General features: G+C 45.6%; 51 protein-coding genes and 3 pseudogenes. 23 read left to right on the top strand and 31 right to left on the bottom strand.

Annotated features, from left to right (window positions below):
• The first annotated feature begins 40 nt into the window (after nt 1–40).
• Both hexR and pyk read left to right on the top strand, forming a co-directional pair.
• Nucleotides 41–883: a DNA-binding transcriptional regulator HexR gene (gene hexR, locus A7090_RS07370; protein WP_105273521.1), complete on the top strand. Its 843-nt coding sequence runs from the start codon at nt 41–43 to the stop codon at nt 881–883.
• 154 nt (nt 884–1,037) lie between these two features.
• Complete coding sequence (gene pyk / locus A7090_RS07375; protein ID WP_105273522.1) at nt 1,038–2,480, top strand: pyruvate kinase; 1,443 nt, start codon at nt 1,038–1,040, stop codon at nt 2,478–2,480.
• Between the two features lie 59 nt (nt 2,481–2,539).
• Here the strand turns inward: pyk and A7090_RS07380 are convergent, their stop codons facing one another.
• The 7 genes from A7090_RS07380 to A7090_RS07410 all read right to left on the bottom strand — a co-directional run bounded on the left by A7090_RS07380 (nt 2,540) and on the right by A7090_RS07410 (nt 10,332).
• Nucleotides 2,540–3,382: a Nif3-like dinuclear metal center hexameric protein gene (locus tag A7090_RS07380; protein WP_198599574.1), complete on the bottom strand. Its 843-nt coding sequence runs from the start codon at nt 3,380–3,382 to the stop codon at nt 2,540–2,542.
• A 22-nt stretch (nt 3,383–3,404) separates the two neighbouring features.
• Nucleotides 3,405–4,244, bottom strand: coding sequence for an alpha/beta hydrolase (locus A7090_RS07385; RefSeq protein WP_105273524.1), 840 nt, complete (start codon nt 4,242–4,244; stop codon nt 3,405–3,407).
• A gap of 91 nt (nt 4,245–4,335) precedes the next feature.
• Entirely contained in the window at nt 4,336–5,133 is a 798-nt protein-coding gene (locus A7090_RS07390; RefSeq protein ID WP_105273525.1) for an amidohydrolase family protein, read from the bottom strand.
• A gap of 21 nt (nt 5,134–5,154) precedes the next feature.
• The gene (locus A7090_RS07395) at nt 5,155–6,954 is read right to left on the bottom strand and encodes a glycoside hydrolase family 13 protein (protein ID WP_105273526.1); all 1,800 of its coding nucleotides are present in this window, start codon (nt 6,952–6,954) and stop codon (nt 5,155–5,157) included.
• Between the two features lie 17 nt (nt 6,955–6,971).
• A complete protein-coding gene (locus tag A7090_RS07400) occupies nt 6,972–7,805 on the bottom strand; it encodes a sugar ABC transporter permease (protein WP_105273527.1) in 834 nt (277 codons plus the stop codon).
• A gap of 2 nt (nt 7,806–7,807) precedes the next feature.
• Nucleotides 7,808–9,097 (bottom strand): carbohydrate ABC transporter permease, encoded by a 1,290-nt coding sequence (locus tag A7090_RS07405; protein ID WP_198599575.1) that lies wholly within the window; start codon nt 9,095–9,097, stop codon nt 7,808–7,810.
• 2 nt (nt 9,098–9,099) lie between these two features.
• On the bottom strand, nt 9,100–10,332 hold the full coding sequence (locus tag A7090_RS07410) for a sugar ABC transporter substrate-binding protein (RefSeq protein ID WP_105273528.1): 1,233 nt from the start codon (nt 10,330–10,332) through the stop codon (nt 9,100–9,102).
• A gap of 272 nt (nt 10,333–10,604) precedes the next feature.
• On the opposite strand from A7090_RS07410, the gene A7090_RS07415 reads away from it, so the two are divergent.
• The 7 genes from A7090_RS07415 (at nt 10,605) to A7090_RS07445 (ending at nt 20,686) form a co-directional block, all read left to right on the top strand.
• Nucleotides 10,605–11,642, top strand: a complete 1,038-nt coding sequence (locus A7090_RS07415; protein ID WP_105273529.1) for a porin — start codon at nt 10,605–10,607, stop codon at nt 11,640–11,642.
• Nucleotides 11,643–11,660: 18 nt separating this feature from the next.
• Entirely contained in the window at nt 11,661–12,617 is a 957-nt protein-coding gene (locus A7090_RS07420) for a UDP-3-O-(3-hydroxymyristoyl)glucosamine N-acyltransferase (protein ID WP_105273530.1), read from the top strand.
• 85 nt (nt 12,618–12,702) lie between these two features.
• Complete coding sequence (locus A7090_RS07425; protein WP_105273531.1) at nt 12,703–13,191, top strand: glycosidase; 489 nt, start codon at nt 12,703–12,705, stop codon at nt 13,189–13,191.
• An 82-nt stretch (nt 13,192–13,273) separates the two neighbouring features.
• Entirely contained in the window at nt 13,274–14,401 is a 1,128-nt protein-coding gene (locus A7090_RS07430) for an ABC transporter ATP-binding protein (protein WP_105273532.1), read from the top strand.
• A 406-nt stretch (nt 14,402–14,807) separates the two neighbouring features.
• Nucleotides 14,808–15,617: a TrmB family transcriptional regulator gene (locus A7090_RS07435; protein ID WP_105273533.1), complete on the top strand. Its 810-nt coding sequence runs from the start codon at nt 14,808–14,810 to the stop codon at nt 15,615–15,617.
• An 88-nt stretch (nt 15,618–15,705) separates the two neighbouring features.
• Nucleotides 15,706–17,574 carry a beta-L-arabinofuranosidase domain-containing protein gene (locus A7090_RS07440; RefSeq protein ID WP_105273534.1) on the top strand — a complete coding sequence of 623 codons (1,869 nt, stop codon included), beginning with the start codon at nt 15,706–15,708 and terminating at the stop codon, nt 17,572–17,574.
• A gap of 37 nt (nt 17,575–17,611) precedes the next feature.
• A complete protein-coding gene (locus tag A7090_RS07445) occupies nt 17,612–20,686 on the top strand; it encodes an alpha-mannosidase (protein ID WP_105273535.1) in 3,075 nt (1,024 codons plus the stop codon).
• Nucleotides 20,687–20,774: 88 nt separating this feature from the next.
• On the opposite strand, the gene lpxM is transcribed toward A7090_RS07445, so the two are convergent.
• The 3 genes from lpxM to znuA all read right to left on the bottom strand — a co-directional run bounded on the left by lpxM (nt 20,775) and on the right by znuA (nt 24,135).
• Nucleotides 20,775–21,746 carry a lauroyl-Kdo(2)-lipid IV(A) myristoyltransferase gene (lpxM, locus tag A7090_RS07450; protein WP_105273536.1) on the bottom strand — a complete coding sequence of 324 codons (972 nt, stop codon included), beginning with the start codon at nt 21,744–21,746 and terminating at the stop codon, nt 20,775–20,777.
• 118 nt (nt 21,747–21,864) lie between these two features.
• Nucleotides 21,865–23,187: a murein DD-endopeptidase MepM gene (mepM, locus tag A7090_RS07455; protein ID WP_105273537.1), complete on the bottom strand. Its 1,323-nt coding sequence runs from the start codon at nt 23,185–23,187 to the stop codon at nt 21,865–21,867.
• A gap of 15 nt (nt 23,188–23,202) precedes the next feature.
• On the bottom strand, nt 23,203–24,135 hold the full coding sequence (gene znuA, locus A7090_RS07460) for a zinc ABC transporter substrate-binding protein ZnuA (protein ID WP_105273564.1): 933 nt from the start codon (nt 24,133–24,135) through the stop codon (nt 23,203–23,205).
• 78 nt (nt 24,136–24,213) lie between these two features.
• Here znuA and znuC point away from each other — a divergent pair, with 78 nt between their 5' ends.
• Both znuC and znuB read left to right on the top strand, forming a co-directional pair.
• Entirely contained in the window at nt 24,214–24,969 is a 756-nt protein-coding gene (gene znuC, locus A7090_RS07465) for a zinc ABC transporter ATP-binding protein ZnuC (protein WP_105273538.1), read from the top strand.
• On the top strand, nt 24,966–25,751 hold the full coding sequence (gene znuB, locus A7090_RS07470) for a zinc ABC transporter permease subunit ZnuB (RefSeq protein WP_105273539.1): 786 nt from the start codon (nt 24,966–24,968) through the stop codon (nt 25,749–25,751). The genes znuC and znuB overlap by 4 nt, the downstream gene beginning before the upstream one ends.
• A gap of 134 nt (nt 25,752–25,885) precedes the next feature.
• Here znuB and ruvB read toward each other — a convergent pair whose 3' ends face one another.
• From ruvB to yobI, 3 genes are all read right to left on the bottom strand, one after another.
• A complete protein-coding gene (gene ruvB / locus A7090_RS07475; protein WP_000568522.1) occupies nt 25,886–26,896 on the bottom strand; it encodes a Holliday junction branch migration DNA helicase RuvB in 1,011 nt (336 codons plus the stop codon).
• 8 nt (nt 26,897–26,904) lie between these two features.
• The gene (ruvA, locus tag A7090_RS07480; RefSeq protein ID WP_046077476.1) at nt 26,905–27,516 is read right to left on the bottom strand and encodes a Holliday junction branch migration protein RuvA; all 612 of its coding nucleotides are present in this window, start codon (nt 27,514–27,516) and stop codon (nt 26,905–26,907) included.
• A gap of 138 nt (nt 27,517–27,654) precedes the next feature.
• Nucleotides 27,655–27,720 carry a stress response small protein YobI gene (yobI, locus tag A7090_RS07485; RefSeq protein WP_105273565.1) on the bottom strand — a complete coding sequence of 22 codons (66 nt, stop codon included), beginning with the start codon at nt 27,718–27,720 and terminating at the stop codon, nt 27,655–27,657.
• Nucleotides 27,721–27,790: 70 nt separating this feature from the next.
• Here yobI and A7090_RS07490 point away from each other — a divergent pair, with 70 nt between their 5' ends.
• Nucleotides 27,791–28,393, top strand: a complete 603-nt coding sequence (locus A7090_RS07490) for a YebB family permuted papain-like enzyme (protein ID WP_105273540.1) — start codon at nt 27,791–27,793, stop codon at nt 28,391–28,393.
• A gap of 1 nt (nt 28,394) precedes the next feature.
• Here A7090_RS07490 and ruvC read toward each other — a convergent pair whose 3' ends face one another.
• From ruvC to aspS, 4 genes are read right to left on the bottom strand one after another with little or no spacing between them, the layout of a single operon-like run.
• Entirely contained in the window at nt 28,395–28,916 is a 522-nt protein-coding gene (ruvC, locus tag A7090_RS07495; protein ID WP_001295503.1) for a crossover junction endodeoxyribonuclease RuvC, read from the bottom strand.
• Nucleotides 28,917–28,950: 34 nt separating this feature from the next.
• Nucleotides 28,951–29,691 carry a YebC/PmpR family DNA-binding transcriptional regulator gene (locus A7090_RS07500; protein ID WP_000907248.1) on the bottom strand — a complete coding sequence of 247 codons (741 nt, stop codon included), beginning with the start codon at nt 29,689–29,691 and terminating at the stop codon, nt 28,951–28,953.
• Between the two features lie 28 nt (nt 29,692–29,719).
• A complete protein-coding gene (nudB, locus tag A7090_RS07505) occupies nt 29,720–30,172 on the bottom strand; it encodes a dihydroneopterin triphosphate diphosphatase (protein ID WP_105273541.1) in 453 nt (150 codons plus the stop codon).
• Complete coding sequence (gene aspS, locus A7090_RS07510) at nt 30,165–31,937, bottom strand: aspartate--tRNA ligase (protein ID WP_001258662.1); 1,773 nt, start codon at nt 31,935–31,937, stop codon at nt 30,165–30,167. Before aspS ends, nudB begins: the two co-directional genes overlap by 8 nt.
• Before the next feature lie 309 nt (nt 31,938–32,246).
• Between aspS and A7090_RS07515 the strand changes: the two genes are divergently transcribed.
• The 5 genes from A7090_RS07515 to cmoB are packed head-to-tail and all read left to right on the top strand — an operon-like array spanning nt 32,247 to nt 35,828.
• Nucleotides 32,247–32,813 (top strand): hydrolase, encoded by a 567-nt coding sequence (locus A7090_RS07515; RefSeq protein ID WP_105273542.1) that lies wholly within the window; start codon nt 32,247–32,249, stop codon nt 32,811–32,813.
• Nucleotides 32,810–33,628 (top strand): DUF72 domain-containing protein, encoded by an 819-nt coding sequence (locus tag A7090_RS07520; RefSeq protein ID WP_105273543.1) that lies wholly within the window; start codon nt 32,810–32,812, stop codon nt 33,626–33,628. The genes A7090_RS07515 and A7090_RS07520 overlap by 4 nt, the downstream gene beginning before the upstream one ends.
• Before the next feature lie 52 nt (nt 33,629–33,680).
• Nucleotides 33,681–34,076 (top strand): MAPEG family protein, encoded by a 396-nt coding sequence (locus tag A7090_RS07525; RefSeq protein ID WP_000252971.1) that lies wholly within the window; start codon nt 33,681–33,683, stop codon nt 34,074–34,076.
• Nucleotides 34,077–34,116: 40 nt separating this feature from the next.
• The gene (gene cmoA / locus A7090_RS07530; RefSeq protein WP_105273544.1) at nt 34,117–34,860 is read left to right on the top strand and encodes a carboxy-S-adenosyl-L-methionine synthase CmoA; all 744 of its coding nucleotides are present in this window, start codon (nt 34,117–34,119) and stop codon (nt 34,858–34,860) included.
• Nucleotides 34,857–35,828: a tRNA 5-methoxyuridine(34)/uridine 5-oxyacetic acid(34) synthase CmoB gene (gene cmoB, locus A7090_RS07535; protein WP_105273545.1), complete on the top strand. Its 972-nt coding sequence runs from the start codon at nt 34,857–34,859 to the stop codon at nt 35,826–35,828. The genes cmoA and cmoB overlap by 4 nt, the downstream gene beginning before the upstream one ends.
• Before the next feature lie 207 nt (nt 35,829–36,035).
• Here the strand turns inward: cmoB and A7090_RS27230 are convergent.
• The 3 genes and pseudogenes from A7090_RS27230 to A7090_RS07550 form a co-directional block, all read right to left on the bottom strand.
• Nucleotides 36,036–36,116: pseudogene (locus A7090_RS27230) on the bottom strand (trimethylamine-N-oxide reductase 2 domain protein); the annotation flags it as partial.
• 146 nt (nt 36,117–36,262) lie between these two features.
• Nucleotides 36,263–37,009, bottom strand: a complete 747-nt coding sequence (gene cutC, locus A7090_RS07545) for a copper homeostasis protein CutC (protein WP_105273546.1) — start codon at nt 37,007–37,009, stop codon at nt 36,263–36,265.
• 13 nt (nt 37,010–37,022) lie between these two features.
• Nucleotides 37,023–37,589: a VOC family protein gene (locus A7090_RS07550; RefSeq protein ID WP_105273547.1), complete on the bottom strand. Its 567-nt coding sequence runs from the start codon at nt 37,587–37,589 to the stop codon at nt 37,023–37,025.
• Between the two features lie 215 nt (nt 37,590–37,804).
• Between A7090_RS07550 and argS the strand changes: the two genes are divergently transcribed.
• Nucleotides 37,805–39,538 carry an arginine--tRNA ligase gene (gene argS, locus A7090_RS07560; RefSeq protein WP_105273548.1) on the top strand — a complete coding sequence of 578 codons (1,734 nt, stop codon included), beginning with the start codon at nt 37,805–37,807 and terminating at the stop codon, nt 39,536–39,538.
• A 41-nt stretch (nt 39,539–39,579) separates the two neighbouring features.
• Here argS and A7090_RS26485 read toward each other — a convergent pair whose 3' ends face one another.
• Both A7090_RS26485 and tnpA read right to left on the bottom strand, forming a co-directional pair.
• On the bottom strand, nt 39,580–39,624 hold the full coding sequence (locus A7090_RS26485; protein WP_215112134.1) for a hypothetical protein: 45 nt from the start codon (nt 39,622–39,624) through the stop codon (nt 39,580–39,582).
• 133 nt (nt 39,625–39,757) lie between these two features.
• A pseudogene (tnpA, locus tag A7090_RS07565) lies at nt 39,758–40,183 on the bottom strand (IS200/IS605 family transposase); the annotation flags it as partial.
• A gap of 7 nt (nt 40,184–40,190) precedes the next feature.
• Between tnpA and A7090_RS07570 the strand changes: the two are divergent.
• Both A7090_RS07570 and uspC read left to right on the top strand, forming a co-directional pair.
• Nucleotides 40,191–41,399 (top strand): RNA-guided endonuclease InsQ/TnpB family protein, encoded by a 1,209-nt coding sequence (locus A7090_RS07570; RefSeq protein WP_105273549.1) that lies wholly within the window; start codon nt 40,191–40,193, stop codon nt 41,397–41,399.
• Nucleotides 41,400–41,606: 207 nt separating this feature from the next.
• A complete protein-coding gene (uspC, locus tag A7090_RS07575; RefSeq protein WP_105273550.1) occupies nt 41,607–42,035 on the top strand; it encodes a universal stress protein UspC in 429 nt (142 codons plus the stop codon).
• A gap of 6 nt (nt 42,036–42,041) precedes the next feature.
• Here the strand turns inward: uspC and otsA are convergent, their stop codons facing one another.
• The 5 genes from otsA to araF form a co-directional block, all read right to left on the bottom strand.
• Complete coding sequence (otsA, locus tag A7090_RS07580; RefSeq protein WP_105273551.1) at nt 42,042–43,466, bottom strand: alpha,alpha-trehalose-phosphate synthase; 1,425 nt, start codon at nt 43,464–43,466, stop codon at nt 42,042–42,044.
• Nucleotides 43,441–44,241: a trehalose-phosphatase gene (otsB, locus tag A7090_RS07585; protein ID WP_105273552.1), complete on the bottom strand. Its 801-nt coding sequence runs from the start codon at nt 44,239–44,241 to the stop codon at nt 43,441–43,443. The genes otsA and otsB overlap by 26 nt, the downstream gene beginning before the upstream one ends.
• A gap of 164 nt (nt 44,242–44,405) precedes the next feature.
• Nucleotides 44,406–45,392: an arabinose ABC transporter permease AraH gene (gene araH / locus A7090_RS07590; protein ID WP_105273553.1), complete on the bottom strand. Its 987-nt coding sequence runs from the start codon at nt 45,390–45,392 to the stop codon at nt 44,406–44,408.
• A gap of 14 nt (nt 45,393–45,406) precedes the next feature.
• Nucleotides 45,407–46,921, bottom strand: a complete 1,515-nt coding sequence (araG, locus tag A7090_RS07595) for an arabinose ABC transporter ATP-binding protein AraG (protein ID WP_105273554.1) — start codon at nt 46,919–46,921, stop codon at nt 45,407–45,409.
• A 69-nt stretch (nt 46,922–46,990) separates the two neighbouring features.
• Nucleotides 46,991–47,980, bottom strand: coding sequence for an arabinose ABC transporter substrate-binding protein AraF (gene araF, locus A7090_RS07600; RefSeq protein ID WP_105273555.1), 990 nt, complete (start codon nt 47,978–47,980; stop codon nt 46,991–46,993).
• A 795-nt stretch (nt 47,981–48,775) separates the two neighbouring features.
• On the opposite strand from araF, the gene A7090_RS07610 reads away from it, so the two are divergent.
• On the top strand, nt 48,776–49,279 hold the full coding sequence (locus tag A7090_RS07610; RefSeq protein WP_105273556.1) for a non-heme ferritin-like protein: 504 nt from the start codon (nt 48,776–48,778) through the stop codon (nt 49,277–49,279).
• A gap of 76 nt (nt 49,280–49,355) precedes the next feature.
• Here A7090_RS07610 and yecJ read toward each other — a convergent pair whose 3' ends face one another.
• Nucleotides 49,356–49,607 (bottom strand): DUF2766 family protein YecJ, encoded by a 252-nt coding sequence (gene yecJ, locus A7090_RS07615; RefSeq protein WP_000082120.1) that lies wholly within the window; start codon nt 49,605–49,607, stop codon nt 49,356–49,358.
• A 269-nt stretch (nt 49,608–49,876) separates the two neighbouring features.
• Here yecJ and ftnA point away from each other — a divergent pair, with 269 nt between their 5' ends.
• The gene (gene ftnA / locus A7090_RS07620) at nt 49,877–50,374 is read left to right on the top strand and encodes a non-heme ferritin (protein ID WP_000917208.1); all 498 of its coding nucleotides are present in this window, start codon (nt 49,877–49,879) and stop codon (nt 50,372–50,374) included.
• A gap of 37 nt (nt 50,375–50,411) precedes the next feature.
• Here the strand turns inward: ftnA and A7090_RS07625 are convergent, their stop codons facing one another.
• Entirely contained in the window at nt 50,412–50,651 is a 240-nt protein-coding gene (locus A7090_RS07625) for a YecH family metal-binding protein (RefSeq protein ID WP_105273557.1), read from the bottom strand.
• A 187-nt stretch (nt 50,652–50,838) separates the two neighbouring features.
• Here A7090_RS07625 and tyrP point away from each other — a divergent pair, with 187 nt between their 5' ends.
• Entirely contained in the window at nt 50,839–52,050 is a 1,212-nt protein-coding gene (gene tyrP, locus A7090_RS07630) for a tyrosine transporter TyrP (RefSeq protein ID WP_105273558.1), read from the top strand.
• A gap of 61 nt (nt 52,051–52,111) precedes the next feature.
• Here the strand turns inward: tyrP and yecA are convergent.
• A pseudogene (gene yecA / locus A7090_RS07635) lies at nt 52,112–52,288 on the bottom strand (UPF0149 family protein YecA); the annotation flags it as partial.
• 38 nt (nt 52,289–52,326) lie between these two features.
• Nucleotides 52,327–52,579 (bottom strand): transposase domain-containing protein (locus A7090_RS07640; RefSeq protein WP_241957265.1); only part of this gene is annotated, 253 nt, incomplete at its 5' end.

Genomic DNA, 52,579 nt, shown 5'->3' on the forward strand with positions numbered 1-52,579 from the left:
CAATGCGGAAATCGTCATTACTCGTGAGTCTCTTTACATCATGAATATGCTGGAAAAAATCCAGTCTCAGCTGGAACATTTGAGCAAATCAGAGCGCAAAGTTGCCGAGGTCATTCTGGCTTCGCCCGATAACGCAATCTATTCGAGTATTGCTACTCTGGCGCTGGAGGCCAATGTTAGCGAGCCGACGGTGAATCGTTTCTGTCGCAGCATGGACACACGCGGTTTTCCTGACTTTAAACTTCATCTGGCACAAAGTCTGGCGAACGGCACCCCCTATGTTAATCGCAACGTCAATGAAGATGACAGCGTTGAATCATACACGGGAAAAATATTTGAGTCCGCAATGGCAACGCTCGATCATGTCCGTCATTCACTGGATAAATCTGCCGTCAACCGCGCCGTCGACTTGCTCACTCAGGCCAAAAAAATCGCCTTTTTCGGATTAGGCTCTTCTGCCGCCGTTGCCCACGATGCGATGAATAAGTTCTTTCGTTTTAATGTTCCGGTGGTGTACTCCGATGATATCGTGCTGCAACGCATGAGTTGTATGAATTGTAGCGACGGAGACGTAGTAGTGCTGATTTCTCACACTGGGAGAACAAAAAATCTGGTCGAGCTGGCGCAGCTGGCACGCGAGAACGACGCCATGGTGATTGCCCTCACCTCTGCGGGGACCCCGCTCGCCCGGGAAGCAACGCTGGCAATTACCCTCGACGTACCGGAAGATACTGACATTTATATGCCCATGGTTTCTCGACTTGCGCAGTTGACCGTGATAGATGTGCTGGCAACAGGTTTTACTTTGCGACGCGGCGCAAAATTCAGAGATAACTTGAAGCGGGTCAAGGAAGCGCTGAAGGAATCGCGTTTTGATAAGTAGTCACTTAATTTAAGTGACGATCGCTAAAAACGACTGTCACTGTTCTAATCTTATACGATATCCGGATGAGATTAATTTATCGCCATCACGGCGTTATTTCATTCGGATTTCATGTTCAAGCAACACCTGGTTGTTTCAGTCAACGGAGTATTACATGTCCAGAAGGCTTCGCAGAACAAAAATCGTTACCACGTTAGGCCCAGCAACAGATCGCGATAATAACCTTGAAAAGGTTATCGCTGCGGGTGCAAACGTTGTACGTATGAACTTTTCTCACGGCTCGCCTGAAGATCACAAAATGCGCGCGGATAAAGTTCGTGAGATTGCCGCAAAACTGGGGCGTCATGTGGCTATTCTGGGTGACCTCCAGGGACCCAAAATCCGTGTATCCACCTTTAAAGAAGGCAAAGTTTTCCTCAATATTGGGGATAAATTCCTGCTCGACGCCAACCTGGGTAAAGGTGAAGGCGACAAAGAAAAAGTCGGTATCGACTACAAAGGTCTGCCTGCTGACGTCGTGCCTGGTGACATCCTGCTGCTGGACGATGGTCGCGTCCAGTTAAAAGTACTGGAAGTTCAGGACATGAAAGTGTTCACCGAAGTAACCGTCGGTGGTCCCCTCTCCAACAATAAAGGTATCAACAAACTTGGCGGCGGTTTGTCGGCTGAAGCGTTGACCGAAAAAGACAAAGCAGACATTAAGACTGCGGCGTTGATTGGTGTAGATTACCTGGCTGTTTCCTTCCCACGCTGCGGTGAAGATCTGAACTACGCCCGTCGCCTGGCACGCGATGCTGGGTGTGATGCGAAAATTGTTGCCAAGGTTGAACGTGCGGAAGCCGTTTGCAGTCAGGATGCAATGGATGACATTATCCTCGCCTCTGACGTGGTCATGGTTGCTCGTGGCGACCTCGGTGTGGAAATTGGCGACCCGGAACTGGTCGGCATTCAGAAAGCGTTGATCCGTCGTGCGCGTCAGCTTAACCGCGCGGTAATCACTGCGACTCAGATGATGGAGTCAATGATTACGAACCCGATGCCGACGCGAGCAGAAGTCATGGACGTAGCAAACGCCGTTCTGGATGGTACTGACGCCGTGATGCTGTCTGCAGAAACTGCTGCTGGTCAGTATCCGTCAGAAACCGTTGCAGCAATGGCACGCGTTTGCCTGGGTGCGGAAAAAATCCCAAGCATCAACGTTTCTAAACACCGTCTGGACGTTCAGTTCGACAATGTGGAAGAAGCTATTGCCATGTCAGCAATGTACGCGGCTAACCACCTGAAGGGCGTTACTGCGATCATCACCATGACCGAATCGGGTCGTACTGCGCTGATGACCTCCCGTATCAGCTCCGGTCTACCGATTTTCGCCATGTCGCGCCATGAACGTACGCTGAATCTGGCTGCTCTCTATCGTGGCGTTACGCCGGTGCACTTTGATAGCGCTAATGACGGCGTAGCAGCTGCCAGCGAAGCGGTTAATCTGCTGCGCGATAAAGGTTACTTGATGTCTGGTGACCTGGTGATTGTCACCCAGGGCGACGTGATGAGTACCGTGGGTTCAACTAATACCACGCGTATTTTAACGGTAGAGTAATCTCACCTGCCCCGGCCGCTGATGACCGGGGTATTTAGCTACACATAAATTAGGACTACTCATTCAATCCAATCATAATCACAGCCCGCTGTAAAATGAATGCAGGGATAGCCTGAATGGAGATCTAAATAGTTTGCAAGACATCGCATACCCGCTTCCTCTGCAACACTATGTCCAATAACAGCCATCGGTAATCCACTATCTTTTGAGTATTGTGTCTGCACCCATGTTTTAATTGAATCGTTAATCGTAATATAATAATCAGCCTGATATTCCATATATTGTATTGGATCACAAAAACAGCCTGCCCCTATCCCAACAGTTCTGACTACTCTGTCTTTATCTCCATAAAATTGGATACCAGGAAGATTATAAACTTTAAAATTTTTGGCAAAACGTTTGGTAAGATTAATGGCACTGTCAGGTTCTATAGCATATATATGGTACATATCATCAGAAGCAACAATATTTGTAACATCCAATTCTAACTGCTGAGCCAAAGCCTTAGACATTCCGAACGTAGGTTCTCGATCCATGACATCATGACAACGAATGATTACCAAATTATTTTTATGCATAAACTCCTTTTTTTGCTCAATTATATTTAAATAACTGAGTTCACCTTGAGTATAACCCATTACTTTTCTGGCCCATGAAAACTCAAGATCTTCACCCTCCAGATCAGCATAAGAATAAAATGTAGGTTCATGAGTAATAATGATATTAACACCTTCAGAAACAGCTTTTCTTAAAACATCCATTGAGGCAATCCAGCAGGTACCAATTTTATTAATTAGTGTCGCTTCAGCACCAAAAATGATTTTATCAACAGTTGGCTGCGAAACGGCAACCATTGAATTTAAAAAACAATTAAGATCTGCGGCTGTTTTAATATGATGCATTCAACATCCTCCACATGTTTCATCAGCAATAAAATAATTTCAACATCTCTGGGAAGCGTTTTGCCCATGCAGACTCAGAGTGGGTATGACCTCCCCATAGGTGATAGTCCATAGTTACATTGCGTTGTTTACGAAGACTCGCGCATAATTTTTCAGCACCGGAAATATAAATTTCAGGAAAGTCTTCGTGCATACCACTGGTTTCCTGCGTACCGACATCGAGATACAGGGTAAGATTTTCAACTATATTGTTGTCCTTAATAAAATTCAGCATTGCGCTGTCATTAAACCATAGTGCCGGCGAAAAAACGCCAACTTTTGAAAAAACATCCTGACTAAGAATTGCGGCAAACAAACTGATGTACGCCCCCATAGAACTACCTGCTATCGCTGTATTATTACGATCTGGGAGAGTTCGAAAATTGCTGTCAATATAGTTCTTGAGCGTGTTCACAATAAAATCAACATACAGCGCACCTTTTCCTCCACTATAATCCACATCAGGGTCCCAGCCAGGTAAGGGAAAAGATGTGTTTCGCGGCCATGGAGAATACTCATCCATACGGCTGAATTTACCATGAGACGATGCATTATCAATCCCCACAATGATAACACCATCGTATTGTGAATTTGGGAAAAAAGCATCTACCGCCTCAGGTATATCCCATACATGTGGACCAAAAGATACAGATTTATCAAATAAATTTTGCCCATCGTGCATATACAACACAGGGTAACTGACATCAGATTCATAATAGGACGCAGGCAGTAATATTCTTATTTCGCGACTACTTGCCAATTGTGGCATAGGAAAGGATTGCAACACATGATAGCGATTCCCATAGCTCTCAATATCGTTCATGATTTAAATTAATCTCAATAAAAAAATAAATATAACATCTAAGTACTCCCCTACCACATTATATATGGGAGCACTTAGAAATGGCTAACACCTATATTTTTATCTTAAAAAGTTTTTTCGCATTCGTAAACATAAGTTGTTCAAATTCACTTTGCGTTAATTTACTTTTTAATTCAGTAAAATACTTATTATAATAATCATCATCATTGTACGTATCTAGTCCATTAATAGGATTATCGGTACCGAATAAAATCTTATCACTACCACAGATTTTTATCGCCAGGTAAACCATATCCGCCCTAACCCACGCAGTATCGCCATAGAGATTAGGAAGCTTTGCAATCAATTCGATTGCTTCCTGATTATCTGTCGCGAGCCCCATATGACACATTACAAAATTCACGTCTGGATACTTAAGTGCCATCTCATAAACCAACTGTGGGCTGGATTCATAATCATTAGAAGTATGGCTAACTACCGGGAGATCATATTTTTGAGCAAGGCGTATATAATCCTGAACTTTTTCTGAGTTGAAAGCCATTTTTGAATGATATGGATGAACTTTGATGCCATAAATGATATCTCGATTGCTGGCAATCATATCTTCAAAGTCTTGATCACAACTTTCCAGACGAGGCTTAATCCACATAAACGCGCCAATTCGCTTTGAATGTTGACGAACAAGTCTGAGCATACGTTCATTATTATCATGCTGTGTAACTTGATCTTCATCCGGAATCGGTTTCTGGTCATGGTCAACTTCTACGGCAGATCCACAAGAACATAACGCAAAATCAATATTATACTTGTCCAGAGATGCCAGAAAAACATCTTCTGGCATACGGATTTTCACAAAGTCACCAATATGAGTGTGTGCATCAATTATCATAACAAATATCCTAATAGAAATTTAAAAATTATAAAGATCAGCAGCAGGTAAACCTTCAATTTCATAACTGAAACCGGAGATATCCATACTTCTTCCGTCATAAATAAAGCTGGCAGTATCCTCACTATTATTTAAGAAGAAAGTGATGTTATCACGTTGATAAGCGATCACCGTGGGATGTTCAACGTCTTTCCATTGTATTGATGCCTCACACCATTGTGGATGTTTTTTACGTAGACGTATTAACCAACGTATAAATTGCCGTAATTCAAGATCTTGTTTGTTTTCATCCCACATCATACATTTTCTATTGTTCTCAAGCGTCATTGATTTAAAACCATCGATTCCTATTTCGCTACCGTAGTAGATACAAGGAGAGCCAGCTTGAGTTAACATAAATAAATAGGCGAGTTTAACTTTTCGTTTATCATTCAAACAAACGCTTAAAATACGAGCGGTGTCATGACTATCCAGAAGATTAAACATAACTTCAGTTATATTTTTAGGATAACAAAGATAAGAACGTGTGACGGATGTCATAAATTCTTGTTTTGTTGTATCCTGTAACGCAAAATAATCAATAATCCCATATGTTAAGGGATAGTTCATTAATGAATCAAACTGATCACCACGCAACCAGGGGGTGCCCTCATGCCATATCTCACCCAAAATATAACATTCAGATTTGATATCTTTAATCACCTTTCTGAAACCTCGCCAGAAATGATGATCCACTTCATTCGCGACATCCAGACGCCAACCATCAATATCAAAATTTTGCGTCCAATAGCGAACGATACTAAGTAAGTATTCACGGCACTCTTCATTCTCAGTATTTAGCTTGGGCATTTCAATGACATTGCCAAATGTTTCATAGTTAAAATTTTTAAAATCCCATTCACTTTTTGGAGTATCGGGATAAACAGGAAATTTATGAATCCAGAACCAATCGGCGTAACGTGATTTGGCACCATTGCGTACAACGTCAAGCCATATTGGAGAGTCAGCTCCTAAATGATTGAATACTGCATCCAACATAATTTTTATTCCACGCTTATGCGCTTCTTCAATCAAAGTATGGAAAGCAATATTCCCACCTAAATGTGGATCTACACTGAAATGATCAATTGTGTCATATTTATGGTTGGAAGCTGAGGTAAAAATAGGACAAAAATAAATCCCATTAATACCCAGATCTTCCAGATAATCGAGTTTATCAATAACCCCCCACAGATCCCCACCCATAAAATTGAATGAAGTCGGTGTACTGCCCCACGGTTCTACCCCTTCTGGAGATATTTCAGGTCTGCCATTACAGAAACGATCTGGAAAAATTTGATACCATACCGTATTTTTTACCCAGGAGGGCGTATTTAGAACGTCAATTTTATTAAGATAAGGGAAGCAAAAAAAGTTATTTAAGCGGCTTAACTCTCGTTCTTCGCACTCCAGTGAACTGATATCAACACACCTTTTCTCACCAAAAAGAAACTTCTCTCCCTCTTTCCCAAAAAGTATAAAACCGTAACGGCAACGGCGTTTTTGAGGTTTGAACACTGCAAACCAGTGATCATGAAATTCGGTGACAGCTTCTTGTTCCATCTCGATCTCGTTGCCGCCAATCCATCCGAACGCTTCTGTCCCCGCCATGTTACCGCCGTCAAGACCACCTTCAGCCCAATTATATGGATCGCCTATCCAGAGAATAACTTTATCAACTTCTCCTCTTAATGTGCGTAACCGTACATGCAAAGTTTCGTTATCATAAGCATAGCTATCTTCACTTTTTGCTGAGTGTTTTAACGAACTAACTGTAATCATAAATACTAATCCCTAAATTATTCCTTAACGGCACCGCTAACAAGTCCAGTAGTTATATGCTTCTGTGTGAAAACAAATAACAACGTGATAGGTACTGCAACTAAAAGCGCCCCAGCAGCAAAAAGCGTATAATTCTCTGCTGAATTAGAAGCAATCCAACTAAAAATGCCAATCGCCAGGGTCATTTTATCCTCACTACGAAGCACCAACGTTGGCAAAATGAAGTCCATCCATGGTCCAGTGAACGAAACTAATCCAACGAAAACGAGAATCGGCTTAGCCAATGGCAATATTATCTGAATAAAAATAGTCAGATGCCCAGCTCCATCTATCTTAGCGGCCTCATCCAAAGAAGTTGGAATAGCATCAAAATAACCTTTTACCAACCACGTCATGAAGGGCAATGAACCGGTTACATAAACCAGAAGCAATCCAGTATATGTGTCTATCAAATTGGCCTTTGAAAGCAGGATATAAATGGCAGTCATTGATAAAAATGCAGGAAACATCTGCAATACAATAATACTCATTAAAGTATTACGCTTTCCACGAAATCGATACCGTGAAAAAACGTAGGCAGTCATTGTCACAACGACCAGTGAAATTAACATGTTAGCGGTTGCAAGTATGAACGTGTTTAAATACCACTGCATATATGGCGTATCTGTGAACAACGTTATGTAGTGATCAAATGTAAACTCGATGCCACTAAATGTGGAACTAAATAGATTATTCCCTTTTTTAAAAGATGCCATTATCGTCCATATCACTGGCCCAAGCACAACAATGGAGTTGCAGATTAAAAAAAGATAAACGACGAGCGTTGATATTTTACGTAAAGATTTATCCATAGTTACATCCCTACATCATCTTTAAATGATTTCATCCGTCTGAATTGCCATATTGCTATAACCGATAAGAAGATAAATATTATGATAGAGATTACAGACGCTATATGATATTGCTGAAAATTCAATGTAAGTTTATAAATCCAGGTAATAAAAATATCTGTATGCCCAGCAAATCTATATTCCGGATTAGTCGGACCACCTTCAGTCAGAAGATAAATTGCACCAAAATTATTGAAGTTGTATGCAAATGTCATTACCAGAGTTGGCGCAATCTGATGTAACACCATTGGCAATGTAATTTCCTTAAATTGTTGCCACTTAGTTGCGCCATCGACCTCACTAGCCTCATACAAATCTCGTGATATGTTGGTTAATGCACCCGCGATCAATAGCATAAAATACGGTGCCCCTACCCAAACACATACGGCAATTACTGTTATTTTTGCATTTAATGGAACCGACAGAAAATCAATTGAATTCATACCGATACTGTTCAGAAACGAGTTAACCGGACCAATTCCATTTAAAAGAAGACGGAAAATAAGTAACGTTACAAATGTGGGTATGGCATATGGTAGTATAAATATCAATCGCCAGACTTTTGCGAAACGTATATCTTTTTTAGCCAGTGCTAAAGCCAGAACAAAGCCAAAACTGAAGGTAAAAACCGTAGCGCAAATTGCCCAAATGAATGTCCAGAGAGCAACACCTAGAAACGTATCAGACCATATTTTAAACTTAAACAACATAATAAAATTTTTAATCCCAACCCAATCAACCAGGTTCTTTGGTGGGATGTGATTTGGCGCAGCATAGTTTGTAAAGGATACAAGAACTGTAATTACAATAGGTAAAACGATGAATGCTATACTCGCTAAAAATGCGGGCGTTAGGACTATAAATGCAAATTTATCCTCATAGACTTTATATAACTGTTGTTTAAAAGTCAGATGGCAATAAGATGAGTTCCGCGCATCTTTAATATTAAGGATATAAATCGTGGTGAATAAGCCAACAATAATTGTCGCTATCACGCCTTCTACAAGCATAAATATAGAATTGTCACCCTGAATGACAGTCAACCCTTTTCGAATTTGCGCGACATCACCTAATGTGAACAACCCTATTAATGTATGCACAATCTCGGAAAGATAAAGCAAAAAACATACTTGTATTGCAAAGAATATCCCGCCTTTCACATAATAATGACGTGATAACTGAGTCCCGCCTATAATCAAACAGGAAATAGGTAGCACAGGTGCACTCTTCATTTTCAGTTGTTTAGTATTCACAATTACTCCTGAAGCGAAAGTTGTTCTTCAATAATTGTATGTGCATAATTTAAAACTTCATCCGGTGTCTTATTCTCAACCCAGGTAGCCAAAATAGCATTAGTCATTGGAGACCATAGATAAGACATTTCCGGTATTGATGGCATTGCGTCAGAGTAATTAGCTTGAGCAATAATTGCTTTTATAGCTTCACTACCTGTCTGGCTAATTTTTTTCATAAGCGAATCGACTGGTGGAATGAGATTCGTCATTTCATAACGCTTCATCAACATCTTATCCGTTGTCAGGTAGTCAGCGAATAATTCAGCGGCATGAGGATATTCGGTAAATGAGCTTACAACGGCCAGCCGTACTGTTGAAAATGAGCGAGGCTGATGACCATCTAATGTTGGGATGCGTGTTACGCCAAAATTGATTCCGCTGTCAATGTAACCTTGTATGGACCAAGGTCCGTCGATTACAGCAGCAACTTTTCCTTCATTAAACAGACCTCTTAGAACTTGTGGATTTCCCATATCAAGAGGATTAGAGGGATTCGCTTTCTTTAAGCGTTTCATTGTCTCTAGCCCTTTCTTCGCTTCAGATGAAGAGATGCCTAAAGCTTTGGGGTCGTTACCGGTTTTACCGAATTCGTTGGCACCATATAAGGTAATAAACATACGTGAAACATAATAATTTTGTACATCCCACAGCAGAGCATATTTATGCTCAGATGAATTATTAAACTTTTCACTGAAAGTATTAATTTCTTCGAATGTTTTTGGTGCGGTGTTTAACAAATCCTTATTATAGAAAAGCGCCAGCGTTGCGAAACTTACAGGAAAACCATAGCTGATGTTATTATATGTAGCTGCCGATACTGCGCCTGGAATAAATGTTTTCTCAATCCGCTCAGCTGAGACCATGTTTTCCATAACCCCGCCAGCAACGACTAACCGCCCCAAGGTATCATGTTCAATTTCAGCTACATCAGCTACACGAGTCGTACCACCATCCTGCATAATTCTTGACGCTGCATCCATTGGGGCTATATTGCGAAATGTAAACTTTACCTTGTAGCCAAAATCTTTATTAAATTCCTTTGCTGCATATTTCATATATTCCGCGCTTGCTGCATCAGACCAGACCAACAACTCAGCATTTGTTTCAGGAATCAATTTTTCTGCCATCGCCTGGGGGGTTAGCGTACTGGAAATTGCAAGAATTATAACTGTGACGATATTTGAAAGCTTCATTGTATTCACCTCGCGAATAACACCGTTAAGTAGTACACGTTGTACGCCTATATAAGAATTTACGTCATTATCAACACAAATCTAGTCAAATCAACTGTCAAATAAGATTTTAATGATGAATAACTGTAAATAGTGATGCATATCCCATTTGCAGTAATTTTTTAAGAAAAAAAATATTTGATTGCCGCAGAGTGTTTAGGAGTACATGAGGTACGACTACATGAAATAGTAGAAATCATACTTTAAATTGATATTTTGGAAGGAACTCATTTATGGTTTTAATAAAAAAGAATCTCTTATCGGCTTCAATTGCAACAGTCCTTTTAGGATCAACAGGAGCCTTTGCGGCAAACGATCGCGGCTTTACCTCCGACAATGACTGGTCAGAAGAACAGGCTGGCTTTAATGGACATGTTGGTTCTACATTTGAATATGAGACCAAAAGCACTGATAACTATTTAGGTAAAACAGTAAAGGAATATACTAAAACACACGAGATTTTCCAGGCCTATTTCAGCCAACCCAATTGGCAATTTGCAGCTATCTATGGGCTTAAGTCTATCGATCGCCGGCAAGAAGAAAAAGGCTATCACGAAAATGAAACAAGTCTGCAAAACTATATATCACTAAACAAAACGTTCACTATTGGTAACGGTTTCGATTTCAGTCTGGTATACGACCTGATGTATACCGACGGAAATATAGATAACCCTTATGTAACAGGTTTGCATACCGTTACAGTTGACAACAGTTTCCGCCCTACGTTGACGTACTTTAACTCTGACTGGAACGCAGGTTTTTATTCAAACGTTGAATACTTATACAGTCGAAATGATAAGAGTTCCTGGGGCGTACGCGAAGAAGAAGGTCAAAGTATACTATTTCAGCCCTATAAACGTTTTGGTGCATGGGAATTTGGTATTGAATTTTTCTACCAGAAAAAGCATAACGATGAATTTAATCATGGTAAAATAAACGATCGTAGTATTTATACCGAAACTTACTACGAGCCAATTATCAAATATGCTTTTGAAAATGCTGGTAATCTGTATCTACGCACCCGCTTCGGACACGGGAAAACAGAAAATGCAGGTAGTTTGCAATACAATGCAAACAGAACCTATTTCAAGACAATTCGAAAAGCTACTCTAGGTTATGAACAAAACATAGGTGACGACTGGATTGCCAAGATTGAATATAAACATGCCTGGGAGAAAGAGCACAAAAACTTCTATGACCCAGGAGATAAAGAAAAATATAATGAGCTCAATCAGGATAATATTTATGTTCATGCTTTCTATCGCTTTTGATTAAACAGAGGGAAACCTATGTTCAGCGCACTAGATATTAAAACGTTGATGCAAGGAACTTTATATGGTGATCCATCACTCAGGGTTGATACCATTCGGCCAATCCATAGTCCTTTAGTTGGTGGACTATCTATTGTTATGACACCTGGAGATTTGTTGCATATACCAACGACTGGTGCGGATATAATTATCGGACCGGAAGAGATCACTAGTTCTAACGCTAAGGCAAAGATTGTAGTCGATTATCTGAACGTGAATAATCTTAACAAAGTTTTAAGATATTATAAGGTACATAAGTATCGTTTGTTTGAGCAAGAAAACACTTCAACGATACCTGATGTATACATTGGTAAACACTGCCAGATTGGTATGAACTGCCATTTTATGCCGGGTGTTAAAATTATGAACTGTGTGACCATAGGTGATAATGTTGCCATTCATGCGAATACAGTGATTAAAGAAGGCACTATTATTGGTAATGATGTTATTATTGATTCTAATAATTCTATCGGTAATTATAGCTTTGAATATATGGCTGATGAACGTGATTCATATGTCCGAGTCGATAGCATCGGTAGAGTTATCATAGGTGATGATGTTGAAATCGGTTGTAACAACACCATTGACCGAGGAACACTTGGAGATACAATAATTGGTCAAGGCACTCGTATTGATAATCAAGTGCAGATTGGACATGACTGCATAATCGGCAATAAATGCCTGATTGTTTCACAATGCGGTTTTTCAGGGCATGTTGTTTTAGGCGAACATGTTATTACACATGGTCAGGTCGGTATCGCCGGTCACATTTCAATTGGTAGTTATTCGGTAATAAAGGCAAAATCAGGTGTAAGCCATTCTTGTCCAGAAAAGAGTGATCTTTTTGGTTATCCTGCCAAAAATACGCGAGAGTACAACAAGAATCTCGCTGTCCTTAATAAATTAACGAAACAACATGGTGTATATAAACAGTGAGTCATTGAGAAGTATTATTTATATACATTAACACTGCCATAGCAATAGCTTGATTAAGCTATACTATCTTTATTGAGACTTTTAAATGAAAAATAAAATACTTATTGCTATTATGTTGTCTGGTTTTCTTTCAGGATGCGTTGATGGAAATTCCCCCTCTGGCACTCAGGAAGGTGTTGTGAAAGCGGATCCCCGCTATTCAGAATGTAACCTCCCCGATGTAAATGAAAGAGGGCCAATTGCTGCGGGTCTTTACATTTCTGGAACTCTCCCGGAAGGCTATTGGTTAATGAAGCCAGAGAGAAAATTGCATTATAAAGGAGATGGTATCTATCAGCTTATTTATTCAGAAAAAGCCGGTGCGCTAACAATGCAATTTGCGACTATGAACTGGAACCCGCAGTTCACTGTAACAGGTCTTGAGTTGCCATTAAATCAGGCTAAAACACTTAAAAAAGGCGGCATGGGTAAAAATACAAAAGTCGTCATTCCTGCCGATGGAAAGTATGTTTGGACGATTCAAATTGGTCCTGATAAAAAGGCAATAGCCGCCATGGTAGCACCATGTAAATAGTTATTTTTAGCACTCCACCATTCAACATTCGTTGAATGGTGGAGTATCAGTATCCCAAAATTCTTGTTAATGAGAGCAGATTATGGCCGCGGTAATTCTACGCAACGTTGAAAAAATTTATGACAATGGATTCAAAGCTGTTCACGGCATTGATCTCGATATAAACGATGGTGAATTCATGGTTTTTGTTGGACCATCTGGGTGTGCCAAATCAACTACATTACGCATGATTGCAGGTCTTGAAGACGTATCTGGTGGTGAAATTTACATTAGCGACCGCCTTGTTAATACCTTTCCACCTAAAGATCGCAGCATTGCAATGGTGTTCCAGAACTATGCGCTGTATCCCCATAAGACTGTATTTGACAATATGGCTTTTGGCTTAAAAATGCAAAAAAGGCCAAAAGAAGAGATTAAGAAAATTGTCGAAGAAGTTGCAGAAAAACTTGAAATTAGCGATTTACTTTACCGAAAACCGAAAGAAATGTCGGGTGGTCAGCGTCAGCGTGTCGCGGTAGGCCGTGCAATTGTTCGTAAGCCAGATGTTTTCTTATTTGATGAGCCACTATCTAACCTTGATGCTAAACTTCGTGTTTCAATGCGAGTCAAAATTGCTCAGTTGCATCAGTCTCTCAAGGATGAAGGTCACCCAGCAACCATGATTTATGTTACACACGATCAAATTGAAGCATTGACCCTCGGTGATCGTATTTGTGTGCTTAATCAGGGGCGAATAATGCAGGTCGACACACCAGTTAATCTGTATAACCACCCTGCTAACAGATTCGTTGCTGGCTTTATTGGTTCCCCGTCAATGAATTTGATAGATGCGGTTGTACGTGAGAAAGACGGTAAACTCTATATTGACATTGCCCAAAATATTCGGTTGTACATACCTGAGAATAAACAATCAGTACTCAAAACGTATATAGACAAACCCGTTTGTTTTGGTATTCGTCCAGAACATATCTCTTTGAGTGTGAATTGCAAAGAAATAAATACTGTCACTGGTGCATTAAGTATTATTGAAAATATGGGGAGTGAAAAATATCTTTACTTTATCGTTAACAACAAAGAGTTTATTGCAAAAGTCAACGATCAATCAATTACTACAGCCGATATTGGAAAAAATTTATATTTCAACCTTGATACGAGCTTCTGTCATATATTTGATTTTTACACAGAAGAAAATCTAACTAATTATTTGTGATTGATATGATAATAACCCCAAGTTGAATAACGGTATTAAACCTTACTATTCCATAAGGCTTCTTACTGCTCGAACTGTTTATTGGTAAATGTCATTAACTTCACGAACTGATTCTTATCAAGGTAATTGAGTTACCAAAATATATCAATTAAAAAGAGCATATATGAATAAACCGTTGAAAACATCGCTTACTCAGTGAGTCTACCATTTAGGTCAGAGCATGTCTTCTGACCATAGTTGGAAGGCATTCAGATTCGCAGTTCACAATGCTTACGTGCTGTAGACCTGTAACCAGCTTGAGGATGAATGACGATAAATACACATTTTATCTCAGCATTTTTTTCGAAAATGTTAATTAATAATGTTAAAATTGGTAAGATTTCATTTTCATTTCAGGAGCGCGTCTATGATACATTTGGTAAATAAATTGATAAATTTTGGTTTCACTCGCACCGATGCACAGGTTTACATCAGTCTGTTGAAAAACGGTCGTAGCAGTGGCTACAAGATAGCAAAAGAAATTTCACTTTCTCGTTCGTCTGTATACTCATCTATTGATAATCTTTACAAGAACGGTTATATCTTTCTTGTTGATGGTGAAACTAAAGAATATGAAGCAAAATCTCCTGAGCTCATACTTTCACAAATTGAAAAAAGCACTATTGACAATATAAAAATTTTGAAAAAAGAATTATCACAGATGATGTTTCAGAATGAACGTGAATTCATTTATAATGTCTCTGGTTTTGATAATTTACATCAGAAAGCTAAAGAGATGCTTTCTTCTGCAGAGTATGAAATTTACCTCAACACGGATTTTGATTTACATTTTTTGAAAAATGAAATTTGTGAGGCTCTAAATCGACATGTTCGAGTTATTGTTTTTTCATTTAATAAACTTATTACTCCTGACCCACGTGTAGAACTGTATTATCGTTTTAACCATGAAGAAGAATATTACCCTTCTCATCGTTTTATGCTTGTTGTTGATATGAAGACAGTAATGGTTTTTTCACAACGAGCTGAATCACTGGGGTTATACTCGAATAATCGCTTGCTTATCAATATAATTGCCGAACATATCCATAGTGATATATATCTAACCAAGTATCAGCAACAATATCCTGATGCCAATGCATTAATAAATACTTTGCATGAATCTGGCAATGATATGGTGCAGGATGAAAAACGTTTGAGTGATAGCAAAAACCGTTAATATTTTCCTTTCATTGTGATCGTCTGCAGACGATCACAATCTATTTGTCTTTTATAACATCTAAACTTTTTTATACAGAGGTATTTATATGATTTTTTTTAACGACATAAAGCCCACTGGTTGGTTAAAGAATAAGATAGAATGGTATATGAACGGTCATATAGGAGAACTGGATAAATTAGTTCCCCATCTTATTACGGAGCATAAAATATATGGAAGAGATCGTATAACTCCACTCACTGTTTCTTCTGAAGATAGCGTTATTAAAAAACAGAATAATCCCGATGATGACATGATGCAATATTATTGGTGGGATAGTGAAACTCAATCGAATTGGAAGGATGGATATTGCCGCAGTGCCTACTTGTTAGATAATAAAGAATGGCAGGAGAAGGCGAGCGATTTATGTTTGGAGCTTATCAATACGCAAGATGATGATGGCTACATTGGAATTTATGATTCATCATTAAAATTTAATTGTATAGCAGAAAACGGAGAGTTCTGGGCACAAGCTACTGCATTGCGTTTTGTGCTTGGATGTTATGAATCCACCCGTAATGAGAATTTATTAATTTCTCTTACCCAAGCCGCACAATGCATTATGGCTGGTTACCCTAAAGAAACATCACATCCTTTCGTCGTGAAACATGGTTTTGCTGGACATAGCCACGGATTAACAATAACAGATGTTTTCTACCGCCTTTATGAAATAACCAATAACATTGAATATCTCTCATATTGCTTGTGGCTGTATGAAGATTATTCCGCAGGATGCGTGTCGGAGCAAGATCTGCAATATAAAAATGTCATAGACCCTGGTTACCTTCTTAAAGGTCATGGCGTGCATACATATGAGCATATTAGGGCATTAGCCATCGCAGCGAGCCAACGGCCGCAATATAAAACTGCATTAGATATTTTTTTATCCCAGTTGAAATATTATCTTACACCATCTGGCGCTCCCATTGGTGATGAGTGGATTACAGGACGCACAGCTAATGCCACTTATACAGGCTATGAATATTGTTCTGTTCATGAGCTATTTAGCACTTATGTTATGTTGATAAAACTGACCACTAACATTGGTCTGGCCGATGATGCTGAGTGGTTATTCTATAATGCTAGTTTTGGCATGCAGCATCCCATACATCACGCGATAATGTACTGTAAGACTGATAATTGTTATGAAGCAAATGAAAGGAAACATCCGGACAGTAATCAGTTTAATACCAGATATAAATACTCCCCTACTCATGAGGAGGCTGCTGTCTGCTGCGTACCGAATACAGCAAGAACCATACCGGCTTTTGTCGAAAATATGTTTCACGAAAATAACAATGGTTTTACTGCATTATTTTATGGTCCGTGTGAGTTTTATGGTACATATAATAACGTTGCAGTTAAAATTACACAATTAACTGAATACCCTCATGATTTAAGCGTAAAATGTCTCATTGAGCCTGAGTCATCTGTTCGTTTTTCTCTCAGTTTCCGTTACCCCGGCTGGGCAAAAATGATGATTATTAATGGTGTTACTTTTACTAAAAGTGATACCCAAAACTCACTTATTATTTTAGATAGAACATGGCAACATCATGATGTGATTGACATAAAATTTATAGCTGATATACAGTTTAATACTGACTTATGTGGTGACACTTATATTTCCAGAGGTCCAGTTTTATATGCAATTGAGCTTGAGAGCGATATTTTAATTAAAAAGAATCTGCTAAACGGGAAATATTATGACTCAGGATACATACCCTGTAGTAGAGTTGATGAATCGATCCAGTTCTCTTATGCTGATTTGGAATCTTTTTCATATTCAACCTCACCAGAGGGCAAACAATACATTGAAGGGAGTTTTTATTTAAACAAGACTAAAATAGTCAGAAAACCTATACCGTTTGGTCAAACCATTCTTCGCAAAGTAACTTTCTCCAATATAGAGAATTAATATTTCTCGAGTATTATAATTAACTAAAGGGATTTCTATGTACCTTACTGATGATATTATCAAACTGTCGAATAAAATAGGTCAGAGAGTTTATACTGTTGTCTCTGAAATGTCGATTGAAGCATGGATAACAAAAGAACCGCAGCCTTTTGTTTATCGCCGTAGCGGCGCTTACCAGAAACTCACCGTTGGCTCAGACTGGGGTCAACTGTTTGACTGTGCCTGGATGCGAGTTTATGGTAAACGTCCAGCAGATAAATTTAGACACAAACTCGTCGCTCTCGTTGATATCGGTGGCGAAGGTCTTGTTGTGGATAAGAATGGTTCACCCATCTGCGGCATCACGAATAAAACATCATCTTATGGCGTACCGCCAGATAAACCGGGTAAATGGGTGGTTGATCTTTCTCTCGTTAGTGAAAATGACGAGGTTGAGTTTTGGATTGATGCTGCCTGCAATGATTTATTTGGCTATGTCACTAATGGAGGGATTATTACTGATGTTCATATCGCGACATGTAATCAGCTACTGAAATCCCTTTATTATGATGTTGAAGTGCTTTTCGACTGGATTAATGATGGTCAGAAGTTTGAATCCATACATCCTAAAGGTATCATCCCAGAAAAAATCATCACCAAAAGAAGCGAGCGTACTGACGAAATCATAAGAATTCTCGAATATATTGATAATACGTTAATTACCTTTAGCAATGAAGAAATAATTAAATGTCAAGCTGCAATCCAATCCATAATCAATAAAAACAATAATCCTTCAGAGTTCAGGATTATGGCTACTGGTCATGCCCATTTAGATATAGCGTGGATGTGGCCTTTAAGAGAAGGACGCAGAAAAGCAATAAGAACATTTGCCACCGCCCTTGCAAACATTGAAAAATATCCTGATTACATTTTTGGCGCTAGTCAGTACCAACTTTTTCACTGGATAAAAAAAGATTATCCCTATTTCTTCGAAAAGTTAAAAAAACAAATCGCCGCAGGCCGCTTTGAATTACAAGGTTGCTTCTGGGTCGAATGCGATTTAAATCTGGTAAGTGGAGAATCGCTTATAAGGCAAATCATGCATGGGACACGATTCACACAGCAGAATTTTTCAAAGAAGATAAATTATGTCTGGCAACCGGATGTCTTTGGATTCCCCGCGACGCTTCCACAAATTCTCAAAAAATCAGGCATTAACTATATTGCATCGCAAAAGCTCTCACAAAACAAGATTAATAAATTTAATAATTACCTTTTCCGCTGGCAGGGCCTGGATGGCTCAGAAATTCTGATGCATAACTTTCCTGAAGATACGTATGATAGCCGAGCACGTGCTCGCTCTTTAGAATATATTGAACAAAACTATAATGAAAAAGAGAGCTGTCCCTATGCGCTTATGGTGTATGGTGTCGGTGATGGCGGTGCTGGCCCCGGTGAGGAACATATAGAACGATTAACACGTATACGCAATATTGATGGTTTACCTCATGTTGATTTCAGCCGTGTTGATAAGTTCTTCACTCACGCCGACGCCTTTCGCGAATCCTTGCCCATTATTTCGGGTGAACTTTACTTCGAGGCTCATCAAGGGTGCTATACATCAGAGTCAGCAACTAAAGCCCATAACCGAAATATGGAAAATAAACTCCATGATGCTGAATTTTTTATAACTATTACTAATAATATGACATCAATTCTTCGCAGTGAGTTTGATGAAATATGGAAAGAGATGCTGACCTTGCAATTCCATGACATCCTTCCCGGCTCATGTATTTCAAGAGTTTATCATGAAACGGAAAAGGAATATCTTAAACTAGAAGCAAAAACCGAGAAAATTATTTCGGATGCGCGGTCTACTTTATTAAGTAAAATTGACACTTCATCTTATAAAGATCCGCACATTTTATTTAATACCACCTGCTTTGCTCGTAACGAATGGATCAATATTAATAACAACTGGCTCAAAGCACGAGTAAACTCTTATGGTTATACTGTGATTGAACCTCAGAATAAGATCGTAAATGGTCTGAAGGCTGAATCTCGAAGTATTGAAAATAATTACATTAAACTTCTTTTTTCAGAAAACGGTGATTTAATTTCACTATATGATAAAAGATATGGTAAAGAATACATTACTGAAAATATGCACAGTGAGATCCGTGCATACCACGAAGATGCAGGTTTTTTCGCGGCCTGGGATTTTGCTCCAAATTATCGTGATGGGGAATCATATGTTTTACTCGCTGAAAAAATGACAACTGTGATCAGCGGGCCTAAAACTACGATGACGCTGATTTATCACTACAATTCATCTTATCTTCGCTTAGCATTTACCCTGACACAGGACAGCCCACGCGTTGATGTCCAAACTTTTATTGATTGGCACGAACCTAATGTTTCTCTCAAAGTAAAATTCCCGGTGTCAGTACAAACATCTCTTGCACAATGTCAAATTCAGTTCGGTGTAATTGACAGACCAACGCATAGCAATGATTCGTTCGCTTTTGCCAAAGATGAAATACCAGCACATCACTGGGTCGACCTTTCTGATCAAGAAACTGGCATAGCTTTAATAGCAAAAAACAAATATGGCTATCGTGTCAAAGACCAGACGCTTGAATTAACTTTGCTGCGTTCGCAGCACAAACCTGGGGAAGTTGTTAAGACAGACAATTATGATAATTTCCTGATTAATAATTTTGCAGATATTGGTAAACAAAAATTCACATTCTCCTTATTTCCTCATCATGGAGATTACCGTGTGGGTGGTGTTATTAATCAGGCCTATATAATGAATCATCCCTTACAGGTCGTCCCTGTCAAACCACACCCGGGTGAATTACCCCCTTCACTATCATTTTTTGCTATCGATACTAACAGCGTTATCATCGAAACAATAAAATTAGCTGAAGACGGCGACGGTATAATCGTAAGATTATATGAGAGTCATGGATTGGAAATTTCAGCCATGCTTTCATGGATATGTAATTATCACTACGTTCAATATGTCGATCTTCAAGAAAATAAGTTAGATGACAGCTTTTATTGTAATCAATATTGCAATCTTGAGTTAAAACCTTTTGAAATTATCACGCTACGATTAACTCAATAGCGTACTAACCTAAAAACTCAAAATAGTGAGAATACTCATTGAGATTTTTTTTCAAGTACAGCCTCTCAATAATTTGAGAGGCTGTTTTTTATTTGATGGGATAAAGATCTTTGCGCTTATACGGCTGGATTTCGCCCGGTTTGCGAGTTTTCAACAATTTCAATATCCAGGTGTATTGTTCTGGTCGCGGACCAACAAAAATCTCGACTTCTTCATTCATTCGCCGCGCAATCGTATGATCATCTGCCTCTAACAGATCATCCATCGGTGGGCCCACCTGAATCGTCAGGCGATGCGTTTTGCCATCATAAATCGGAAACAGCGGTACAACACGCGCACGGCACACTTTCATCAAACGACCAATCGCGGGCAACGTCGCTTTATAGGTAGCAAAGAAATCAACAAACTCACTGTGCTCTGGGCCATGATCCTGATCGGGTAAATAATATCCCCAATAGCCCTGACGTACCGACTGGATGAAAGGTTTAATACCATCATTTCTCGCGTGCAGACGACCGCCAAAACGACGGCGCACCGTGTTCCAGACATAATCAAAAACAGGGTTGCCCTGATTATGGAACATCGCTGCCATTTTCTGCCCTTGCGAGGCCATCAACATAGCCGGAATATCGACGGCCCAGCCGTGCGGCACCAGAAAGATCACTTTCTCGTTATTACGCCGCATCTCTTCGATGATCTCCTGCCCTTGCCAGTCAACGCGCGGCTGAATTTTCTCCGGCCCGCGTATTGCCAACTCAGCCATCATTGCCATCGCCTGGGGCGCGGTGGCAAACATCTCATCAACAATCGCTTCACGTTCGGCTTCACTACGTTCTGGAAAGCAGAGCGACAGATTGATTAACGCACGACGGCGTGAGCTTTTACCCAGTCGTCCGGCAAAACGGCCCAGCCGTGCCAGAATGGGATCGCGGAACTTTGGCGGTGTTAAAGCGATACCCGCCATCGCTGCTACACCCAGCCATGCTCCCCAGTAGCGAGGATGGCGAAAGGATTTATCAAACTCAGGAATGTATTCGCTATTATTTTTTTTCGTTTCCATGCTTTTCCTGTTTCGGATAAGGCAAAAATCAATCTGGTGATAGTGTAGCGGCGCAACTTGCCCCGCACCAAATAAAAAAGCCGGTACTGACTGCGTACCGGCTGCGAATGGATGTTAATTAATCAAACCGTAGCTGCGGCACAATCTCTTTGGCCTGCGCCAGGAATTCACGACGATCGGAGCCGGTCAGTCCTTCGGTACGCGGTAGTTTTGCCGTTAGCGGGTTTACGGCCTGCTGGTTGATCCATACTTCATAGTGCAGATGTGGCCCGGTTGAACGCCCGGTATTACCGGAAAGCGCGATACGGTCGCCACGTTTCACCTTCTGTCCCGGTTTCACCAGAATCTTGCGCAAGTGCATATAACGCGTGGTGTAGCTGCGACCATGACGAATAGCCACATAATATCCTGCTGCGCCGCTGCGTTTGGCAACCACCACTTCACCGTCACCCACGGAAAGCACTGGCGTACCCTGTGGCATAGCGAAATCAACACCTCTGTGTGGCGCAACGCGACCGGTCACCGGGTTAGTACGACGCGGGTTAAAGTTAGACGAAATACGGAACTGTTTCGCCGTCGGGAATCGCAAGAATCCTTTCGCCAGACCCGTACCGTTACGATCGTAGAATTTGCCATCTTCCGCGCGGATAGCGTAATAATCTTTACCTTCTGAACGCAAACGTACGCCCAGAAGCTGGCTTTGCTCACGTTTGCCATCAAGCATTTCACGTGACATTAACACCGCAAATTCATCGCCTTTTTTCAGTTTGCGGAAGTCCATTTGCCACTGCATGGCTTTAATCACCGCGCTCACTTCAGCGCTGGTTAAACCGGCGTTTCTGGCGCTGGCTACAAAGCTTCCTCCGACAGTACCTTTCAGCAGATTGTTAACCCACTCCCCTTGCTGCATTTCGCTGGTCATTTTAAAACCGTTAGCGGCAGTGCGGTCATAGGTTCGGGTTTCCCGACGAGAGACTTCCCAGGTGAGGCGCTGCAATTCGCCGTCCGCGGTTAATGTCCAGGAAAGTTGTTGACCGATTTTCAGGTTACGCAATTCTTTGTCGGCAGCAGCCAACTGGGTGATATCACCCATATCAATACCATACTGATTGAGAATGCTGCTTAGCGTATCGCCAGTGGAAACAACATATTCATGCACACCCGCTTCACCGGCGATTTTGTCATCCAGTTCATCCTGGGGAATAGCTTCATCTTCTTGTGCAGCTTGATCAATCGGCTCACTGGCTTCAGGTAAGAGCGAACGAATTTCGTTCTGTTCCAGCTCAATGGTTTTGACAATTGGCGTGGTATCGCGGTGATAAACATAGGGCCGCCAGACAGCGACGGCCAAAGTAAGGACGGTGAGCGCCCCCAACATAACGCGGTGTGGTCGCGGTAAATTATTAAACGCCAAGGCGACAGAGCGGACTATCTGTTGCACGTCATCACTTCCTCATTAATCTCCTTTCAGGCAGCTCGCATACTGGTTGGCTAATTGATTCAGGAATTCTGAATAGCTCGTTTTGCCCAGTTTGATATTCGTCCCCAGAGGATCCAACGTTCCCATTCGAACAGATGTCCCTCGTGCGACACTCTCAACGACCGCTGGCCTGAACTGTGGCTCAGCAAAAACGCAGGTTGCTTTTTGCTCAACCAACTGTGTTCTTATTTCATGTAAACGCTGCGCGCCAGGTTGAATCTCAGGGTTAACGGTAAAATGACCAAGCGGCGTCAGTCCGAACTGTTTTTCGAAGTAACCGTAAGCATCGTGAAAAACGAAATAACCTTTCCCCTTGAGCGGCGCGAGCTCGTTACCAACCTGCGTTTCGGTTGAGGCTAATTGTGCCTCAAAATCCTTCAGGTTGGCGTCAAGTTTGGCTCGACTTTGCGGCATAAGTTCCACTAATTTTCCATGGATTGCAACCGCTGTAGCCCGCGCTATCTCTGGGGAAAGCCAAAGATGCATGTTGAAATCGCCGTGATGGTGAGCTTCGTCACTTTTTTCCGCGTGGTCGTGATCATCATCATCGCCGTGAATACTTTTCATCAACAGCGGTTTCACATTCTCTAGCTGCGCGATCGTTACCTGTTTCGCTTCAGGTAATTTACTTACCGGTTTTTGCATGAACGCTTCCATCTCCGGGCCAACCCAAACGACTAAGTCCGCGTTCTGTAAGCGTTTTACATCCGATGGACGCAATGAATAATCATGTTCTGAAGCGCCGTCAGGAAGTAAAACCTCCGTTTCTGTTACCCCATCAGCAATGGCAGATGCGATGAACCCAACGGGTTTAAGCGAAGCGACAACTGCAGCATCTGCGGCCTGTGTTGCACCGCCCCAGAGAGCGGCAGATAATGCTGCGAAAAGAAGCGTTTTTTTATGTAACATAATGCGACCAATCATCGTAATGAATATGAGAAGTGTGATATTATAACATTTCATGACTACTGCAAGACTAAAATTAACATGACAAGTCTGGTTTCCCTGGAAAATGTCTCGGTTTCTTTTGGCCAACGCCGCGTCCTCTCTGACGTGTCGCTGGAACTTAAACCTGGAAAAATTTTGACCTTACTTGGGCCAAATGGCGCAGGTAAGTCGACACTGGTACGGGTAGTGCTCGGGCTGATAACACCCGATGAAGGGGTTATCAAGCGCAACGGAAAACTGCGCATCGGCTATGTACCGCAGAAGCTGTATCTCGACACCACGTTGCCACTGACCGTAAACCGTTTCTTACGCTTACGCCCTGGCACACATAAAGAAGATATTTTGCCTGCACTAAAACGTGTCCAGGCCGGACACCTGATTAACGCACCGATGCAAAAGCTCTCTGGTGGCGAAACGCAGCGTGTACTGTTAGCACGAGCATTGTTAAATCGACCGCAATTATTAGTGCTGGATGAACCCACACAGGGCGTGGATGTGAATGGTCAGGTAGCGCTGTATGACCTTATTGACCAACTGCGTCGCGAACTGGATTGTGGCGTTTTAATGGTGTCTCACGATCTACATCTGGTAATGGCAAAAACCGATGAAGTGCTTTGCCTTAATCACCACATTTGTTGTTCCGGCACGCCGGAAGTTGTTTCCCTGCATCCGGAGTTTATTTCAATGTTTGGTCCTCGTGGTGCTGAGCAATTGGGTATCTATCGCCATCATCATAATCATCGTCACGATTTACAGGGACGAATTGTTCTGCGTCGGGGAAATGATCGCTCATGATTGAATTACTATTTCCCGGTTGGTTAGCCGGGATCATGCTCGCCTGTGCTGCGGGTCCGCTGGGTTCGTTTGTGGTCTGGCGTCGTATGTCTTATTTCGGTGATACGCTGGCTCATGCCTCATTACTTGGCGTCGCGTTTGGTTTGTTGCTGGACGTGAATCCATTCTATGCGGTGATTGCAGTTACGCTGCTGCTGGCGGGCGGTCTGGTATGGCTGGAGAAACGCCCACAGCTGGCTATCGACACGTTATTAGGGATTATGGCGCACAGTGCCCTGTCACTGGGCCTGGTGGTCGTTAGTTTGATGTCTAACATACGCGTTGACTTAATGGCTTATTTGTTCGGTGATTTGCTGGCAGTGACGCCAGAAGATCTCATCTCTATTGCGATTGGCGTGGCCATCGTGGTGGTGATTTTGTTCTGGCAATGGCGCAATTTGCTGTCGATGACGATTAGCCCGGATCTGGCGTTTGTCGACGGTGTGAAATTACAGCGCGTGAAATTGTTACTGATGCTGGTGACGGCATTGACGATTGGTGTAGCGATGAAATTTGTCGGTGCATTAATTATTACTTCGTTGCTGATTATTCCTGCAGCAACTGCACGTCGCTTTGCCCGTACGCCGGAACAGATGGCTGGTGTCGCTGTTTTGGTAGGGATGGTGGCGGTAACTGGCGGTTTAACCTTTTCCGCATTTTACGATACGCCAGCGGGTCCGTCGGTGGTGCTGTGTGCGGCACTGCTATTTATTATCAGTATGATGAAAAAACAGGCCAGCTAATTTGTCGCTGAACAGATTTGTCGGATGCGGCGCGAGCGCCTTATCCGACCTACCGTTTGGTCCCCGTTGTAGGTCTGATAAGACGCGGACAGCGTCGCATCAGACCTATTGTCAATTTGAATGCCTTAGCCAACTTACGGCATTTCTGGCGGCGTGATGCCGAAGTGGTTCCACGCCCGCACAGTCGCCATACGCCCGCGCGGCGTACGCTGCAAAAAACCTTGCTGAATCAAATAAGGTTCCAGCACATCCTCAATAGTTTCACGTTCTTCGCCAATGGCTGCCGCCAGGTTATCCAGACCTACCGGCCCACCAAAGAACTTATCAATGACCGCCAGCAACAATTTACGGTCCATATAATCGAAACCTTCAGCATCGACATTCAGCATATCCAGCGCCTGAGCAGCGATATCTGCCGAGATGGTGCCATCGTGCTTCACTTCGGCGAAATCACGCACTCGACGCAGCAGACGGTTGGCGATACGTGGCGTACCGCGAGCGCGGCGAGCAACTTCCAGCGCGCCGTCATCACTCATCTCAAGCCCCATAAAGCGTGCGCTACGACTGACGATATATTGCAGATCCGGCACCTGATAAAACTCAAGACGTTGCACAATTCCGAAACGGTCACGTAATGGCGATGTCAGCGAGCCAGCCCGAGTGGTAGCGCCAATCAGGGTAAACGGTGGCAAGTCAATTTTAATGGAGCGTGCCGCCGGACCTTCGCCGATCATGATATCCAGCTGGTAGTCTTCCATTGCCGGATACAGCACCTCTTCCACCACGGGTGAAAGTCGGTGGATCTCATCAATAAACAGCACGTCATGCGGTTCAAGGTTAGTGAGCATCGCTGCCAGATCGCCCGCCTTTTCCAGCACCGGACCGGAAGTCGTGCGTAAATTAACGCCCATTTCATTGGCGACAATGTTGGCAAGCGTAGTTTTACCCAATCCCGGAGGGCCAAAAATTAACAGATGATCGAGGGCATCGCCGCGCAGTTTCGCCGCTTTGATGAAAATCTCCATCTGCGAACGGACCTGTGGCTGACCAACATACTCTTCCAGTAATTTGGGGCGAATGGCGCGATCTGCTACATCTTCCGGCAAAGTGGTACCGGCAGAAATCAGACGGTCTGCTTCAATCATCCTTTACCTCATAACGCGGCGCGCAGGGCTTCGCGAATTAATGTTTCACTGCTGGCGTCAGGGCGAGCGATCTTGCTCACCATCCGGCTGGCTTCTTGTGGTTTATAGCCCAGCGCCACCAGCGCAGCAACCGCTTCCTGTTCAGCATCATCGGTCGCCGGGCTGGCCGGTGACGTGAGCACCAGATCGGCGGCTGGCGTGAAGAGATCGCCGTGCAGACCTTTAAATCGGTCTTTCATTTCGACAATCAAGCGTTCGGCGGTTTTTTTGCCAATACCCGGCAGTTTCACCAGTGCCCCCACTTCTTCACGCTCAACGGCATTGACGAACTGCTGCGCTGACATTCCGGAGAGGATCGCCAGCGCCAACTTCGGGCCGACGCCGTTGGTTTTGATCAACTCTTTAAACAGCGTACGCTCTTGCTTGTTGTTAAAACCGTACAGCAGCTGCGCATCTTCACGCACCACAAAGTGGGTGAAAACGATCGCTTCCTGGCCCGCTTCAGGGAGTTCATAAAAACAGGTCATCGGCATATGCACTTCATAGCCTACGCCGCCCACTTCAAGTAACACCAGCGGGGGTTGTTTTTCCAGAATGATGCCTCTCAGCCTGCCTATCACATGACGCTCCTGGGTAACGAATCAAAGAGAATGTTGTATGATAAAAAAATGCTGGATAGATATCCAGCGAAGGATGAAGAAAACTTGCGAGGCGTCCCGACGATCTGAAAAACGGCGCAGTATAATTTATTCTACAGGTTATATTAGAAGCAAATATTTGAATATTACATATCCAGTGAAAAAATGCGTAATAAAAATATATATTGCATCTCCTGAAAAAATAATTTTTTTATGCTATTACGTATACTCATATCTATCTCAATGGAATGACAACGTGAATATCAATTACCCTGCTGAATATGAAATTGGTGATATCGTCTTTACATGTATAGGTGCTGCCTTATTTGGTCAAATATCAGCTGCATCAAATTGCTGGAGTAATCACGTCGGGATCATTATCGGTCATAATGGTGAAGACTTCCTGGTTGCAGAAAGTCGGGTTCCCCTTTCAACCATCACCACGCTATCTCGTTTTATTAAACGTTCATCTAATCAACGATATGCAGTAAAGCGATTAAGCGCAGGACTTACAGAACAGCAAAAACAACGTCTGTTAGAACAGGTTCCTTCACGGCTGCGCAAATTATACCACACCGGGTTTAAATACGAATCATCTCGCCAGTTCTGTTCAAAATTCGTTTTTGATATTTATAAAGAGGCGCTATGTATCCCGGTGGGTGAAATAGAGACGTTTGGAGAACTGTTAAATAGCAATCCGAATGCAAAACTCACTTTCTGGAAATTCTGGTTCTTAGGTTCTATTCCGTGGGAGCGTAAAACCGTCACGCCAGCCAGCCTGTGGCATCATCCGGGGTTGGTGTTGATTCACGCGGAGGGAGTAGAAACGCCTCAGCCTGAACTGACCGAGGCGATATAACTTAACGCAGTCTCCCTCTCGCCAGGTTCAGCCGCGATTCGCTCATCTGCATCGCATTCTGGCTAACGTGGCAGTGAGTGATGGCAATCGCCAGCGCATCGGCGGCATCCGCTTGCGGGTTAGCAGGCAGTTTCAGCAAGGTGCGCACCATATGCTGCACCTGGCTTTTTTCGGCACTACCAATACCTACCACCGTTTGCTTTACCTGACGTGCAGCGTATTCAAATACCGGCAATTCCTGATTCACCGCCGCCACGATCGCCACCCCCCGCGCCTGCCCCAGTTTCAGGGCTGAGTCAGCGTTTTTCGCCATAAAGACTTGTTCAATGGCGAAATAATCAGGCTGGAACTGGGTGATGATTTCCGTCACGCCCGCATAGATGAGCTTCAGACGAGACGGTAAATCATCCACTTTGGTGCGTATGCATCCGCTACCCAGGTAGGACAGTTGCCTCCCTACCTGGCGAATTACGCCGTAGCCGGTAACGCGCGACCCCGGATCAATGCCGAGAATAATAGCCATCACGCGTCTCCGTTTTGCTGTTTAGCAGGCCTCATCAGAGAGTCGCTGCAACCTCATCAGAGATTTCACCGTTATGGTAAACTTCCTGCACGTCGTCGCAATCTTCCAGCATATCGATCAGGCGCATCAGTTTCGGTGCGGTTTCTGCATCCATATCCGCTTTGGTGGACGGGATCATGGAAACTTCCGCGCTGTCTGCTTTCAGACCTGCCGCTTCCAGAGCGTCGCGTACTTTACCCATTTCTTCCCATGCCGTGTAGACGTCAATCGCGCCGTCATCATAGGTCACAACGTCTTCAGCACCGGCTTCCAGCGCTGCTTCCATGATGGTGTCTTCATCGCCTTTCTCGAAGGAGATCACGCCTTTTTTGCTGAACAGATAGGCTACGGAACCATCAGTACCGAGGTTACCGCCACATTTGCTGAATGCGTGACGCACTTCAGCAACAGTACGGTTGCGGTTGTCAGACAGACATTCAATCATGATTGCTGTGCCGCCAGGACCGTAACCTTCGTAGATGATGGTTTCCATGTTCGCATCATCATCACCGCCCACACCACGTGCAATTGCGCGGTTCAGTGTGTCACGGGTCATGTTGTTAGACAGTGCTTTATCCACCGCTGCACGCAGACGCGGGTTAGCGTCCGGATCGCCACCGCCCAGTTTAGCCGCGGTTACCAGCTCACGAATGATTTTAGTGAAGATTTTACCGCGCTTAGCATCCTGCGCAGCTTTACGATGTCTGGTGTTGGCCCATTTACTATGACCTGCCATAAAAATATCTCCAGATAGCCCTGCCTGTTCAGGCAGCGTTAATGACAAACTGTTCAATCGCCTGCCGGTTGCTCCAGGACTTAGTGAGCGCCGCCGCAGCATGCGCATCAAGCCACTTGTAGGCCAGATGTTCAGTGAAAACGATCTGGCGCTCATGCGGGAGCGCAAGACAGAACCAGGATTCCGTATTACGCGTCACGCCCGGCGCATAGCGATGACGTAAATGTGAAAAAATTTCAAATTCTACCGTGCGCTGACAGTCAATTAAGGTCAGTTGTTCAGCGACAACATCAATGGTGACCTCTTCCTTTACTTCGCGCAGGGCAGCTTGCGGCGCGGTTTCACCCTCTTCCACGCTGCCGGTTACCGACTGCCAGAAATCGGGATCGTCACGCCGCTGCAACATCAGCACCCGTTTCGTATCTTGTGCATAGATGACCACTAAGATCGAAACGGGACGCTTATAAGTCATATCAATTATTCTCTGCCTTCTTCACAACCTGAATGCTCAGCTCAGCCAGGGCTGTCGGGTTAGCAAAGCTCGGTGCTTCGGTCATCAGACACGCGGCCGCCGTGGTTTTCGGGAAGGCGATAACGTCACGGATGTTGTCGGTGCCGGTCAGCAGCATGGTCAGACGGTCAAGACCGAATGCCAGACCTGCGTGCGGTGGAGTACCGTATTTCAGGGCGTCGAGCAGGAAGCCGAATTTCTCACGCTGTTCCTCTTCGTTGATCCCCAGAATACCAAACACCGTCTGCTGCATATCACCATTATGGATACGCACAGAACCACCACCCACTTCGTAACCATTGATGACCATATCGTAAGCGTTCGCCACCGCATTTTCCGGTGCCGCTTTCAGTTCTGCCGCCGTCATGTCTTTCGGTGAGGTGAACGGATGGTGCATTGCCGTCAGGCCGCCTTCACCGTCATCTTCAAACATCGGGAAGTCGATAACCCACAGCGGTGCCCATTTGCTTTCGTCGGTCAGGCCAAGGTCTTTACCCACTTTCAGACGCAGTGCGCCCATCGCGTCGGCAACAATTTTCTTGTTGTCGGCACCGAAGAAAATCATATCGCCATCTTGCGCAGCAGTACGATCCAGAATGGCTTCGATGATTTCCGCATTAAGGAACTTCGCTACCGGGCTGTTGATACCTTCCAGACCTTTCGCGCGTTCGTTAACTTTGATGTAAGCCAGACCTTTCGCGCCGTAGATTTTAACGAAGTTACCGTATTCGTCGATCTGCTTACGGGTCAGCGATGCGCCACCCGGAACACGCAGAGCGGCAACGCGACCTTTCGGATCGTTCGCCGGACCTGCAAATACTGCAAACTCAACAGATTTCAGCAGATCAGCAACGTCGGTCAGTTCCATCGGGTTACGCAGATCCGGTTTATCAGAACCATAACGGCGTTCGGCTTCCGCAAAGGTCATTACCGGGAAATCGCCCAGATCCACGCCCTTCACTTCCAGCCACAGATGGCGCACCAGCGCTTCCATCACTTCACGCACTTGCGGCGCGGTCATGAAAGAAGTTTCCACATCGATCTGAGTAAATTCAGGCTGACGATCAGCGCGCAGGTCTTCGTCACGGAAGCATTTAACGATCTGATAGTAGCGGTCAAAGCCGGACATCATCAGCAGCTGTTTGAACAACTGTGGGGATTGCGGCAGTGCGTAGAATTTACCTTTGTGCACACGAGAAGGCACCAGGTAGTCACGCGCGCCTTCCGGCGTGGCTTTGGTCAGCATCGGAGTTTCGATATCGAGGAAGCCGTGGTCGTCCATAAATCGGCGCACCAGGCTGGTGATTTTAGCGCGAGTTTTCAGGCGCTGAGCCATTTCCGGACGACGCAGGTCAAGGTAGCGGTATTTCAGACGTGCTTCTTCGGTGTTGACGTGGTTAGAGTCAAGCGGCAGAACGTCTGCGCGGTTGATGATAGTCAGCGAGGACGCCAGCACTTCGATTTCGCCGGTCGCCATATCGCGGTTAATATTTTTTTCGTCACGCGCACGTACGGTGCCCGTGACCTGAATGCAGAACTCATTACGCAGTTCAGAGGCCAGCTTTAACGCGTCCGCACGATCCGGATCGAAAAATACCTGCACGATACCTTCGCGGTCGCGCATATCGATGAAGATCAGGCTACCAAGATCACGACGACGGTTGACCCAACCACACAGAGTCACCTGCTGCCCCACGTGGGACAAACGGAGCTGTCCACAATATTCTGTACGCATGAGATATCCCTTAACTTAGCTGCCGGCAGATGCCCCCTGCTGTGCAGGTGACCAAGTCGCAGCGTTAGCTGTATGTCACAACTGAATGAAAAAAGGCGGCTATTATACTGGAAATTCTGCCGCACCGTAAGAGCTAGGCCCGCGCTGGAACGCTTCGTTACCCGTTTATATCGGACCTGAAATCAGACTCTACGCCAGTTTGCTAAAAAGGTGTTGCCCGAACTCATAAAAATTAACAAAATTTGTCGTTCTGCCATCGGCTAATCGCATTAAGGTGAGAGGCACGATTTTGTTTTGTCAGGAGTCATCATGCTTGAACTTAATGCTAAAACCACTGCGCTGGTGGTGATTGATTTACAAGAAGGCATCTTGCCTTTTGCCGGTGGTCCGCATACTGCCGAGGAGGTGGTTAATCGCGCCGGGAAACTGGCGGCGAAATTTCGCGCAAGCGGTCAGCCCGTGTTTCTGGTGCGCGTTGGCTGGTCTGCCGATTACGCCGAAGCATTAAAACAGCCGGTTGATGCCCCCTCTCCCGCTAAAGTGTTGCCCGAAAACTGGTGGCAACATCCTGCTGCATTAGGTGCAACCGACGGCGATATCGAAATCATTAAACGTCAATGGGGTGCGTTTTACGGTACGGATCTGGAATTGCAGCTGCGCCGCCGCAGTATTGACACCATCGTCTTATGTGGGATCTCGACCAATATTGGTGTTGAATCCACCGCCCGCAATGCCTGGGAACTCGGTTTTAATCTGGTGGTTGCCGAAGACGCCTGCAGTGCTGCCAGCGCCGAACAACACAATAACAGCATTAATCATATCTACCCGCGCATCGCCCGCGTGCGTTGCGTGGAAGAGATCATCAACGCGTTATGATTTACATCGGTCTGCCGCAATGGTCGCATCCTAAATGGGTGCGGTTGGGGATAACTAGCCTTGAAGAGTATGCCCGCCACTTTAACTGTGTGGAGGGCAACACCACGCTATACGCCCTGCCGAAACCCGAGGTTGTCTTGCGCTGGCGTGAGCAGACGACAGATGACTTCCGCTTCTGTTTTAAGTTTCCGGCGACCATTTCGCATCAGGCTGCATTACGGCATTGCGATGATTTAGTGACAGAATTTTTGACTCGTATGTCACCGTTGGCTCCTCGCATTGGGCAATACTGGCTGCAACTGCCTGCCACATTCGGTCCACGGGAGCTACCTGCGCTTTGGCATTTTCTCGATTCTCTTCCTGGCGAATTTAATTATGGCGTGGAAGTGCGTCATCCGTTGTTTTTCACCAAAGGAGAAGAGGAACAAATGCTTAATCGCGGTTTACATCAGCGCGGCATTAATCGGGGGATTTTAGACGTCCGCCCAATTCATGCAGCACGTCCGCATAATGAAGCCATTCGCGACGCTCAACGGAAAAAACCTAAAGTTCCGGTACATGCTGTACTGACGGCGACAAATCCGCTGATCCGTTTTATCGGCAGTGATGATATGACGCAAAACCGGGAATTATTTCAGGTCTGGTTACAAAAATTAGCGCAGTGGCACCAGACCACGACACCTTATCTTTTTTTACATACGCCAGATATTGCCCAGGCACCGGAACTGGTAAATACCCTGTGGGAAGACTTACGTAAAACGCTCCCAGAGATCGGAGCAGTTCCGGCTATTCCACAGCAATCTTCTCTTTTCTGAATTTGCCACCTATCATAGACAAGTGCCATCGGCCATTTTAAAGGGAGTTTGTATGGTAAGCGCGCTCTATGCCGTTTTAGGTGCGTTGTTATTAATGAAGTTCTCTTTTGATGTTGTTCGCCTGCGTATGCAGTATCGCGTTGCCTATGGCGACGGTGGTTTTAGCGAACTGCAAAGCGCTATTCGCATTCACGGCAATGCGGTGGAATATATTCCCATCGCAATTGTGTTGATGCTGTTTATGGAAATGAATGGCGCTGAAACCTGGATGGTGCATATTTGTGGCATCGTTTTGCTTGCTGGTCGTCTGATGCATTATTACGGTTTTCATCACCGTCTGTTCCGCTGGCGACGTTCCGGCATGAGCGCCACCTGGTGTGCGCTGTTGCTGATGGTGCTGGCGAATCTTTGGTATATGCCCTGGGAGTTGGTTTTCTCCCTGCGTTAGCGCACAATACGCCACTTTCTTTTTCCCGGATTTTTACGTTATGTCTCACCGCGACACGCTATTTTCTGCCCCTATCGCCAGACTGGGCGACTGGACCTTTGATGAACGGGTAGCTGAAGTCTTCCCGGATATGATCCAGCGTTCCGTTCCCGGCTATTCCAATATTATTTCCATGATTGGTATGTTAGCCGAACGCTTCGTTCAACCTGGTACGCAGGTTTACGATCTGGGTTGTTCTCTGGGCGCGGCGACGCTCTCGGTGCGTCGCAACATTCATCATGATAATTGCAAAATTATCGCCATCGACAACTCCCCGGCAATGATTGAACGCTGCCGTCGCCATATTGACGCCTATAAAGCCCCTATTCCAGTAGACGTTATTGAAGGTGATATTCGCGATATCGCCATTGAAAACGCGTCGATGGTGGTACTGAATTTTACCCTGCAATTCCTGGAACCCTCTGAGCGCCAGGCGTTACTGGATAAAATTTATCAAGGGCTGAATCCGGGCGGCGCACTGGTGCTTTCGGAAAAATTCAGTTTCGAAGATGCCACAGTTGGTGAACTGCTGTTCAACATGCACCACGACTTTAAACGTGCCAACGGCTACAGCGAACTGGAGATCAGCCAGAAGCGCAGCATGTTGGAAAACGTAATGCTGACCGATTCCGTTGAAACCCATAAAGCACGCCTGCATCAAGCCGGTTTTGAACATAGCGAGCTGTGGTTTCAGTGCTTTAACTTTGGTTCACTGGTGGCATTAAAAGCAGAGGACGCTGCATGATCGACTTTGGTAACTTCTATGCTCTGATTGCCAAAAATCATCTTTCACACTGGCTGGAAACGCTGCCTGCGCAGATTGCCAGCTGGCAGCGAGAACAGCAGCACGGGCTGTTTAAGCAGTGGTCCAATGCTGTAGAATTTCTGCCTGAAATTAAACCGTATCGTCTTGATTTACTGCATAGCGTGACGGCAGAAAGCGAAGAACCACTGAGCGCCGGACAGATTAAGCGCATTGAAACGCTGATGCGCAACCTGATGCCGTGGCGCAAAGGGCCGTTCTCGCTGTATGGCGTCAACATCGATACCGAATGGCGTTCCGACTGGAAATGGGATCGTGTTCTGCCCCATCTTTCTGATTTAACCGGGCGCACGATTCTGGACGTCGGCTGCGGCAGCGGTTATCACATGTGGCGCATGATTGGCGCAGGCGCACATCTGGCGGTGGGAATCGATCCTACGCAACTGTTCCTCTGCCAGTTTGAAGCAGTGCGTAAATTGTTAGGTAACGATCAACGGGCGCATCTGCTGCCGTTAGGCATTGAACAACTTCCGGCGCTGAAAGCCTTTGATACCGTCTTTTCGATGGGCGTGCTTTATCATCGTCGTTCACCGCTGGAACATCTCTGGCAGTTGAAAGATCAACTGGTGAATGAAGGCGAACTGGTGCTGGAAACGCTGGTTATTGATGGCGATGAGAACACGGTGCTGGTACCAGGCGATCGTTACGCGCAAATGCGTAATGTTTATTTCATCCCGTCAGCGTTGGCGTTGAAAAACTGGCTGAAGAAGTGTGGTTTTGTTGATATCCGCATTGCGGATGTGAGCGTTACCACTACAGAAGAGCAGCGACGCACCGAGTGGATGGTTACCGAGTCTCTGTCCGATTTCCTCGACCCACATGATCCGAGTAAAACGGTAGAAGGTTATCCTGCGCCTAAACGCGCGGTGCTGATTGCGCGTAAGCCGTAAAAATTTAGCGCCCACTTCCGGGCACTGAGATTGATGACAAACGCAAAAACTGCCTGATGCGCTACGCTTATCAGGCCTACTCATCTCCTGCAATATATTGAATTTGCACAACTTTGTAGGCCGGATAAAGCGTTCACGCCGCATCCGGCATGAACAAAGCACACTTTGTCAGCAATTTAGCGCCTGTTTCCAGGCGCTATTTACGTCTTATGCCTGAACAGCTGGCTGATCAAACGCCGTTAACGTCGGCGCATTGCCCGTATATTTTTCGATATATACCAGCGCATTTTTCACCGAAGCAGCGCGGAAATCGCCATAGCGAGCAAATCGTTCATTATTTATACTGCCAGAAGATAAAAAAAGACCCCTGTTGAAATAGCAGGGGCCTGGTACGAGCAAGCATCATATTGGGCGACATGATGCAACGGTAAAAATCATTTGGCCTGATGACGTTCAATGATTCCTTTCATTTCAGCAACCGCTGCCCCGTCTACGACATAACACGAATACTCGTCCGCGTGTGCATCTGATGACATGGACAATCCCTGATTACGATAACGCATCGGTGAGGCTTGCCACGCTCCCGCAGAGCTATGGACTTCCAGCACTCCGGCATCGAGGAAATGGTGCAGGTTTTCTGCACGAACTCCTGCTCCGTCCATAATGATTGGAGCATTACGATGGGCAATAAGTTCCATAATTTTTGATAAACCTTGCAGTGCATCTGATTTTTGCCCTGATGTCAGTACCCGGGCAATGCCCAATTCCGCAAGATTATTGAGTGCATTTAAAGGGTTAGCGCACATATCAAAGGCGCGATGAAAAGTAACAGCCAGTGGACCGGCAGCAGCCATTATTTTTCCCATTCGTGGCATATCGACATTCCCGTCAACATCGAGAACGCCCGTCACCAGTCCAGGAAAACCTAATTCGCGGACTGTGCGCACATCCTCAAGGATGGCGGCAAACTCACCGTCGCTGTAGCAAAAATCACCACCGCGTGGACGGATAATCGGGTGCACAGGGATCGTCACCCGCTGGCGCACGGATTTCAGTACCCCCAACGACGGCGTTAAGCCCCCCTCTTTTGGGGCTGCGCATAATTCAACTCTGTCTGCGCCGTTTTGCTGCGCCGTTAGCGCGCATTCCATGCTGTAACAGCAAATTTCCAGTAATGCCATTTTTGCTCCTTAATTACGCCGACAACTCGCTGGCAACGATCTCTTCAATGGACCATGGATGAAATTTAATCGTTGTTTTGCCATCGGTGACCGCCAGCGTCGGATTTGGTAATCGCTCATGCTCACCTTTTGGCGAACTGGTTTTAACTGAGATCCCCGGCAAGCTGAGTCCTTCATCAGAAAGCAATGCCAGCGCACGGGCATTAAGCGTTTCAGGATCACCAGGCAGAACGATTTCAATATGTTCCCAACCTTCCTGCGGGTAACGTTTTTCCCCAGGCCACGGTAGCTCCACAATTGAAAACAGCCAGTGAGCAACCTGTATCGGTTCATGCAATTTAAACAGACAAATCGGTCTGCCATTGATCATATTTTCTGACAAAAGCTCGCCGCACTGTTCAAACCCGTGACGCCAGCGTTCAGCGGTGGCGTTTTGATGGCAACGCAAAGAAATGTGATCGGCAGTCAGCGGAGTGATATCCAGCCCCAGACGGCGGGAAAGTTCATCTAATGCGTGGGTAAATCGCGGTAAATCCGATGCAATATCCTGCAGCTCGTCGATAGATTGCCAGTTCGCCATAATCACTCTTCGTCTTTCAGTAAAAGCGTTAATTTACCCTGTTGGCCTGCGCCAACCAACCGCTGCTTTCACGCCGCTCTTGATGCAATAGTGAAAACGGCAATACGCCACGCGCACGTTGCTGACGAAAACAGCCATTTGCAGTATACTCCCGCCCTAATTTCTTTAACTGGTGCGGGCAATTTTTGCTCGCTTCATCAATGTAAGGTATTCCGGTGAATATTCAGGCTCTTCTCTCAGAAAAAGTCCGTCAGGCCATGATTGCGGCAGGCGCGCCTGCGGATTGCGAACCGCAGGTTCGTCAGTCAGCAAAAGTTCAGTTCGGCGACTATCAGGCTAACGGCATGATGGCAGTTGCTAAAAAACTGGGTATGGCACCGCGACAATTGGCAGAGCAGGTGCTGACTCATCTGGATCTTAACGGTATCGCCAGCAAAGTTGAGATCGCCGGTCCAGGCTTTATCAACATTTTCCTTGATCCGGCATTCCTGGCTGAACATGTTCAGCAGGCGCTGGCGTCCGATCGTCTCGGTGTTGCTACGCCAGAAAAACAGACCATTGTGGTTGACTACTCTGCACCAAACGTGGCGAAAGAGATGCACGTCGGTCACCTGCGTTCCACCATTATTGGTGACGCGGCAGTACGTACCCTGGAGTTCCTCGGTCACAAAGTGATTCGCGCAAACCACGTCGGCGACTGGGGCACTCAGTTCGGTATGCTGATTGCATGGCTGGAAAAGCAGCAACAGGAAAACGCCGGTGAAATGGAGCTGGCTGACCTTGAAGGTTTCTACCGCGATGCGAAAAAGCATTACGACGAAGATGAAGAGTTTGCCGAGCGTGCACGTAACTACGTGGTAAAACTGCAAAGCGGTGACGAATATTTCCGCGAGATGTGGCGCAAACTGGTCGACATCACCATGACGCAGAACCAGATTGCCTACAATCGTCTCAACGTGACGCTGACCCGTGATGACGTGATGGGTGAAAGCCTCTACAACCCGATGCTGCCGGGTATCGTGGCAGATCTCAAAGCCAAAGGTCTGGCAGTAGAAAGCGAAGGCGCAACCGTCGTATTCCTTGATGAGTTTAAAAACAAGGAAGGCGAACCGATGGGTGTGATCATTCAGAAGAAAGATGGCGGCTATCTCTACACCACCACTGATATCGCCTGTGCGAAATATCGTTATGAAACACTGCATGCCGATCGCGTGTTGTATTACATCGACTCCCGTCAGCATCAACACCTGATGCAGGCGTGGGCTATCGTCCGCAAAGCAGGCTATGTGCCGGAATCTGTACCACTGGAACACCACATGTTCGGCATGATGCTGGGCAAAGATGGCAAACCGTTCAAAACCCGCGCGGGTGGTACAGTGAAACTGGCCGATCTGCTTGATGAAGCCCAGGAGCGCGCACGCCGTCTGGTGGCAGAGAAGAACCCGGATATGCCAGCCGATGAGCTGGAAAAACTGGCTAACGCAGTTGGTATTGGTGCGGTGAAATATGCGGATCTCTCCAAAAACCGCACTACCGACTACATCTTCGACTGGGACAACATGCTGGCGTTTGAGGGTAATACCGCGCCATACATGCAGTATGCCTATACGCGTGTATTGTCCGTGTTCCGTAAAGCAGAAATTAACGAAGAGCAACTGGCCGCAGCTCCGGTAATCATCCGTGAAGATCGTGAAGCGCAACTGGCAGCTCGCCTGCTGCAGTTTGAAGAAACCCTCACTGTGGTTGCCCGTGAAGGCACGCCGCACGTGATGTGTGCTTACCTGTACGATCTGGCCGGTCTGTTCTCTGGCTTCTATGAGCACTGCCCGATCCTTAGCGCAGAAAACGAAGAAGTGCGTAACAGCCGTCTGAAACTGGCACAACTAACGGCGAAAACGTTGAAGCTGGGTCTGGATACGCTGGGTATTGAGACAGTAGAGCGTATGTAATCGATTTTTCGTGAAAGTAAGGCCTGAGCAGGGTTACCTGCTCAGGCTTTTTTATTGCCACCTAAATGTATTCTGAAAATGGACATGCCATCGTTTTCTCACTGTTGGGTAAAAAGTCAGAAGCGTAATATCCAGCCTTCGGAAACGGTAATTTACCCGGTGCGCCGTAAAACCCCATCCTTCAGGGCAGGGATATAAGGCGCGGTTTTTCACCTGACCAGGTGTTTGCTGTTGTTCAATGTATTGGCGGATGACGGATATTGTCGCACCTCCGCAGCTACTGGCAAAATAGCCAGGACTCCACAAAACGCCTTTGTAGTAATACCTGACTGCAATATCTGGTCGATCTCGTCGCAGTAACCTACTCGATACGCCTTTGAGGCTGTTTACCAGACTGGATATCGCCAGTTTGGGAGGATAGTTAATTAACAAATGGACGTGATCTGGTGCGCCATCCATTTCAACCAGTTCAGCTTCAAAATCAGCACATACATTTGAAAAGTCAGTGCGTAGTTTTTCTGTCGCGTCATGGTCAAAAATCTGGCGTCGGTATTTGGTGACAAAGACCAAGTGAACATGCATCAGGAAAACACAATGTCTTCCACGCCGGATATCGGTTTCTTTTTTCACAGACCAAAGTATAATTTAACCTGTGAAACGACTACAGGCATTTAAATTCCAGTTAAGACCCGGTGGTCAACAGGAGCGTGAAATGAGGCGCTTCGCAGGCGCATGTCGTTTCGTTTTCAATCGCGCTCTGGCACGTCAGAATGAGAATCATGAGGCCGGTAATAAATACATCCCTTACGGGAAAATGGCTTCCTGGCTGGTTGAGTGGAAAAATACCACTGAAACGCAATGGCTTAAAGATTCGCCCTCACAGCCATTGCAACAGTCACTGAAAGACCTTGAGCGGGCTTACAAAAACTTCTTCCAGAAGCGTGCGGCTTTTCCCCGATTCAAAAAGCGGGGACAGAATGATGCATTCCGCTACCCGCGGGGCGTTAAGCTCGATCAGGAAAACAGCCGTATTTCTCTGCCGAAACTAGGCTGGATGCGCTACCGGAATAGCTGTCAGGTCACGGGTGTTGTGAAAAATGTCACTGTCAGCCAGTCCTGCGGTAAGTGGTACATCAGTATTCAGACTGAAAGTGAAGTATCCACTCCGGTTCACCCTTCAGCATCAATGGTCGGACTGGATGCTGGCGTGGCTAAACTCGCCACGCTGTCAGATGGCACAGTCTTTGAACCTGTAAACAGTTTTCAGAAAAACCAGAAGACGCTGGCGAGACTTCAGCGACAGTTAAGCCGCAAGGTCAAATTCAGCAACAACTGGCAGAAGCGGAAACGCAAAATACAGCAACTGCATTCCCGTATCGCAAATATCCGCAGAGACTACCTTCATAAAGTCACAACGACAATCAGCAAAAACCACGCAATGATTGTCATTGAGGATTTGAAGGTAAAACACATGTCAAAGTCAGCGGCTGGTACGATAAGTCAGCCGGGGCGCAATGTCCGGGCAAAATCAGGTTTAAACCGTTCGATACTGGAGCAGGGCTGGTATGAAATGCGCCGTCAGCTTGAGTACAAGCAGCGCTGGCGTGGAGGTCAGGTACTGGCAGTGCCGCCAGCGTACACAAGCCAGCGTTGCGCGTGCTGTGGTCATACCGCGAAAGAAAATCGCCTGTCACAAAGTAAATTCGTGTGTCGGGCTTGTGGATATACAGCGAACGCCGATGTAAACGGCGCTCGTAACATTTTAGCGGCGGGGCACGCCGTACTTGCCTGTGGAGGGATGGTGCAGTCAGGCCGCCCGTTGAAGCAGGAACCCACCGAAATGATTCAGGCGACAGCCTGAACGTAGCAGGGATCCCCGTCCTGCAGGGCGGGAGGATGTCAATTTCCTATAATTACAGTTGAATCACATAATCACAAAGAGTAATTAATTAAATTTACTAATAACCAGGCTAATATTTACCTGTTTTACCGAATTGGAATTGCGTCGTTTCTCCATTAAGAGTAAAGCTTAAATGTCACCTGAAGTTCACCGAATAAGGAACAGGTTATGAGCTATAGCAATATTCTTGTCGCCGTTGCGGTTACACCGGAAAGTCAGCAACTGTTGGCAAAAGCGGTATCTATTGCCAGGCCAGTAAAGGGACTCATCAGTTTAATGACTCTCGCTTCCGACCCGGAAATGTACAATCAATTAGCTGCACCGATGCTTGAAGATTTACGCAGCGTGATGCAGGAAGAAACGCAAAGCTTTCTTGATAAGTTAATTCAGGATGCGGGATATCCCGTTGACAAGACTTTTATTGCCTACGGTGAGTTAAGCGAACATATTCTGGAGGTTTGTCGCAAACATCATTTCGATTTGGTGATTTGCGGTAATCATAATCACAGTTTCTTTTCGCGAGCATCCTGCTCGGCGAAAAGAGTGATTGCCTCAAGTGAGGTCGATGTGCTGTTGGTTCCACTTAAGGGAGATTAACAGCACCTACGCAAGCTTTGGAAAGGTAGCAACTTTATCGCGCTGCTGGCTTTCCGCGCTTCGCGGGACTATCTGCTTTAGGTCGCTAATGAAGCACTCCTGCCAGTGGTTAATATCGTTTTTCACGATAACGTCCAGCATTTCTGCATGACGGGAGATACGCTCTGCCAGCGACATAGTCAATGCACGATCCAGCGCAGCTGCAACTTCGTCACGATCGTAGGGGTTAACAATTAACGCCGACGTTAACTCGTTTGCCGCTCCCGCAAATTGCGAAAGAACAAGAACGCCCGGGTTGGCTGGGTCCTGAGCGGCAACATACTCTTTTGCCACCAGGTTCATCCCGTCACGCAGTGGCGTCACTAAACCCACGTCAGAGTAGCGGAATATTTTCATCAGTAATTTACGGTCAAAATGTTGATTCAAATAATAAAGCGGCGTCCAGCCTAATTGCCCGTATTTACCATTAATTCGTCCGGCTTCATTTTCAAGCTGATGACGAATATCCTGATAGGCTTGCACATCACCACGCGACGTTGGCGCAATCTGGGTATAACGAATTTTACCGTGATGCTGCGGATATTTTTCCAGCAACGCTTCATAGGCGAGAAAACGCTCCGGCAACCCTTTGGAATAATCCAATCGTTCGACAGAAAAGATATTTTGTACGTTTTTTAGTTCCGCTTTGAGTTGCGCCAATTTTGACGGCAGTGGTCCGGCAGCCTGTTTGGCTATTTCTTTCGGCTCAATGCCGATCGGGTAAACGGCTGTTCGAAACGCTTTGCCGCAGGCCGTATGGCTTTTTGCGCTACGCGTCGTGACGCGGGTCAGGTTAGAAAGGCAATCCAGGAACGCCAGGCGATCGTTTTCTGTCTGGAACCCCAACAAATCATAATCACAAAGCTGTTCAAGCAAGGTGTCATATGTCGGCAGCGCGTTGAAGATTTCCGGTGTCGGGAAAGGAATATGCAGGAAGAAACCAATGCGATTATTCACTCCACGTTTGCGTAATTCATGCGCAAATGGCAACAGGTGATAATCGTGGATCCAGATAATGTCATCGTCTTGCAATAGCGGCAGTAATTTATCTGCCAGCAATGCATTTACGCGTAGATAGCCGTCCCAGGCTGAACGCTGAAATTGCACCAGATCGAGCCGATAATGAAAAGCTGGCCAAAGAACGGCATTGGAGAATTGATTGTAGTATTCGTCAAGGTCCTGTTCGCTGAGATTAAAAGAAGTCCACGTAATGTTACCCTTTTTCACCTTTTTTAGCGGCTGAGCCTCATTCCCTGTTTCGCCACTCCAGCCAAACCACAGTCCACCTGCGGCTTTCAGTGCCCCCAGTATGCCAACGGCAAGGCCACCGGCACTGGCGGCGTGCTCATCTGGTGGTGCAATCCGGTTAGATACTACGACTAAACGACTCATAGTCATCACTCCTGTTATTTTCTCTTTTTTGTTGTAATGCGGTGGTTATCATCTCCAGCCAGCTCCAGACATCCGGTACGCCCGCCAGTCGCCATGATGCCTGAGTTGCGCCTGTGCCAATTTTTACTGACATTCCACCCAGCCGGTTAACGGCTGCGAAGCCAGACTCATCGGTTAAATCATCGCCCAGAAATACGGGCGTTCGCCCGATAAAGGGAGCTTCCTGCATAAAGGCTGCAATCGCCTCACCTTTACTGCTACCTCTCGGTTTGATCTCGACAACACACTTTCCCTGCTGTAACGCCATTTGTGGCCAGACCTGAATAATACGTTGCGCTAATGTCATTAATGCGTCTTCATGCTGCGGAGCCTGACGATAATGCAGCGCAAAAGCTATCCCTTTCGCCTCCAACTCCGCACCAGGGTACTGAGCGATAGCCGTATGCAGCTGCACGCTAATATCACGCGCAATTGCATCCGGCAGATGAACGATATGCGTTTTACCATTGATGTCACGGCGCTCCGCCCCATGCACGCCCGCTAACGGGAAGCGATAAGGTTTTGCCAGTGCGTCAAGCTCTACCATTGAGCGCCCTGATATCAATGCCAATGCACCATCACTTGCAGTTGCCAGTAGCTGAAGTCCTTGCAGAATATTGTCAGGCACGACGACCTGATCGGGATGCGGTTTGATTTCTGCCAACGTTCCATCGAGATCAAAAAACCAGGCATATTTCGCGGATAGTTCAGGGGTCTCGGTTAACGGTTCTGTCACCCGGTCTCCTCCTTCTCTTTTCTTATTGTGTTGCGCAGAACGCGCTTTACAGACATGTAAGTATAGACAGTGTGACGGGGGGCGCCATTTGCAACTAAGAACAGCCAACCGTTGTGGCGGCTGGCTGTGGTGGGAAAAGTGCTAAATTGTTGTAGAAAACAGCATCAGACAGTGCGTTTCGCTTTTTGCTTGTAACGGTCGAAGATCACCGCCGCCAGCAGGATTAAGCCGCGAACCACGTACTGCGCGAAAGGAGAAATATTAAGCAGGTTCATGGCGTTCTCCACAGTGCCTAAAATTAAGATACCCGCCACCACATATGAGATTTTTCCGATGCCGCCTTTCAGAGAAACGCCACCTAAAACACAGGCAGAGATAACAATCAGCTCATAACCAATCGACGTCATTGGCTGCCCGCTGGTCATACGTGAAGCCAGAATAATTCCGGCTATCGCTGATACCAGGCCTGAGAGAACAAAGATAATAATTTTGGTGCGAACAACCGGTACACCCGCCAGACGCGCGGCCTCTTCGTTCCCGCCAATCGCCAGCGTGTTACGACCAAAGGTGGTTTTATTCAGCAGCAAACCAAAGATAATCAGACACGCGACGGTGAGCCAGATTGGCGCAGGCAGACCGAACCAGTTGGCGTAACCAAGGGCAAAGAAGCTTTCATCTTCGATACCGACCGCTTTACCATCTGAAATGATGTACGCCAGACCACGAACAATCTGCATAGTTGCCAGTGTCGTGATCAGGGCATTTATTTTCAGTTTGGCAATAACAAAGCCATTGACCAGGCCACAGAGAATGCCCAGCAGCAACCCCGCTGCCACGCCAACCCACAGGCTTTCAGTCAGGTTGATGACCACCGCCGTGGTGACACCCGCACAGGCAATTACGGAGGCGACAGAAAGGTCAAAGTCACCGGAGGCAAGGCAGAACAACATGCCACACGCCACCATCCCCGACATGGAGATTGCCAGTCCCAGCCCTTTCATATTAATGAAGGTGGCAAAATTTGGGACAAAAATGGCACAGGCGATAAAAAGCACCGCAAACACCACCAGCATGCCGTACTGATCCCAGATACGCCCGAAGCTGAATGACGACTTAGGTGCGCCAGAACCCGATGTAGAAACAGAAGACATCATACTCTCCTTACTCAGGCAACTGCCTGGCTGACTTTAGGCATCGCAAGGCTCAGTGCCTGACGTTCATCTGCCTGATCGTGTAACAATTCACCGGCGATTTCGCCTTCCCGCATCACCACAATCCGGTCGGCAACGCCGAGAACTTCAGGTAAATCGCTGGAAGCAAACAGCACCGCCACACCCTGCGCCGCCAGCGCATAAATCACGTTATATATTTCATGCTTAGCGCCAACATCAATGCCGCGCGTAGGCTCATCCAGCAAAATGACCTTCATCTCCTCCGATAACCAGCGGCCCAGAATGGCTTTTTGCTGATTTCCACCTGAGAGATTCATAATCAATTGCTCAGCGCCCGGCGTTTTTATGTTGAGTGAACGGATGTGGTGATCGGCATTGTTTTCTTCCCAACCGTTGTTGATTACACAACCGCCGAGCACATGTTTACGTCTGGCACTGATGTTGATATTGTCGCGAACGGAGTGCACAGGAATGATGCCTTCCGCTTTGCGATCTTCCGGGCAGAGCATCATGCCAGCGGCAATGGCGTGGCCCGGTTTACGGATATCGATCGGCTGCTGGTCGATATAAACCTGACCGGCGGTGATTTGCGTCCCGCCAAACATGCCTTTCATTAATTCGCTACGCCCCGCCCCTACCAGACCAAACAGACCGACAATTTCACCACTACGAACCGCCAGACTTATTGGCGTACGCACGCCTGGTGCTTTCACAGCATCAAGACGCAGCCGCTCCTTGCCATAACTACGCGGTTGCCAGCCGTAGATATCACCGATGTCGCGCCCGACCATCGCCTGCACCAGCGCGTCGTGATCAACCTGCTGCATATCGGTAAAGGTTTTGACATAACGCCCATCCTTAAAGACGGTGATGGCATCGCTGAGGGCAAATATTTCTTCCATACGGTGAGAAACGTATAAGATCACTCGCCCCTCTTTTCGCAGTTCACGAATAACGCGGAAAAGATTGTCAATTTCACGGGCAGAGAGGGAACTGGTTGGCTCATCAAAGGCGATGATTTTGGCATTACGCGCCAGGGCTTTGGCAATCTCAACCATCTGCCACTGACCAATAGAGAGATATTTCAGCGGCGTGTCCGGGTCAATATCCATACCAAGATGTTTCAGTTGTAAACCCGCCTCATAATTCAGCAATGAGCGATTCACAATGCCGCTTTTATGAGGAAGCTGGCCGAGATAGATGTTTTCTGCGACGGTCATTTCCGGCACGAGATGCAGTTCCTGGTAAATAATCGCCACCCCCGCGTTAAGTGCCGCTGTCGTGTCGGAAAAGGACATTTCTTGGCCATTAATCACTACCGAACCCGTGGTTGGCGCATAGTTGCCGCTGAGGATTTTTAAGAGAGTTGATTTTCCTGCGCCATTTTCACCCATCAACGCATGAACCTGACCGGCATAGCAGTCAAAACTAATATCCGTCAGCGCTTTAACGCCGGGAAACATTTTACCGATGCCGCGAAATGAGAGATACGGGGTAGACTGTTGCATAACGTCTCCGAGAATCACTGGTCGTTCACACCCCCTCTGCATAATGCAGAGGGGAATTTTTCCGGCAGATTACTTACCGCCTAAACCTTTTTTCTCCAGTTCTTCTTTAAAGTTGTCACGCGTGATCAGTACCACGTCGGTAACTTCGGTGAATTTTGGCGGTTCAACATCTTTTGCTACCCAGTTGTAAAGCATTTCGCTGGATTTATAGCCATGTATGTCCGGACTTGGCAGCAGGGAACCGTAGAAGCCGGTCGCCTGTGCTTTAGACAGTTCGCTTACTGCATCCACACCGTTAATACCAATACCAATGATATCTGCCGCTTTAAAGCCCTGGCCTTCCGTTGCGCGTACACCACCCAGCACGGTGTTATCGTTCATACCGACGATCAACCAGTGCTTAACTTCAGGATGCTGAACCAACATGGAGTTGGCAGCGTCAAACGCCCCCGGGATATCGTTAGATTTGGTGGGAACCTGATAAATTTGTTTTTCCGGGAATCCGGCCGCTTTCAGTGCGTCCATAGAACCCGTTGTACGCCGGCGGGCGGTATCCAGTTCGTTGGCGGTAATTGCCATCACGGCGCTTTCTTTGACATCCCAGCCCCGTTTCTGCATCTCTTTATACAGTTCCATGCCCTGACGTTCGCCAATTTTGGTCGCCGCCATCATCACCAACGGAACAGTATCCATCGGTTTACCTTTCGCGTTCACAAACTGGTCATCCACGGCAATCACTTTCATATCGTAACCACGCGCTTTCGCCACGATGGCAGAGCCGAGTTTCGGATCCGGAGTACAAATAACGAAACCTTTCGCGCCACTGGCAGCCAGGCTGTCGATAGCGTTCAATGTTTTTTCGCCATCCGGCACGGCAATCTTAATAACCTCAAACCCTAAATCTTTCCCGGCTTTATCGGCAAACTTCCATTCGGTCTGGAACCACGGTTCTTCCGGTTGCTTCACCAGGAAACCGAGCTTCAGATTCTCTGCTATAGCGGATTGTGACATAACGGCTGCCAGACCAATGGCTGCCAGGGCTTTAGTAAATTTGTGCATGGTTATCTCCAGCTCTAGTGTCGTTTTGTGTAGGGCAAAAACGAATAACTCTCGTTAATTTGATAGGAAAACAAAGCATTACCTTTTAACTAAAAGATAAGTAACTGTGTTGACATAGTTTTAGCGAGAAATTAATTCTCCATAGGAGAGCAACATCACATCGCAGAATTACAGTGAGAACGTGCATAAATTTAGCGGGAAAAGACATAAGCAAACACTTATTTATCATACAAATAATCAGATGCTCAGCAGATTAATCCATAAGATTAGCCAGGAAGTCCTTGTTGTCTTTGGCCCCATGCTGGATGTCTTCTTTTTAACCAGTCAATAGGCTGCATTGCCTGGCGTTGAACTTTTGAAATGGTGTAATAACAGCAAATGAAAAGTGTGGAAAATACGCATAATTCATTTCACCGTTAATTATCACTGCACTCATTAATTAACAGCACACGAATAATGAGAGCTATATCGCAAAAATAAAAAATGTTTTAAACAAAATCATCATTTCATCACAAGTTTAAATATACTGATTAATATCAACAAGATACAAAGACACCCTCATTAAAACCCATTGTAATGACATTGATTTTATCAATGAAATGTAAAAAAATATAAACTTGATGAGTTAAGGATTTTCTTATACCCATTCAGACGTTATGCTTATTTCAGATCATCGTCAGAATTGACTCCACGATCACATTTCGGACCGGCAGAAAGGAATTATTCTGCAAACAGTAATTATGGTGTTTTGATTTATCTTGCACCACTCCACTTCTGGATATAAGGATATTAGGTATGGCAACCGCTGGAATGCTTCTCAAACTCAACTCTCAAATGAACCGCGAGTTTTACGCATCCAATCTCTACCTTCACCTGAGTAACTGGTGTTCTGAACAGAGTCTAAACGGCACCGCCACTTTCCTTCGCGCCCAGGCACAAAGTAACGTGACCCAAATGATGCGCATGTTTAACTTTATGAAGAGCGTCGGCGCTACTCCTATCGTTAAAGCCATTGATGTTCCCGGTGAAAAACTGAATTCTCTGGAAGAACTGTTCCAAAAAACGATGGAAGAATACGAGCAACGTTCAAGCACTCTGGCACAGTTAGCCGATGAAGCGAAAGAACTGAATGATGATTCAACCGTCAATTTCCTGCGCGATCTGGAAAAAGAACAACAGCTTGATGGCCTGTTGCTGCAAACTATTCTTGATGAAGTGCGCAGTGCGAAACTTGCTGGTATGTGCCCTGTGCAGACCGATCAGCATGTTCTGAATGTCGTGTCGCATCAGCTGCATTGATCATCACCGGCGCTAATACATTGCGCCGGTGAATTTTTTGAGAACCGCTGCCTCATCTTGTTGAAGCAGCGGTTTTTTAATGGGATTCGCCCTGTGGGGTAAACTTGAGTTCAATCAGCGCGATAGCTTTTTGAATTGCCCGCATGGTAACCGGGTCTGCGGCGGCAGGATGGTGAGTAAAGTCGATATTCTTCAGCTGGCTGGACATTTTTTCGCGAACTTCAACGGGCGCGATCACATCGAGAACGTCGAGAATTTGTTTGATAACCAACTGGCAAGCAACCACATCAGAAACCAGTTCCTGATCGGCATTCAGCGGCTGTGACATCGTAAACTCCTGATAGCATTTTAAAAGCCGTTATAGTAGCGACTTCACATCTTCAGCGATAGCCACATCCACCGTCATCAGGCTACAAAAAACCAGCCGGAACAGTTTTTTTGTGGGAGATCTTCGCTGATTAAATAAATAGCGGTAATGCGTTTTATTCCCATTCTCATTTTTAATAAATGAAGTTTATATTTTACCTTTTGCAAATAATAAAATAACAAATTATAGTGACGCCACAGCAACAAATATAACCTTTGTGGAGCACTATCATGCTGAAACCAGAAATGATTGAAAAACTTAATGAGCAGATGAACCTGGAACTGTACTCTTCACTGCTTTATCAGCAAATGAGCGCATGGTGCAGCTACCATACCTTCGAAGGTGCTGCCGCGTTTCTGCGCCGCCACGCCCAGGAAGAGATGACGCATATGCAGCGTCTGTTTGATTATCTGACTGATACCGGCAATTTACCGCGTATTAATACCGTTGAATCTCCGTTTGCTGAATATTCCTCACTTGATGAATTATTCCAGGAAACCTATAAACACGAACAATTAATCACGCAGAAAATTAACGAACTGGCTCATGCAGCAATGACCAATCAGGACTACCCAACATTTAATTTCCTGCAATGGTACGTTTCTGAGCAGCATGAAGAAGAGAAGCTGTTTAAATCAATTATTGATAAACTAAGCCTGGCAGGCAAAAGCGGCGAAGGTCTGTATTTTATCGACAAAGAACTCTCAACCCTCGACACACAAAACTAATGCTCTCCGGCGGCAGGTTTCCTGCCGCCGTTTCAAATCAATGACGGCAAATCTTACTCTGATCGGTCGAAAAACCTTCTTCACAAGGAATAAATTTGCCTTTTGCCGCCAGAAACGCTACCAGCTCTCCCGCTGTCATCTCTTCTGCCGAACAGGTGTGAAAACGTGCTTGTTCACCAAAACGCGCTTTAATCGCAGCTTCCAGACTGGCATGCGTATATTGCTCGCCTGATTCAATCATCATATTTAACACTTCATGACCGTGAATAGAGTCCATCGTTCCTCCTCAAAAAAACCTGGCGTAGCGATTGCCGCTTATAAAGACTTTGCGCCAGCACAGGACCGAATGCTTTATTGTACACTTATATTTACAACATATGTAACGTCGATTTGACGAATCAGACGTAATGCCTTAACCTGCGCCGAAGATATCACTCATAAAGATCGTCAGGACAGAAGAAAGCGTGAAAAACAGAACTCTGGGAAGTGTTTTTATCGTGGCGGGAACCACAATTGGCGCAGGTATGCTGGCAATGCCGCTGGCTGCGGCAGGTGTTGGTTTTAGCGTCACGTTAATCCTGTTAATTGGGCTTTGGGCGTTGATGTGCTACACGGCGCTATTACTACTGGAGGTGTACCAGCATGTCCCGGCAGATACCGGTCTGGGCTCGCTGGCCAAACGCTATCTGGGACGTTACGGTCAGTGGCTAACGGGCTTCAGTATGATGTTCTTAATGTATGCTCTGACCGCGGCATACATCAGCGGTGCCGGTGAATTGTTGGCCTCCAGCATCAGCGACTGGACAGGTATTTCAATGTCGGCAACCGCTGGCGTACTGTTGTTCACTTTTGTTGCCGGTGGCGTGGTTTGTGTCGGAACTTCGCTGGTCGATTTATTTAACCGTTTTCTGTTCAGCGCCAAGATTATTTTTCTGGTGGTGATGCTGGTACTACTGCTTCCACACATTCACAAAGTGAATCTTTTAACCCTACCGCTGCAACAGGGGCTGGCACTGTCTGCAATCCCGGTGATTTTTACGTCGTTTGGTTTTCACGGTAGCGTGCCAAGTATTGTCAGTTATATGGATGGCAATATTCGTAAGCTACGCTGGGTGTTTATAATCGGTAGTGCGATCCCCCTGGTGGCATATATTTTCTGGCAGCTGGCGACGCTTGGCAGCATTGATTCAACAATCTTTATGGGATTGCTGGCTAATCATGCCGGATTAAACGGGCTGTTACAGGCGTTACGCGAAATGGTAGCCTCTCCGCATGTCGAGCTGGCGGTGCATTTATTTGCTGATTTAGCCCTCGCCACGTCATTCCTCGGTGTAGCGTTAGGTTTATTTGATTATCTGGCCGATTTGTTTCAGCGTTCAAATACCGTTGCTGGACGATTGCAAACTGGTGCAATTACCTTTCTGCCGCCATTGGCATTTGCACTGTTTTATCCACGAGGATTTGTGATGGCACTAGGTTACGCCGGTGTGGCACTGGCGGTACTGGCATTGATTATCCCTTCGCTGCTGACCTGGCAAAGCAGGAAGCACAATCCTCAAGCGGGTTACCGGGTGAAAGGTGGTCGTCCGGCGCTGGTAGTGGTGTTTCTCTGTGGTATTGCTGTGATTGGCGTGCAATTTTTGATTACGGCAGGGTTGTTACCCGAAGTGGGGTGATTAGATAGCCTCAAATTCCTTATTGGGTGCCAGAATTAACACTGGCACCCAATATGACCTCTTAATGCAGGCAGCACTGCTTAAATTTCTTACCACTACCGCACGGACAAGGATCGTTACGCCCTGGTTTCTCTTCTGCTTTAATTGGCTGCTGAACAGCTTTTTCCTGCGGATGCGCCATCCAGTACGCATGTAAATCAAGCGCTGCCAGTCGAATGGCATCTACGCTCTCTTCAAACGTAAGCGTGCAGCAAGAACCGTATTGACGGGGATGTGTTATTCAGTCGGCAGTGCTACGCGCCAGGGGAGCAGTTCGCCGACCCGGTTTATCGGCCAGTCGGCTATGACGTCAAGGACATAGCGGAGGTAGCTTTCTGGCTCCACTCCGTTCAGTTTGCACGTCCCGATCAGGCTGTACAGCAGCGCTCCCCGCTCTCCTCCATGATCCGAACCGAAGAACAGGTAGTTTGTAACCGGCTCATTTAAACCGTCTGGTCTGTTTCCTCCGGCTCTACAAAAATAATGTCCA

This window comes from Escherichia sp. MOD1-EC7003 (genome assembly GCF_002965065.1).
Taxonomy (GTDB): Bacteria; Pseudomonadota; Gammaproteobacteria; order Enterobacterales; family Enterobacteriaceae; genus Escherichia.

What these genes read in the sequence shown, in the direction of transcription:
- A7090_RS07625 (WP_105273557.1), bottom strand. Translation starts at nt 50,651, where the DNA reads ATGGACTCTATTCACGGTCATGAAGTGTTAAATATGATGATTGAATCA.
- ruvB (WP_000568522.1), bottom strand. Translation starts at nt 26,896, where the DNA reads ATGATTGAAGCAGACCGTCTGATTTCTGCCGGTACCACTTTGCCGGAA.
- araH (WP_105273553.1), bottom strand. Translation starts at nt 45,392, where the DNA reads ATGTCTTCTGTTTCTACATCGGGTTCTGGCGCACCTAAGTCGTCATTC.
- A7090_RS07395 (WP_105273526.1), bottom strand. Translation starts at nt 6,954, where the DNA reads ATGATTACAGTTAGTTCGTTAAAACACTCAGCAAAAAGTGAAGATAGC.
- A7090_RS07425 (WP_105273531.1), top strand. Translation starts at nt 12,703, where the DNA reads ATGAAAAATAAAATACTTATTGCTATTATGTTGTCTGGTTTTCTTTCA.
- cmoB (WP_105273545.1), top strand. Translation starts at nt 34,857, where the DNA reads ATGATCGACTTTGGTAACTTCTATGCTCTGATTGCCAAAAATCATCTT.
- pyk (WP_105273522.1), top strand. Translation starts at nt 1,038, where the DNA reads ATGTCCAGAAGGCTTCGCAGAACAAAAATCGTTACCACGTTAGGCCCA.
- znuC (WP_105273538.1), top strand. Translation starts at nt 24,214, where the DNA reads ATGACAAGTCTGGTTTCCCTGGAAAATGTCTCGGTTTCTTTTGGCCAA.
- A7090_RS07420 (WP_105273530.1), top strand. Translation starts at nt 11,661, where the DNA reads ATGTTCAGCGCACTAGATATTAAAACGTTGATGCAAGGAACTTTATAT.
- otsA (WP_105273551.1), bottom strand. Translation starts at nt 43,466, where the DNA reads ATGAGTCGTTTAGTCGTAGTATCTAACCGGATTGCACCACCAGATGAG.
- ruvC (WP_001295503.1), bottom strand. Translation starts at nt 28,916, where the DNA reads ATGGCTATTATTCTCGGCATTGATCCGGGGTCGCGCGTTACCGGCTAC.
- araF (WP_105273555.1), bottom strand. Translation starts at nt 47,980, where the DNA reads ATGCACAAATTTACTAAAGCCCTGGCAGCCATTGGTCTGGCAGCCGTT.
- A7090_RS07515 (WP_105273542.1), top strand. Translation starts at nt 32,247, where the DNA reads ATGCTTGAACTTAATGCTAAAACCACTGCGCTGGTGGTGATTGATTTA.
- A7090_RS07440 (WP_105273534.1), top strand. Translation starts at nt 15,706, where the DNA reads ATGATTTTTTTTAACGACATAAAGCCCACTGGTTGGTTAAAGAATAAG.
- aspS (WP_001258662.1), bottom strand. Translation starts at nt 31,937, where the DNA reads ATGCGTACAGAATATTGTGGACAGCTCCGTTTGTCCCACGTGGGGCAG.
- ftnA (WP_000917208.1), top strand. Translation starts at nt 49,877, where the DNA reads ATGCTGAAACCAGAAATGATTGAAAAACTTAATGAGCAGATGAACCTG.
- araG (WP_105273554.1), bottom strand. Translation starts at nt 46,921, where the DNA reads ATGCAACAGTCTACCCCGTATCTCTCATTTCGCGGCATCGGTAAAATG.
- znuB (WP_105273539.1), top strand. Translation starts at nt 24,966, where the DNA reads ATGATTGAATTACTATTTCCCGGTTGGTTAGCCGGGATCATGCTCGCC.
- cutC (WP_105273546.1), bottom strand. Translation starts at nt 37,009, where the DNA reads ATGGCATTACTGGAAATTTGCTGTTACAGCATGGAATGCGCGCTAACG.
- hexR (WP_105273521.1), top strand. Translation starts at nt 41, where the DNA reads ATGAATATGCTGGAAAAAATCCAGTCTCAGCTGGAACATTTGAGCAAA.
- A7090_RS07390 (WP_105273525.1), bottom strand. Translation starts at nt 5,133, where the DNA reads ATGATAATTGATGCACACACTCATATTGGTGACTTTGTGAAAATCCGT.
- A7090_RS07610 (WP_105273556.1), top strand. Translation starts at nt 48,776, where the DNA reads ATGGCAACCGCTGGAATGCTTCTCAAACTCAACTCTCAAATGAACCGC.
- A7090_RS07445 (WP_105273535.1), top strand. Translation starts at nt 17,612, where the DNA reads ATGTACCTTACTGATGATATTATCAAACTGTCGAATAAAATAGGTCAG.
- uspC (WP_105273550.1), top strand. Translation starts at nt 41,607, where the DNA reads ATGAGCTATAGCAATATTCTTGTCGCCGTTGCGGTTACACCGGAAAGT.
- A7090_RS07415 (WP_105273529.1), top strand. Translation starts at nt 10,605, where the DNA reads ATGGTTTTAATAAAAAAGAATCTCTTATCGGCTTCAATTGCAACAGTC.
- lpxM (WP_105273536.1), bottom strand. Translation starts at nt 21,746, where the DNA reads ATGGAAACGAAAAAAAATAATAGCGAATACATTCCTGAGTTTGATAAA.
- A7090_RS07500 (WP_000907248.1), bottom strand. Translation starts at nt 29,691, where the DNA reads ATGGCAGGTCATAGTAAATGGGCCAACACCAGACATCGTAAAGCTGCG.
- A7090_RS07380 (WP_198599574.1), bottom strand. Translation starts at nt 3,382, where the DNA reads ATGCATCATATTAAAACAGCCGCAGATCTTAATTGTTTTTTAAATTCA.
- A7090_RS07550 (WP_105273547.1), bottom strand. Translation starts at nt 37,589, where the DNA reads ATGGCGAACTGGCAATCTATCGACGAGCTGCAGGATATTGCATCGGAT.
- A7090_RS07385 (WP_105273524.1), bottom strand. Translation starts at nt 4,244, where the DNA reads ATGAACGATATTGAGAGCTATGGGAATCGCTATCATGTGTTGCAATCC.
- znuA (WP_105273564.1), bottom strand. Translation starts at nt 24,135, where the DNA reads ATGTTACATAAAAAAACGCTTCTTTTCGCAGCATTATCTGCCGCTCTC.
- A7090_RS07520 (WP_105273543.1), top strand. Translation starts at nt 32,810, where the DNA reads ATGATTTACATCGGTCTGCCGCAATGGTCGCATCCTAAATGGGTGCGG.
- yecJ (WP_000082120.1), bottom strand. Translation starts at nt 49,607, where the DNA reads ATGTCACAGCCGCTGAATGCCGATCAGGAACTGGTTTCTGATGTGGTT.
- A7090_RS07410 (WP_105273528.1), bottom strand. Translation starts at nt 10,332, where the DNA reads ATGAAGCTTTCAAATATCGTCACAGTTATAATTCTTGCAATTTCCAGT.
- cmoA (WP_105273544.1), top strand. Translation starts at nt 34,117, where the DNA reads ATGTCTCACCGCGACACGCTATTTTCTGCCCCTATCGCCAGACTGGGC.
- A7090_RS07430 (WP_105273532.1), top strand. Translation starts at nt 13,274, where the DNA reads ATGGCCGCGGTAATTCTACGCAACGTTGAAAAAATTTATGACAATGGA.
- A7090_RS07525 (WP_000252971.1), top strand. Translation starts at nt 33,681, where the DNA reads ATGGTAAGCGCGCTCTATGCCGTTTTAGGTGCGTTGTTATTAATGAAG.
- A7090_RS07400 (WP_105273527.1), bottom strand. Translation starts at nt 7,805, where the DNA reads ATGGATAAATCTTTACGTAAAATATCAACGCTCGTCGTTTATCTTTTT.
- A7090_RS07435 (WP_105273533.1), top strand. Translation starts at nt 14,808, where the DNA reads ATGATACATTTGGTAAATAAATTGATAAATTTTGGTTTCACTCGCACC.